We start from the raw sequence: 57,671 nt of genomic DNA, 5'->3' as shown, positions 1-57,671 counted from the left end.
AGTAATGGCGGTGGGATTCACCTTGATTTATCGGCCGGTGTTAGTTACAAAGCGCAATGGATCGACCCTAAAACCGGCGAGCTTTTACCCGGTGCTGAAACGATAAAAGGTGCTGCAAATACAGAAATTAAAGGACAGGGGAATGGGGCTGCAATTTTGTGGCTGAGCCGTAATTGAAAGATTAGAAAAAATATAGAAAAGCGGAGGGCCAGTGCGATTCCCCTCTTGAGAGGGGCGAAGGGGTGTGTTTAGCAAAGCGATAATGAACGCCGTAGAAACACACCCCTGCCAACGCTCAGCCAAACGCACCCCTCTCAAGAGGGGTGCTTGAAAAAATAGAGGGATTAAAGAAGAAAGGGCCAGTGCGATTCCCCTCTTGAGAGGGGCGGAGGGGTGTGTTTAACAAAGCGATAATGAACGCGGACGAAACACACCCCTGCCAACGCTCAGCCAAACGCGCCCCTCTCAAGAGGGGGGCTTTTTAAAAGTCTATTGTTAACTAAATTATGCTTAAAAAATCTACCATATTAATTGCCATTGCTTTGCTGCTTTTTTCATTCAAAAGCAACGATGTAATGCCTCGTTTAAGCATATCCGCTAACCACCGCTATTTTATGGCTGGTGATAAGCCATTTTTTTGGCTGGGTGATACAGGATGGCTGCTGTTCTCTAAACTGAAAAGAGAAGAGGCCGAGCAATACCTTGATGTCCGTGCCAAACAGGGTTTTAACGTGATACAGGTAATGGTGGTGCATAGCATCAAAGAAACCAATGCCTATGGCGATTCTGCCCTAAGCAATAAGAATATCACATTGCCAAAAACAACTCCCGGCAATACCTTTGGCAAGGGAAACGAATACGATTATTGGGATCATATCGACTGGATCATCGCCAAAGCTGCCGAAAAAGGATTATATGTTGCCTTGGTTCCTGTTTGGGGATCGGTAGTTAAGGAAAGCCATATTGGTGCTGATAAAGCAAAAGCTTATGCCGGATTTTTGGCCAAAAGATACCGCGATCACCCCAATGTGATCTGGATGAATGGCGGCGACATTGCCGGTTCAGATTCATTAAAAACCTGGAATGCTATTGGTAACACTTTACATGAACTGGACGGAAAACATCTGATAACTTATCACCCTCGTGGCCGTACGCAATCATCAAAATGGTTTCATAACGAGAATTGGTTAGATTTCAATTGTTTCCAATCGGGTCATCGTACTTACGCGCAGGATACCTCCAAAAAAGATTTAAAATACGGCGAAGATAACTGGCGTTATGTTGAAACAGATTACAACCTGTCACCCATAAAACCAACTCTTGATGCCGAGCCATCGTACGAAAAGATCCCTTACGGCCTGCATGATACCAAGCTACCCCGCTGGACAGCAGCCGATGTAAGGCGTTATGGTTACTGGTCGGTTTTTGCCGGGGCCTGCGGGTATACCTATGGCGATAATGATGTGATGCAAATGCACAAACCGACTGATAAGAACAGCGCTTATGGTTCCAAAGGATATTGGTATAATTCAATTAATGATCCGGGAGCTAAGCAGATGGTTTATTTGAAAAAACTGATGCTTTCTCGTCCGTACCTTGATCGTGTACCTGATCAATCATTGATCGCCGGTAACAACGGCGTAAAGTACAACAGGCTGATCGCAACCCGCGGAAAAACCTATGCTTTTGTTTATACCTATACCGGCCGGGAGATTAATATCAATGCTGATAAACTGGAGGGCCCAAAACTGAAAGCATCGTGGTATAACCCGCGTAACGGGCAAACTACGGCTATCGGAAGCTTCGCGAAAGCTAAAATAATCAAATTTAAGCCACCCGGGAAAATATCAAACGGTAACGACTGGGTGCTCATTATCGACGCGATATAAATGAAACGGGCGACTAAACATATCATCTTACTATTTGCCGTTGCATTGATGTTTTCGTGCAAGGCCAGTAAAAGCGTGTACCTTTTTACATCGTTTCATGAGCCTGCTAATGAGGGTTTGCGTTTTTTATACAGTAATGATGCCTATCACTGGAATGCCATCGATCATATTTTCATTAAACCGGAGGTTGGCGACGCCAAGATCATGCGCGACCCATCCATAGCCCAGGGGCCCGACGGAGTTTATCACCTGGTATGGACAGCCGGCTGGAAAAACGACAAAGGCATAGGCTATGCCAGCTCAAGCGATCTGATCCATTGGTCGGCCGAGCAGCATATTGAGGTGATGGCTAACGAGCCCACCGCAGTGAATGCCTGGGCACCGGAGTTGTTTTATGACGAGGAGAACAAATATTTCATTATTGTTTGGGCTTCAACCGTACCATTTCGCTTTCCGAAAGGGCAGGAGGATGAAAATAATAATCACCGCCTTTACTACACCACAACCAAGGATTTTAAAACTTTCAGTCCGTCAAAGCTATTCCTTGATCCGGGATTCAGTGTAATTGATGCCGAGATTGTAAAGCGGGCCAAAAATGATTATGCGCTGGTTATGAAGGATAACACCCGGCCTAATCGCAATATCCTCGTCGCGTTCAGTAATAATCCGTTAGGACCGTACAGTAACTATACCCCGCGATTTACCGAGCCTTTCAGTGAAGGCCCCAGCATGACCAAAGCGGGCGATAACTGGCTGATCTATTATGATTCGTACCGTTTAAAAAGATATGGCGCCATGCGCACAACCAACTTTAAAACTTTTACCGACCTGGCCGATAGCGTGAGCGTACCGGTAGGGCACAAGCACGGCACCATATTTAAGGTTACCAAAAAACAGCTTGCGCAGCTTTTACAGGCAGCCGGGCAAAGCAAAGCAGCTAAACATGAATAAGTTCATCAGCATATTGTTTTTTATATCGATGGCCGGGATAGCCAGTGCACAGGATACCGTGCATTACAGCGGCAATACCGTTGCCAACGTTGATTATCATCATGGGCAATTAACTCCGGTGATAGGTGTGCACAGCAAGCAGATCTTCAGGGCTAACCGTGAACATCCGGAACTGGCCGATGACTTCGGTTTTACCTATAACCATGCGCCTATGCTGGCCTACTGGAACAATATTTTTTATGTTGAATACCTGAGCGATAAGGTAGGCGAAAGCGTGCCACCGGGACAAACCCTGCTCATAACCTCAAAAGATGGTGAAGCATGGTCAAAACCAACAGTAGTTTTTCCTCAGTATAAAATTCCTGATGGAACTACCAAAGAGGGGCACCCAGGCGTGGCGAAAGACCTGTATTCGGTAATGCACCAGCGTATGGGTTTTTATACCTCCAAATCAAAACGTTTGTTGGTGCTGGGTTTTTATGGCATTTGTTTGGATGGTCATGATGATCCGAATGATGGTCTGGGCATTGGTCGCGTAGTGCGCGAGGTATTACCAAACGGCAAATTCGGACCGATTTATTTTATCCATTACAATCCAAAATGGAACGAAAAGAATACCTCGTATCCTTTTTATAAAACAAGTAAGGACAAGGGTTTTGTACAAGCTTGCGATGAGTTGATGGCCAACCCGCTGATGATGATGCAATGGGTTGAGGAAACCGACAGGAAAGATCCGCTGATCCCGCTGCATAAGGATTATAAAGCATTTAACTTTTATCACTTACCCGATGGCCGCGTGGTTGGCTTATGGAAATACGCGCTTACCGCTATCAGTACTGATAACGGCAAAACCTGGCCGACAAATGCTGCCCGTGCACCGCGTTTTGTAACTGCCAATGCTAAGATCTGGGGGCAGCGCACATCCGACGGCAAATATGCTACAGTGTATAATCCTTCGGAGTTCCGCTGGCCGCTGGCCTTATCGGTTAGTAAAGACGGACTAGATTATACCAACTTGCTGTTAGTTAACGGCGAGATCACCACCATGCGTTATGGCGGCGCTTATAAATCATACGGGCCTCAATATACACGCGGCATTGAAGAGGGGAATGGCACTCCGCCGGATGGTAAGCTTTGGGTTACTTACAGCATGAACAAGGAGGATATCTGGGTATCATCCATCCCAGTGCCGATCACCGAAAAGGCGGATGCGCATGCAAACGAGGTTTTTAACCAATTGCCTGCCGGCAAAGAACTGGAGAAATGGAATACCTATAGCCCGCAATGGGCCCCCGCGGCTATCGATAAATCGCCCGATGGTGAACGCGCGTTGACCCTAAAAGACAGCGACCCATTTGATTTTGCCAAAGCAGAACGTGTTGTACCTGTTTCCAAAAAATTAATGACCGATTTTACCATCACAGCCGGGCAAAATAATACCGGCATGCTGGATATTGAATTTCAGGATGAAAAAGGCACTGCCGCCATTAGGCTCACGCTTGATTCGGCAGGCCAGTTCAGGACTAAGGCCGGGTATCGGAACAAAAATTTCATGAAGTATGAAGCCGGTACGCAATATCATATTGTGATAAAGCTAAATACTGATACCCGCTTTTACACCGTGAATGTTAACGGCAAGGATGTGCTTACGGGCCTGTTTTTTGCCCCGGTGCTAATCGTAAACCGGGTAGTGTTCCGTACCGGGGATATCAGGAGGTTCCCTGATGCCGATACGCCTACCGATCAGGATTTCGACCGGCCAAATGCCGGAGAAGCAGCGAAACAAGCCGTGTTCTACATCAAATCATTTAAAACAAGTAATTACTAATGATACTGCGCCTGATAAAATATTGTTGGTTGACGATCTGCCTGCTTAGTTCTGGGATTGCCGGCGCGCAGGTTGTTTTGCCCAAAGTATTAGGCAACAATATGGTATTGCAGCGTAATGCTCCGGTGCCCGTTTGGGGCACAGCTTCACCGGGCGAAAAGGTAACGGTAAAGTTCAATAAACAAACAAAAACAACTGTAGCCGATGCTGCGGGCAAATGGATGGTAAAGCTTGACGCGATGCCGGCATCCGTCATACCAACAACGCTGACCATATCAGGAAAAAACACTATCCAACTGCAAAATATACTGGTAGGCGAGGTATGGCTTTGCTCCGGCCAGTCGAACATGCAGTACGAAATGCGCAAAAATAGCAAAGTGAAAAAGCCGGATACCAGCACTTCAAACTCGCCTGTTGATGAACTTGACCGCGCGCATAACCCGCAGATCAGGATTTTCCTGGTTACGCAGAAAAATATGTTGAAGCCCGATTCTACCCATTCGGGATGGAGTGTGGCCGAAGATTCGGCTTTGAGGGCTTTTTCTGCGGCAGGGTATTTCTTTGCTAAAAACCTGCAGCATGATTTGAAAGTGCCGGTAGGTATTATTTCATCGGCGGTGAGCGGCAGCAGGATTGAACCCTGGGTATCACAGGAGGGTTTTGATGCCATTCCGTATTTTAAGGCCAACAACATTAAAATTGAGGGTGATCCCGGTAAGTTCTACGCCAAAATGATTGAGCCGGTTGCCCCCTTTGCGCTGAAGGGCTTTTTATGGTACCAGGGCGAAAGTGCTTGTTTTTTAGGCGAAACCATCAGTTATACCTACAAAATGGAAGCGCTCATCAACAACTGGCGTAAGCTATGGGGCGATAAAAAGCTGCCATTTTATTACGTACAAATAGCGCCATATTACTACACCCTGGGAAAAGGCCCTGTAACCTATACGCCCTTTACCGAACCTGAATTGCGCGAAGCCCAGGCCGTTGCTTTGCAGATCCCAAATACGGGGATGATCATCACTACCGATTTGAATGATGACCTTAAAAATATTCACCCGCCATTTAAATGGGAGGTAGGCAGGAGGCTTGAATTACAGGCGCTTGCCAATACCTACAAACAACGGGTAGTTTTTTCGGGCCCGGTGTACAAACACATGAAAATAAATGGCGACAAGATCATCCTTGAGTTTGATCATGTGGGCGCTGGCTTGGTAAACCATGATGGTAAACCACTTACTGATTTCACCATTGCCGGTGCCGACGGAAATTTTGTCGCGGCCACGGCCACAATAAAAGGAAACACGGTTGAGGTATCAGCCCAATCGGTTACAAAACCTGTAGCCGCGCGCTTTGCCTGGTCGGAGTCGGCTCAGCCTAATTTTTATAATAAGGAGGGGTTACCTGCCGCGCCATTTCGCACGAATAACCCTTTGAAATTTACTTTAACTGCTAACTGAATATATAAATGAGATCTGCCTGCTTTAAAATATGGATTGCTTTACTGTTTGTTATCAACTGGTCGGTAAGCCATGCCCAGGAAACACAAAAGCTGTTCCTGTCGGGTACAGGGAGCGACCATACCGTAAACTGGCAGTTTTACTGTACAGCGGGTAACAATTCAGGCAAGTGGACCACCATCCCGGTGCCATCAAACTGGGAATTTCAGGGTTTTGGAAAATACAACTACGGTCTTGCTAAGGATAGTTTAAGAGGCAAGGAACAAGGGCTTTATAAGTATGAGTTTAATGTGCCGGCGTCATGGCGGGGCAAAGCCATAAACATTGTTTTTGATGGCTCGATGACCGACACAGAGGTGAAGCTAAACGGTAAATCGGTCGGGCCAATTCACCAGGGATCATTTTATCGTTTTAAATATGATGTAAGTGCGTTGCTTAACTACGGCAAATCCAATCTGCTTGAGGTTACGGTATCCAAACACTCCACCAATGCATCGGTAAACGCGGCCGAACGTAAAGGTGATTTCTGGATCTTCGGTGGAATTTTCAGGCCGGTGTTTTTAGAAGCTGCCCCTAAAACGCACATCAGTTACTATGCCGTTGACGCTAAAGCTAATGGTAATTTAAAAGCACAACTAAAACTGGTATCTGTAAAAAGCGGCACGGTAACAGGGCAGGTGTATACCTTGGCGGGGCAAAAATTTGGTGCTCCATTTTCTGTTAAGGTCAATGCGGGTGATACTGTTGCCAATCTAAGCACACATATTGCTTCGCCTAAATTATGGTCGCCGGAGTTTCCTAACCTGTATAATGTGGTGTTTGCCCTAAATGAAAATGGTAAGCCTGTTCATACAGTAAAGCAACGGATCGGTTTTCGTACGGTTGAATTAAGAGAGCACGATGGCATTTATGTAAACGACGCAAAGATCAAATTTAAAGGCGTAAACCGCCATTCTTTTTGGCCAACTACAGGCAGGGCATTAAATAAAAAGGTAAGCATCGGGGATGTTCAGCTGATGAAGGATATGAACATGAACGCCGTACGCATGTCGCACTACCCGCCCGATGATCATTTCCTGGATGTATGTGATTCATTAGGTCTTTTTGTACTGGACGAACTCACCGGCTGGCATCATGCTTATGACGATGTGGTTGGTTCAAAATTGGCTAAGGAAATGATCGAAAAAGATATTAATCATCCATCCATCGTGCTATGGGATAATGGTAACGAAGGAGGTTTTAACTTCAACCTCGATCATTGGTTTGATGAATTGGATATTCAAAAACGTCCGCTCATCCATCCCTGGGGCATCTTCCGTGGAACGAATACACAGCATTATATCAATTATGATTATGGCACCAACACCGGTATAAACGGTCACGATATATTTTTCCCCACCGAGTTTTTACACGGCTTGTACGATGGCGGCGCGGGTGCCGGATTGGATGATTTCTGGAAACAAATGTGGCATACACCAATTTCGGCAGGTGGTTTTATCTGGGATTTTGCCGATGAAGCTGTGGTGCGTACCGATAAAAACGGAGAATTGGACAGCGATGGCGATCATGGTCCCGATGGTATTGTTGGCCCTTACCATGAAAAAGAAGGCAGTTATTATGCCATTAAGGAAATCTGGAGCCCGGTTTATCTCGAACCCCGCGAAATAACTCCGGCATTCAATGGGACATTACGTTTAGAGAATAGATATTCCTATACAAATCTTAAACAATGCACATTCAGCTATAAACTGGCAACACTTAATGGAGCGAGTTCAGTAAATAAAATAGGTACTATTGCTTCACCAGATGTTGCGCCGGGGCAGTATGGAAACCTGCAGCTACAATTACCTAAAGATTGGCAGAATTTCGATGTGCTTTATGTATCTGCTCTTGACGTAAACAAGCATGAACTGTTTACCTGGAGCTTCCCGGTGAGCAATCATGATAAGATCACTAAGCGCATCATTACCAAAACCGGCGGAAGCAAGGCTGTAATTGCTGAAACAGATTCGCTGTACAAGGTGAAAACCAGTAACGGGATCGAGCTGGCGTTTAACCGCAATTCGGGCATATTGGTTAGTGTGAAAAACGCCAAGGGCGATATCCCTTTTAACAATGGTCCTGTGTTAGTTGAAGGGCAGGATCAAACAGGTTTTGAAAAGCTCAGCTATCATTACGAAGGCGATAACCTCGTGATTGAAGCCGTATTCCCGCCAAAAAAATCAGAGCCTTTGTTGAGGTGGACAATCTACCCTCCGGGCTGGGTGCAGCTTGATGTTAAATACTGGCCAATTGGTGAGGATGCCACATTAATGGGCGTTAATTTCTCTTTCCCCGAAAGAAATATCAAAGGCGTAACCTACATGGGCGATGGTCCTTACAGGGTATGGAAAAACCGCATGAAAGGTACATCACTTGGTGTTTGGGATAAAACCTACAACAATACCATAACGGGGCAGGGTAAAGTTGTTTACCCTGAGTTTAAAGGCTATTACTCTAACTTATACTGGATGAAGCTGCAAACCACCGGGCAGCCGGTAACCATTGTTTGCAACAGCCGCGATGTTTTTATGCGCCTGTTTACGCCGGCAAATCCTGCAAAGGTTTACAATACAGCACCGGCTTTCCCTTCGGGTGATATCTCGTTTATGCACGGTATAACGCCGATAGGCACCAAATCGCAAAAGCCTGAAAAACTTGGCCCGGGCGGACAAAAGAACCAATATTTTAATTACGACAGGAATATAGAAGACGCGCTTTCGCTGAACCTGTATTTCGACTTTTCGGGTAAATAATCAATGAGAAGGTTCGCACATATCAGTTTGGCTGTGGCAGTTATGTTAACCTGCCTGGGCAACTGCTATGCGGATGCGCATATCGGCCTGCAAAACCTGAAATGTGAAATGTTGAATAATCCTTTAGGCATTGGCACCGGTAAGCCCCGGCTTAGCTGGCAGATCACCAGCGATACACGGAATACCAACCAGGTTGCCTATCAAATTTTAGTGGCTTCAACTCCCGAAAAGCTAACAGCAGGGCAGGGTGACTTGTGGGATTCGCGCAAAGTAAATTCAGCTGAATCCATCATGGTCAACTATGCAGGCAAACCGTTAATCAGCCGTGCTGCATGTTACTGGAAAGTCAGGGTATGGACAAATAATGGTGCAAGCGGCTGGAGCCAGCCCGCTAAATGGAGTGTGGGACTTTTAAACTCCGCCGATTGGAAGGCTAAATGGATTGGTTGCGATCGTGGTTTTTCCTGGGATAGCATTTCTAAATTTTCCCGTCTTTCGGCACGTTATTATCGCCGTGGGTTTAGTTTAAATAAAGGGATCAAACGCGCCACTGCTTATATAGTTGGTTTGGGACATTACGAGCTGTATGTGAATGGGAAAGCCATTGGCGATCAGGTTTTAGCCGAAGCACCTACCGACTATACCCAATTGGTTAAGTACAATACTTTTGACGTTACGGACTACCTGAGGCATGGCGATAATGCCATCGGAACGGTATTGGGCAATGGCCGTTATTTTACCATGCGGCCAAAATATAAGCCTAAAAAGATCAAAGAATTTGGGTTTCCTAAAATGCTGCTGCAACTGGAGGTGGAATATACTGACGGGACAAAGCAAACCATCATAAGCGATGACAACTGGCATTTTACTGCCGATGGCCCCATCCGCACCAATAACGAGTATGATGGCGAAGAATATGATGCCACTAAAGAATTTCCGGGATGGAACAGTGCTGGTTTTGATGACAGCCACTGGTTGAAAGCCGAACTGGTACAAGCTCCCGGTGGTAAGCTCGACGCACAAATGAATGAACCGATCAGGGTAATGAATAACATCAAACCTGTAAGCATTAGTCAGCTTAAAAAGGATGTGTGGATTCTGGATATGGGGCAAAATATGGCGGGCTGGGTACAGATGCGGGTAAAAGGAAACCGGGGGGATAAAGTAACACTTCGTTATGCCGAGACACTGCAGCCCAATAATGAACTTTATGTAGCTAACCTCCGTGATGCCAAAGTAACCGATATGTATACACTCAAAGGAGGATCAGAAGAAACCTGGCATCCGGTATTTGTATATCACGGTTTCAGGTATGTGGAAATTAGCGGTTATCCTGGTAAACCCGAATTAGCCGATTTTGAGGGACAGGTGGTTTACGATGCCTTGCCGACAATCGGCCATTTTGAAACATCCAACGCCATCGTCAATAAAATCTATCACAATGCTTATTGGGGGATATTGAGCAATTACAAAGGCATGCCTGTAGATTGCCCGCAGCGTAATGAACGCATGCCCTGGCTTGGCGATAGGGCGGTAGGTTCGCTTGGCGAAAGTTTTGTATTTGCCAACGGCAATTTCTACGCTAAATGGCTGGATGATATAGCCCAATCGCAAAAGCCTGATGGTGCTATCCCTGATGTGGCACCCGCTTACTGGAATTATTACAGCGATAACATGACCTGGCCCGGCACTTATATCCTGGTGGCCGATATGCTTTACCGCCAGTTTGCCGATAAAGCGCCCATTGAAAAGCATTACGCCTCCATGAAAAAATGGATGGACTATATGCGGGTCAAGTACATGAAAAATAACATCGTCACCAAGGATAAATATGGCGACTGGTGTGTACCGCCCGAATCGTTAGAGCTGATCCATGCCAAAGATTCATCATTGAATACTGACGGACAGCTGATAGCTACAGCCTATTACTATCACTTATCCGGCTTGATGAAAAAGTTTGCGACAATGCTGCATAAACCTGCTGATGCACAGTTTTTTGCCAGTACGAAGCAAAATGTAGCCAGGGCGTTTAACGATAAGTATTTTAATAAAGCCACATCTAAATACAGCAACAATACGGTTACCGCCAACCTGCTGCCATTATATTTCGGGATCACGCCAAAAGCCAATAAACAAGCGGTATTTAAAAATATAGTAGCTAAGATCAATGAAGCTCATGACCATATCAGTACCGGCGTTATCGGAACCCAATGGCTGATGCGCGGGCTTGCCGAATTTGGTCGCCCAGATCTGGCCTGGAAAATTGCATCTAACACCTCTTACCCAAGCTGGGGCTACATGGCCGAAAGGGGCGCTACTACCATCTGGGAATTATGGAACGGTGATACAGCTAATCCGGCTATGAATTCACGTAACCACATCATGCTGCTGGGCGACCTGATTGCCTGGTTTTATCAGGATATAGCCGGGATAAAAACGGTTAATGCCGGCTTTAAGCAAGTAGTGATGCAACCGGCAATTATTAAAGGGTTGGATAGTGTTAAAACTTCGTATCAAACAGCCTATGGTATTGTAAAGAGCAATTATACCAATACTAAGAACAGTTTTAACTGGCATGTTACTGTGCCGCCAAATAGTTCGGCGCTGGTTTATATACCGACAAAAAACATGGATGAAGTAACCGAAAGCGGGAAGAAAATATCTGCCTTTAAAGATATTAAACAAGTAAAGATGGAGAATGGTAGAGTGGTACTCAGCATTGGCTCAGGTGATTATGATTTTGAAGTAAAATATTAAAGCAACATTGATATGGAAAAATTAAACATGGCGGGTGCAATGCTGATAGCTTTACTATCGCTGTCGGGTACGTTGAAAGCCCAGGAGCAACAGGTAACTAAATCCGCTCCAACTCCCGAAGCAAAGGCCAAAGCTGATGCTGATTTGGAAAAGAAAGCAACCGATTGGGTTTCTTCCTTATCGCTTAACGATACAGTAAAAGCTGCCCGCGTAAAAAATGTAATAGCAACGCATCTCAAAGCCATCCGCGATTGGAACAATAGCCATTCATATGAATCAGTTCCGGCAGGTATTGATCCGGCAACGGGTAAAGCTTTAAGCACTATGGACAGGCAGATCATCATCAATTCATCCCTGCCAAAATCGGTTCATGAAAACCTGATGACCGGCTTACGTAGCGACCTGGCCGAAGATCAGGTTGAAACCATATTAGATAAGTACACCATCGGCAAAGTGGCTTTTACGCTGGCGGGTTATAAATCTATCATACCCGACCTGACACCAGTTGAAGAAGCTGCAATCCTTGCTAACCTGAAACAAGCCCGTGAACAGGCAGTGGATTTCAAAAATATCAAACAGGTATCGGCCATTTTTGAGATCTACAAAACTAAAAACGAGCAATACCTCAATAGTAACGGCCGTAACTGGCACAAACTATATGGCGATTATACCAAAGCTATTATCGTCAAAAAGGCTGCTGATAAAGCCGCAAAGGATAAAGCTGCCACTCAAAAATAATTGTACTATGCTAAAAAAGATCTTGTTCGTCGGTGCGGTAAGCTGTTTATTCATGATCAATGCCTTTGCTCAAAATCCATGGCGCAAGGGGATTGTGAAGGATGAGTTTATATACGATAAAGCGCCATACCCGGAATGCCATGCGGCAACCATAGCCGAAACACCAACCGGCCTCGTGGCTTCATGGTTTGGCGGTACTAAGGAGCGCAATCCTGATGTATGTATCTGGGTGAGCCGCTTTGTTAAGGGCAAATGGACAGAGGGTATCAACGTAGCCAACGGCATCCAGAACGATACTTTGCGCTACGCCTGCTGGAACCCGGTGCTTTATCAAGTGCCCAAAGGTGAGTTGCAACTCTATTACAAAATAGGCCCAAGTCCGGCAAAATGGAAAGGCTTTGTAAAAACATCTAAAGATGGGGGCATAAGCTGGTCGGAGCAAAAAGCCCTGCCTGAAGGTTTTTTAGGCCCTATCAAAAACAAACCGGTGCTGCTTAAAAACGGTACGCTTCTTAGCCCGGTAAGTACCGAAGGCAAAGCCTGGCAGGTGCATTTTGAAGCCACCAAAGATTTGGGCAAAAACTGGACAATGATAGGCCCCATTAGCGATGGTAAAGATCTGAAAGCCATACAACCCAGTATTTTAACTTATAAAGATGGCCGGCTGCAGGCCCTTTGCCGCAGTCAGAACAGGGCGATATTAAGTACATGGTCTAAAGATGGGGGACAAACATGGTCGCCTTTGGAAAAGACCAACCTGCCGAATAACAACTCCGGTACTGATGCTGTGACCTTGAACGATGGCCGCCAGTTATTGGTTTATAACCATGTTTTGCCCCCGGGAAACCTGGCTAAAGGTGCCCGCACGCCATTAAATGTCGCTGTATCTAAAGATGGTATTACCTGGTACGCAGCGTCGATCCTGGAGGATTCACCAATCAGCCAGTATTCTTACCCATCGGTTATCCAAACTTCGGATGGGATGGTGCATGTGGTCTACACCTGGCGCAGGCAAAAAATAAAACATGTGGTTATCGATCCGTCAAAATTGGAATTGAGGGAAATAAAGGATGGTATTTGGCCTAAGGTGGATGGTTATACGCCGCCGGTACCAACGGGTGAGACTAAGGATTTGTAAGGAGTGAGGATAGTATCATTAGGCAACTCGGTTGATAAGTAAACCGGGTGTCATGGGTAGGCCCTCGAAGCATGGTGGGCGGGCCTTTACGCGCGACCCTTCGACAGGCTCAGGGTGACAGCTCCGTATCTCCGTATGAACAGTGAATTTGCATGGCGTGTACATCAGGGTCCTCTGCAAGAGACCCTGATGGGACGTGATAATACGGTAAAATGTAGAGACGCATCACATGCGTCTCCTTTAGGATAAGCGAATATGACTGGCACACGGGAGACGCATGTGATGCGTCTCTACAAAAAAATAAAAAAATGAAAAAACTGATCTACACACTACTAACCTGCCTCACAGCGATGAGTTTTGCCGCGCATGCGCAGCAAACTACCGATGCCATGTACAGGAAAACCCTGAAAGAGCTGCTTGATGAAGTGCAGGAGAAATACCACGTAAAGATCAAATACACTGCTGCCCAGGTTGATGGTAAATGGATTAATTACGCGCAATGGCGTTTAAGGCCCAATGTGGATACCACGCTGGCCAATATCCTTACCCCGCTTGATTTGAAGGTAAACAAAGAGGCTCCCGGCAGGTATAAATTAAAAGAATATGAATACTTCCGCTGGTCGGTTAGTGATGGCTGGAAAGAGCTTGACAGGATAGCCGCCCAGTATCATGACCGTGACACCTGGGAGCAACGCAAGGCCGTATTAAAACCAGAGCTTTATAAAACTTTAGAACTATCCCCGCTGCCTCCTAAACCTGCTTCCAAGCCTATCATTACCACTAAAAGAATTTTTGATGGCTATACAGTTGAGAATATCGCTATTGAAATTTTGCCCGGCTTGTACATCAATGGCTCATTATATAAACCATCCAAAATAAAAGGTAAAATTCCGGTGATTTTAAGTCCGGATGGGCATTGGGAGCACCAACGCTACCGTGCCGATTGCCAGATCCGTTGCGCATCGCTGGCGCGGATGGGGGCGATGGCTTACAGTTATGATCTTTTTGCCTGGGGCGAATCATTGCTGCAATTTAAGGATGAAGATCACCGCCGCAGCCTGGCGCAAACCATCCAGGCACTTGGCGCTATCAGGATATTGGATTATGTGCTTTCGCTTAAAGAAACTGACACGGATCGGGTTGGCATTAGTGGTGGTTCGGGTGGTGGCAGCCATACTGTTTTAATGACTGCCCTGGATGACCGGATCAAACTTAGCGCTCCGGTGGTGTCGGTGTCATCTTATTTTTATGGAGGATGTCCTTGCGAAAGCGGCATGCCTATCCATCAATGCGGCAACGGAACAGATAATGTAGAACTGGCAGCTATGGCAGCTCCAAGGCCTCAACTCCTGATCTCCGACGGGCAGGACTGGACAGCTAATATGCCCGAGCATGATTTTCCTTATCTCCAGAAAATATATAGCTATTACGGAGCTACAGATAAGGTAGAGAATGTGCACCTGCCAAACGAGGGGCATGATTTCGGTCCGTCAAAAAGGACCGCGTTATATGCTTTCGTAGCTAAAAACTTTCACTTGGATCTTAATAAAATTAAAGACAGCAGCGGCAATTTCGATGACCAAAGGGTCACCATCGAAAAAGAACCTGCCATGTATGTATTTGGCGACAAGGGCGAAAAACTTCCCGCAAATGCAATAAAAGGTTTTGATCAGTTGGAGAAAGTATTTGCGCGGGCAATAAAAAAATAGGTTATGAAAAATAGATTGATATCAGGTTTTTGGATTGTATTAATGGTATGTGCCTGCAGTGTTCCTGCAATGGCTCAAACTGCATCAAAACAACGCTATAAGGTGGCTGTAGTTGATCTGATGATCCTTAAACGGCAAAAGTTAGGTGCATTTCAATTGGCTAAGGAGATTGGTGCCGATGGGGTAGAAGTAGATATGGGCGGCCTTGGAGATCGTGAAACTTTTGATAACCAATTAGCGAATGATTCGATCAGAAATGTATTCCTGAACAAGGCAAAAGAGCTGAACCTGGAAATCCCATCCATGGGCATGACCGGTTTTTTCGCCCAATCATTTGCCGAACGTCCAACCGCGGTTAAGGCAGTTACGGATTGCATCAACACCATGATGCAAATGGGCGTTAAAGTTGGCTTTTTACCGATGGGTATCAAAGGCGACCTTATAAAATTTCCTGAATTACGCCCGGCTATTGTTTCCCGCCTGAAAGAGGTTGGCAAAATAGCCGAAAAGGCCGGTGTGGTGATAGGTATTGAAACAGCGCTGGATGCGAAAGGCGAGTTGCAGTTATTGAAAGATATTGGCTCGCCGGCCATTAAAAGCTATTTCAATTTTGAAAACGCCATCAGGAACGGCCGCGACCTGGATAAGGAGCTTCGGATATTGGGTAAAAAATACATCATTCAGATCCATTGTACCAACGATGATGGCGTTTGGCTGCAAAACGATCCTAAAATCAATATGGAGCGGGTAAAAGCCACTTTAGATAAAATGGGCTGGACAGGCTGGCTGGTGATTGAACGCTCGCGCGATGCCAAAGACCCGCGTAACGTAAAGTGGAATTTCAGCGCGAATACCACCTATGTAAAATCAATATTTCAGGCTAAGTAATTAACGTAAATGAATATCCGCCGCATAGTTGTTTTGTTAATGCTGTTAAATGTTAGTTTGACAGGTAGCCTCTTTGCGGCCGAAATCTGGGTATCGCCTAAAGGCTCCGATACAAATACCGGCACCCGCGAACAGCCGCTGGCAACTGTAGCCATGGCCATCAGGAAAGCCCGTGAACTGAGACGGCTAAACGATCCATCAATAAAAGGTGGCATTTATATCAAAGTCGCGGCTGGAGTTTATACGTTAGATGAACCGTTATTTATCCGCCCTGAAGATTCTGGTACTGCCGATAGCCCAACTATTATTGAAGGCGAGGGCATAGGTAAAACTGTTTTAAGTGGAGGCATTAAAGTAAGTGGTTGGCATAAAGTTGATTATGCAATCCCCGGTCTGCCTGCGGAAGCCAAAGGTAAAGTATGGGTTGCTGATGCACCAATGATTGGCGATGAACCTTTTCAATTCAGGCAGCTATGGGTGAATAATGAAAAGGCCATTCGAGCCCGGGATACCGAAGCACCGTTTATGAACCGCATCCTTTCCTGGAATCATAAAACCCAAACTTGTGTAATCCCGTGGCCAGCCTCTGCGGATACGTCTCACCTTAAGGGTATGGAGATGTTTATTCATCAGTGGTGGGCTATCGCTATTTTACGGGTTAAGGCGGTTAAAATGATGGGAGATAGTGCCCGCTTATCATTTTATCAGCCCGAAAGCCGCATCCAGTCAGAGCATCCCTGGCCCGCACCCTGGATCTCTAAAAAAACAGGGAACTCAGCGTTTTATCTCAGTAATGCTATCAGTTTTTTGAACAAACCCGGTGAGTGGTATCATGACCGGAAGGCTAATAAAATCTATTATATACCCCGTAAGGGCGAAGATCTGCAAACGGCCACGGTAACTGTTCCTCAACTGGAAACATTGGTGAAAATAGAGGGTGTCATTGATAACCCGATAAACTACTTCAGCTTTAAAAATATCAGTTTTGAACACAGCAGCTGGCTTCGTCCTTCAAGAGAGGGTTTGGTTCCGCACCAGGCAGGCATGTATATGCTGGATGCTTACAAACTGAAAATTCCCGGTACGCCGGATAAAAAAGGATTGGAAAACCAGGCATGGGTAGGCCGGCCAAAGGCTGCTGTTGAGGTGGCTTATGCGTCGCACATTGTATTTGATGGCTGTGGTTTTGAACATATTGCTTCAACCGGACTGGATTTTCAGCGCGGCACACATAATGATATAATTAAAGGCAGCCTGTTTAAAGATATTGGCGGCACCGCGATCCTTGATGGCGTTTATTCGGATGAAGCACAGGAAGTGCACCTGCCTTATAACCCAAGCGATAAACGGGAGATCTGCACCAATGATACCATTGCCAATAATTTAATCACCAATACTACTAACGAAGACTGGGGCTGTGTCGGCATCGGCGCGGGTTATGTTAGGGGTATCAGCATAACGCATAACGAGGTTTGCGATGTAAACTACACCGGCGTCAGCATGGGCTGGGGCTGGACCAAGATTGTTAACGCCTTGGGCGATAACAGTATCACGGCCAATAAAATCCACCATTATGCCCGCAATATGTACGATGTGGCTGCTATCTATACACTATCGGCACAACCCGGTTCGGTTATCAGTGATAACTATGTGGACAGCATTTACAAAGCCCCTTATGCGCATGACCCCCAGCATTGGTTTTACCTGTACACAGACGAAGGCTCGTCGTACATCACCATAAAAAATAACTGGTGCCCGGCAGATAAATTCCTGAAGAACGCCAACGGTCCCGGTAATGTTTGGGAAAATAACGGTCCGCAGGTTGATGCTGCTGTTAAAAATGCCGCCGGGTTGGAGGCGGCTTATAACTACCTGCTTAAGTATAAATCGGTAAACCGGGACAACTGGCCCATCAATCATAAAACAGAATGAAGCAAATGAGGAAATATTTGATGCTCGTAACCGCTTGCAGCGCTTTTTTTATATCGATAAGCGGCTGTGATTTTCCGGTTAAACACAAAGCCGGCAGAACAGATACGATGGCTACAACGAAACCGCATTTGATTGCACGGCCGGTTGTTATTGAAGTTATAGCTCATGATAGGGCAAACTTCGATCCGGATCCCATTTACGATATGACCAAGGGCATATTGAATGATGTGGATGATATCCGTAAATGGAAAAATCATGTTACCATTTATCTCCACATTCCCAATCCCGAAGATGCACTTAAGGAAATAAAGAAGGCTTATCCCGAAGACTCGATCAAATACTACGAAAAACCTTTCTACTCATTTAACCGGAAAATGTGCGCGGATACCATTAGCTCTAAACAATGGGAAAATATAGTCATGACTGCTAACCTGGTTAGTGACCCAAAGCTTCAGCAGGAATATTTAAGCTACCACGCCACGCAGTTTAAAAACTGGCCCGAGGTAGCGAAGGGCTTTTGTAACGCCAATTTTCAGCAACTGCTCGTGTTCAAAAACGGCAGGCAGTTAATGCTGGTCATCAGCATACCCAAAGGGGAAAGCCTTGATAAGCTAAACCCCAAAACCGCAGAGAATAATCCAAGAGTAGATGAATGGAACCGCCTGATGAAGAAATACCAGGAAGGCATTCCCGGTACAAAATCGGGCGCGGTTTGGATTGAATTTAAACCTTTCCATACTAATTAAAGCATCAGCAATAAGATATAAAAATGAAAATAGGAATATTAGGATTAGGCGAAGGGCGCAGTACCATGTCGGCAGTATTGAAAAGTGAAAAGCTTGAACTAAAAATGGTATGCGATATGAATATTGAAATGTGCAAACACCGCGCGGAGGAGTTTAACTTTCATCAATACACCACCAGCTACCAGGATATGCTCAATGATGCCGAAATAGATATCATTGCCATTTATACGCCAGATCATTTGCATGCTGAACACGTTAAACAGGCCCTGCTGCATGGTAAACACGTGGTATGTACCAAGCCATTTATCGATGATTTGAGCAAAGCCGCCGAACTGCTTGAACTGGTTGAGCAAAGCGGTAAAAAAGTATTTGTAGGCCAAAGCTCGCGCTTTTTTGAACCGATGAAAAAGCAGCGTAAAGATTATGAGGCAGGTTTGATAGGGGATTTGATCACGGTTGAGGCTTATTACCATGCCGATCATCGTTGGTTTTTAGAGAAGCCATGGTCATTACAACAAGCTTTTAAATGGCTGTACGGTGGCTTAAGTCACCCGGTTGATTTTATTCGCTGGTATTTGCCGGAGATTGAAGAGGTAATGGGCTACGGTATGCTGAGCGCTAACGGCGCCAAAGGTGGTTTGAAGAATCCGGATACCATGCATTTTATTTTCAAAGCTAAGGACGGCCGCATTGCCCGGGTAAGTGGTTGTTATACCGGTCCGGTGCAACCCGTTACCCGCGACAGCGAAATGAGTTGCATTTTACGCGGTACCGAGGGTTGCAGTCAGGGCGATTATATGGACCTGCGTTATGCCATCACCGATAATACCGGCGAAGAACGGATCATTACCTGGGAGCATAAGCTGAAACACTACTTCAGGTTTGAGGGCAAAAGCCACCACGCCGGGGAGTATCAAAATTACCTCGAATACTTTGCGGATAGCATCACCGAAGGCTATACCGCTTACCCTGATATTAAGGAAGGGATAGGCACTATTGCCCTGCTTCAGGCTATGGACAGATCATTGCAAACTGGTAAGCCTGTAAAGGCTGATGACATTCTTACTGAGTTTAATTTAACGGTAAATGAGTTAAGCGCATGATATTGGGCATGAGCAATATCGTATCGCGCCTCACGCTGTTGGATTATTCAGTGGTTGCCGTGTACCTGGTTGTTTTAATGGTAATCGGGTTCCGTGCCAGCTTTAGCAATAAAAACAAAACGGGCGAAACGCTTTTTCTGGCCAATAAATCGTTGGGTTGGGCGAGTATTGGTTTTAACATGTGGGGCACCAATGTGGGGCCGTCTATGTTGCTGGCTTTTGCCAGCATTGGTTACAGTACGGGCATAGTTGCCGTTAATTTCGACTGGTATGCCTTTGTTTTCCTGATGCTGCTGGCGCTGGTATTCGCGCCTAAATACATCGCGGCCAAAGTATCAACTATGCCCGAGTTTATGGGTAATAGGTATGGCGATTCAACCCGTAATATTCTGGCCTGGTACGCCATGATCAAAATGCTGATCTCCTGGCTTTCATTGGGCCTGTTTGCAGGCGGCTTTTTAGTGAGGCAGATATTGGATATTCCCATGTGGCAATCGGTTATTGTGCTGGTATCTTTCGCGGGTTTATTCGCGTTTACCGGTGGCCTAAAAGCTATTGCCAAAGTAAACGTTTTCCAGATGCTGCTGCTTATCGGCGTATCATTAACGCTGACTGTTTTGGGCGTAAGCAAAGCAGGTGGGTTGTCGGCAGTTTTTCATCAAACGCCCGCAAATTACTGGAACCTTATCCATCCGGCCAGCGATGTTAAATATCCATGGTATGCAATTTTGCTGGGCTACCCGGTATCGGCTGTCGCTTTTTTCTGTACAGATCAGGCTATGGTGCAATCGGTATTGGGTGCTAAAAACCTGGAGCAGGGGCAACTTGGTGTTAACTTTATTGGGTGGCTCAAAATATTATCGCTGCCGCTGTTTATCCTCACAGGCATTTTGTGTTTTATCCTGTTTCCACATCTGAGCGATCCTGCATTAGCTTACATGACCATGGTGACCAATCTTTTCCCACCGGGGATGAACGGATTAGTTATTGTGGTATTGATAGCCGTTTTAATAGGTACCGTCGGTTCGTCCTTAAACTCGTTGAGCACGGTGTTCACCATGGACATTTATGCTGAAAAGATCAACCCCAATGCCACTAATAAAGACCTTATCCGTGTAGGGCGATACACTGTAATAGGTGGATGCCTGTTTGCCATAGGCATGGCGCTGGCTATCGACAGTATTAAAGGCCTTAATCTGTTTGATGTATTTCAGTCGGTATTGGGCTTTATCGCGCCACCTTTGGCCGTAGTTTTTTTGCTCACCGTTTATTGGAAACGTACTACCCGAAAAGCGGTAAATATTATTCTTTCTGCGGGTTCTGCATTTAGTTTGGGTACCGGTGTGGTTTACCTGTGGGTGTTACCGCCAGATAGGTACAACTTTTGGCCGCATTACCTGATGCTGTCGTTTTTCATATTTGTTTTTCTGGCGGTATCGGCCGTTTTGATCTCGCTGTTTGATAAGACGCCTGCTGTTTACATTGCTGAGCAATCCGAAACAGAAAATACTGCAAAACCTACCCGGCGTGTAAAAATAGCCTGGCTGCTGCTCTCGATAATCATGATCGCTTTATACCTCATTTTCAACGGACATTAAAATGCATAAAATATCTACCCATGTAAAATTTAACAGGCTTCATGTTTTCATCATGTTGTTAAGCTTCATGTTTTTGGCTGATATGGCAAAAGCGCAAAAGGCTACCTGGATCTGGTATCCCGGCGATTATGAAGTGTGGCTGAGCAACCGGATGCAAAACCGACGCACCGAGCGAGGTGCTTTCTTTCCGCCATTCTGGAAACTGGACAGCCATTATGTATTGGTTGATTTTCATAAGGATTTTATGCTTGCCAATCCAGAAACCGTTGAACTGGCTGTTGAAGGGCAATACAATGTAAAGCTTGATGGTAAGGCATTGGCGGGGTACCCTAAAAATATCCATGTGCCGGCTGGCAGGCACAGGCTTAGTCTCAAAGTTTATAACCAGGCTGCTGCCCCTTCTATATTTGTTAAGGGGCAGCAACTGGTGTCAGATACTTCATGGCTGGTAACTTATGAGGACAAGGAATGGATTGACGAATCGGGGAAAACCTCAGATATCTCGGCCACAAAATATGTAAATGCCGGCAACTGGAATTTTGACTCGGCGGATAAGCTGCCCTCAGCGTTCCGTTTGCCCACAGAGGAGCATAAACCAGAAAAAAAGGAACGAAAGGAACATTCCATTTTGGTTGATTTTGGTAAGGAAACCTTTGGTTACGCCAAACTTATCGGCTTAAAAGGTAAGGGGAATGTTAAACTCTGCTACGGCGAGTCAAAGGAAGAAGCGCTATCCATAACCAATTGCGAACTGCTGGATAGCGTTTATATTGATCAGCCACAAAAAGCTGATTATACCATGGAGGGTTCGCGTGCTTTCCGTTATATCAATGTATTGTTTGATGATCATGTTAATGCCGATGATGTTTCGATGCTTTACGAATATTCGCCGGTTGAGCAGCGTGGCAGTTTCAAATGTTCCGATGAACTGGTTAATAAGATCTGGGATGTTTCGGCTTATACCCTGCACCTGAATACCCGCGAGTTTTTTATCGACGGCATCAAGCGTGACAGGTGGATCTGGTCGGGCGATGCTTATCAAAGTTATTTGATGAATTATTACCTGTACTTTGATTCGCCAACGGTTACCCGCACCCTGTACGCCCTCCGCGGGAAAGACCCCGTAACAAGCCACATCAATACCATTATGGATTATACTTTTTACTGGTTCATGGGGATTTATGATTATTACCAGTACACCGGCGACAAAAGTTTCATTAAACAAATGTACCCCCGCATGCAAAGCCTGATGAGCTACTGCCTGCAACGCCGCGATAAAAATGGCCTGATGGAAGGCCTCCCCGGCGACTGGGTATTTATTGACTGGGCCGATAAACTCAGCAAAAAAGGCGAGGTAAGTTTTGAACAGTTGCTGCTTTGCCGCAGCCTGGAAACCATGGCTTTATGCGCCAATATCATGGATGATAAAACAGGCAATGATCAATATCAAAAACTGTCGGCCGACTTGAAATCGAAGATCTTTTCCCTGTACTGGAACAGTGATAAGCACGCTTTTGTACACAGTCTGGTTAATGGCAAGCAAAGCGACAATGTAACCCGCTATACCAATATGTTCTCGATATTTTTTAACTACCTCAATCCCGGCCAACAGCAGGAGATTAAAAAATACGTACTGCTGAATGATAACATCCAAAAGATAACCACCCCTTACATGCGCTTTTACGAACTGGAAGCCCTTTGCGCCATGGGCGAGCAAAGTTATGTGCTCAAAGAAATGAAAGATTACTGGGGCGGGATGCTTAACCTCGGCGCAACCTCTTTTTGGGAAGAATATAATCCGGCTAAAACAGGTGACGACCGCTACGCCATGTACGGGCGTCCATTTGGTAAAAGCCTTTGCCATGCCTGGGGCGCCAGCCCGATATACCTGCTGGGTAAATATTATCTCGGCGTAAAACCAACTGCGCCGGGTTATCAGCAATATTTGATCGAGCCTAAATTGGGCGGCCTGCAATGGATGGAAGGTAGTGTGCCCACTGCTGATGGAGATATCAAAGTATCATGCAGCACCAAACAAATTAAAGTAAGCAGCAATACCGGGATTGGCCTCTTACGGTTTATAAGTACTTCAAAACCTGTTTGTAAAGAGGGTGAAGTAATTGCTAAAGGAAACGGAACCTATGAACTTACCATCCAAAAACAAAATCAATACACCATAAACTATAACGCAAAAAAATGATGAAACGGCTCTTATCTATCCTGCTTTTAACAGCATTTTCATCAACGGAGCTTTACGCGCAACTGGTTGATAAAACGCCCGCGCCCATCCCTAACGTGCCTACGGTTTATGATGCCGAACCCTGGGAAAATCCTTTGGTTGATGGCATCAACCGGGATGCGGCACGGGCTACAGCGTATTCGTACAGCAGCATCAAAGAGGCACTGGCAGGTGAAAGGGAAAAATCGGGCAGAATGTTGTCCCTGAATGGTTATTGGGGTTTTAGCTACGCTGCTAAACCGGCCGATGCGCCGAAAGATTTTTATAAAAGCCGGGTAAGCGGTTGGAAAAAGATCATCGTTCCCTCAAGCATTGAGATGCAGGGTTATGATAAACCCATTTATAAAAGTGCGGTTTACCCGTTCCGACCGGTTAACCCGCCTCATGTGCCGCAGGATTATAATGGCGTTGGCAGTTATCAGCGTACGTTTACCCTGCCAGCTAACTGGAAGGACATGAACATTACCCTGCATTTTGGCGGGATAAGCTCTGGTTTTAAGGTTTGGCTCAACGGTAAGTTTTTGGGTTATGGGGAGGACAGCTTTTTACCATCGGAGTTTAACATTACGCCATACCTGCAGGCTGGCGAAAACGTAGTATCCGTACAGGTGATCCGCTGGAGCGATGGTTATTTCCTCGAAGATCAGGACCAGTGGCGCATGAGCGGCATCCATCGCGAAGTAATGCTTTTGGCAGAACCTAAATTGCGCATAGCCGATTTTCAATGGCAGGCTAAACTGGATAAGCAATACAAAGACGCTGTTTTCAGTATCCGCCCGCGGATCGAGAACCTGACAGGCAAAGCTGTTTCCGGATATAAAATTGAAGCAAGACTTTTCGACAGGAACAACAAAGAAGTATTGCAGAAGCCTTTAGAGCGAAGTGTGGAAAGCATCATCAACGAGATCTACCCGCGATTGGATAACGTGAAATTTGGTTTGCTGGAAACTACACTGAAAAATCCGGATAAATGGAGCGATGAAAAGCCAAACCTGTATACGCTTACTTTATCCTTAGTAGATAGCACCGGCCAAACGCTTGAGGTTAAGAGCTGCAAAGTGGGAATCAGGAGTATTGAATTTAGTAAGGAAGATGGCAAGCTGCTCATTAATGGTAAAGTTACTTACCTATATGGTGTAAACCGCCCTGATCATGATCCGGTTAAAGGTAAAGCATTATCCCGCGAGGATATCCTGAATGATGTGCGCACCATCAAACGTTTCAATTTTAACTGTATCCGAACCAGCCATTATCCGATGGATCCATACCTGTATGATCTGTGCGATAAGTACGGGATACTGGTGATAGACGAAGCTAACCTGGAAACCCACGGCCTGGGTTCAAAACTGAGCAACGACCCCATGTGGACCGGCGCTTACCTCGACAGGGCTACCCGTATGGTAATGCGCAATAAAAATCATCCAAGCGTGATCATTTGGAGTTTAGGTAATGAGGCCGGCAGGGGGCCAAACCACGCGGCGATGGCAGGTTGGATTCACGATTTTGACATTACCCGCCCGGTACATTATGAGCCGGCCCAGGGTACACCGCAGGCCGAAGGTTATATCGACCCAACCGATCCGCGCTATCCAAAAACTAATGATCATTCGCACAGGTTACAGAATCCTATAGATCAGCCTTATGTAGATATTGTAAGCCGGATGTACCCCGGCATTTATACAGCTCCCTTGCTGGCCAATCAGCAGAATGGCGATAACCGCCCGATATTTTTCGTGGAGTATTCGCATGCGATGGGCAACTCCAATGGAAATTTAAAAGAGTTTTGGGATCAATGGCGATCAACAAAGCGGGTTATTGGTGGGGCGATATGGGAGTTTAAAGACCAGGGTTTACTAAAACATGATTCGACAGGTAAGGCATACTATGCCTACGGCGGTGATTATGGCGAACCCTATTTTGATAATTTCACCATCAAAGGCATTGTAGCATCCGACGGGCGACCGAAACCTGCCATTTACGAATGCAAGCATGTTTTTCAGCCGGCGGTTTGTGAATTGGTTGATGCCGATAAAGCAACCATCCACATCAAAAACTGGCATAGTGTAGCTTCACTGGCCGATTATGATGTGTATCTACAGTTGAGGAAAGACGGCAATATCATCCTGAAAAAACAAATTCCCCGTATTAGCCTTGCAGCCGGGAATGATACCACAATCAGCATTAAACAATATCTGCCCGGTTTAAAACCCAACCACGAATATCTGGCCGATATTCATTTTACCCTTGCCGAGGATAAGCCCTGGGCAAGCAAAGGTTATGAAATAGCAAACGATCAGTTCCAACTAACACAGCCTAAAACATCAGCTACCAATGTGGATGCCAAGGGTTATCCGGAAACGAAATTATCCGAAGATGATAAGGCTTATCACCTTAGTGGAAAGGATTTTGAGATAGTCATCAACAAGGAAAACGGCGCTTTAACCTCGTACGTGTACAAAGGTAATCAGCAGGTTTTTGCTCCTTTAATGCCGCATTTTACCCGCCCGGTTACCGATAACGATCATCGTGGCTGGAAGATGGAAAAGAAACTGGCTGTATGGATCAAAGTGGTACCGGTACTGAAAAAGATCTCAGGTCAAAAAGCCGGAGATGGTTCGGTGGTGATTGCAAGCGTTTATTCAATGGTTGGTGATAGCGCTTCGGTACAAGTAAATTACACCGTCCGTGGTGATGGATTGTTAAATGTTGCTTATGCTTTCGACGCTAAACCAGGTTTGCCAAATCTTCCTAAAGTTGGTATGCAAATGGGGATTGCGCAGGCCGATAGCAATATCAGTTATTACGGCCGGGGGCCTTATGAAAACTATATCGACAGGCGTACAGGCTCGGAAGCGGGGATCTATTCGCAAAGCATTAACCAATTCATGGAACCTTATGTAGTTCCGCAGGAAAACGGTAACCGCACCGATGTACGCTGGATGTTGCTGCATTATAAAACAGGTGGATTGCTGGTAACTGCCGATAGCTTGCTGAGTATGAGTGCCTGGCCTTATACTGAAGAGAATATTCAAAAGGCAAAGCACACCAATAAACTAAAAGATGCCGGTTTTATTACGCTGAATATCGACCTCATACAGATGGGTGTAGGAGGAAATGATAGCTGGTCGGAAGTGGCAGAGCCTTTGGAACAGTACCGGATCCCGGCAAAAAAATATAGCTACAGTTTTTACCTGAAGCCTTACGAGGGTAAACCCGATGCAGCAGGTAATACGGCATATCAGATCAAATTTAACAGGAAGCCATGAGAAAATACGTTTTTATAATTTGCCTTTGCTGCCTGTTTTTACCGGGTATAGCCCAGCAGCGAAAAGTATCTCTTAAAAATGATGATTTGAAGGAGGCCTTCCTGCATCCGCCCGAATCTGCAAAGCCTTGGGTTTTTTGGTACTGGATGCAGGGTGCTGTTAGCCGAGAGGGCATCACTGCTGATCTGCAGGCTATGAAGCAGGCCGGAATAGCGGGTGCTTATTTAATGCCCATCAAAGGCCCGGCTAATCCGCCGTTTATTACCCCATCAATTAATCAGTTAAGCCCGGAGTGGTGGGCAATGGTAAAATTTACCATGCAGGAAGCGGATAGGATAGGCCTAAAACTGGCCATACACGATAGCGATGGTTTTGCACTGGCTGGTGGCCCCTGGATAACACCGGAGCTTTCCATGCAGAAAGTGGTATGGTCAAAAATTGAGGTTGAAGGCGGCAAAGCCTATCATGATACTTTGCCTGTTCCAAAGCACTATAAAAGCTATTATAAAGACATTGAAATATTGGCTTATCCTTCGTTGCCCGGCGAGGGACAGAGTAGCTACGACGAGCATCCGAAGGTAACTGCCAGCTTGCCTAATACCGACGTACAATATCTCACTGAAAAAGGAAATATCAAAAACTTTACCAGCAACGACCATTGCTGGCTGCAACTTGAATTTGAAAAGCCCTTTACCTGTCGCTCTCTTGTTATTCATACTTCGGCAAGTAATTATCAGTCGCAAAGGTTGTTGCTTGAGGTAAGCGATGATGGTAAAAATTATCGATCGTTAGGCAGGTTGGAGCCTCCACGTCATGGCTGGCAGGATGGAGATGCCGAGATCACAAATGCCATCGCCCCAACAACGGCAAAATATTTCAGGTTTACTTATAATAAAGAAGGTTCGGAGCCAGGAGCTGAGGATTTAGATTTTGCCAAATGGAAGCCGACGCTGAAATTGTCGGGCATTGAGTTGTTGGGCGAGTCCCGGATCCATCAATATGAAAGTAAAACCGGCGAGGTATGGCGTCTAAGTAAACAAACCACAGATGCCCAATTACCGGCTAATCTTTGTGTAGATAAAAAGAAGGTAATCAACCTTACTGATAAATTAGGAGTAGATGGTAAACTTAACTGGCAGGCTCCCGCAGGTAAATGGACTATCATTCGTATCGGTCACACTTCTACCGGGCATACCAATGCTACCGGTGGTGGTGGCATCGGTTTGGAGTGTGACAAGTTTAATCCCCAAGCTGCCAAAATACAGTTTGATAATTGGTTTGGTGAGGCTGTAAAGCAGGTTGGCCCGGATTTGGCTAAACGGGTGTTAAAGATATTTCACATAGATAGCTGGGAATGCGGGAGCCAGAATTGGTCGCCGGTTTTTGCTGCTGAATTTCAGAAGCGGAGGGGATATGACCTGCTGCCATATCTGCCGCTAATGGCCGGTGTGCCGATGGAGAGCGCGGAAAAATCCGAAAAAATACTGGCAGATGTAAGGCAAACTGTAGCCGAGTTATTGGTAGATAATTTCTACGGTACCATGGCTAAGCTGGCGCACGAAAAAGGTTGCACATTTACTGCCGAAAGCGTTGCCCCAACCATGATGAGCGATGGCATGCTGCATTACCAAAAGGCTGATATTCCGATGGGGGAATTTTGGTTCAGGAGCCCTACGCATGATAAGCCCAATGATATGCTGGATGCCATTTCGGGCGGGCACATCTACGGTAAAAATATTATTCAGGCCGAGGCTTTTACAGAGTTGCGGTTATTATGGGACGAGCACCCCGGAATGCTTAAAACAGCTGCCGACCGCAATTTTGCCCTTGGCATCAATCGTTATGTTTTTCACGTAAATGTGCATAACCCCTGGCTTGACCGTAAGCCGGGTATGACGCTGGATGGTATCGGCCTATTTTTTCAGCGAGATCAAACCTGGTGGAAGCCGGGCAAGGCCTGGTTTGATTATATCAGTCGTTGCCAGGCTATGCTGCAACAAGGGCATCCGGTTGCCGATATCGCTGTTTTTACCGGCGAGGAAACGCCACGCCGCGCTATTTTGCCAGATAGGTTGGTTAGTACTCTACCGGGAATTTTCGGCACGGAACGGGTAAAACTGGAAGAGGAACGTTTAGCAAATAAGGGCGTACCCATCATTAATTCGATTGAGGATGCGAGCCATTCGGCTAATATGGCGCTGCCCGAAAACTGGATAGACCCGCTGAGAGGCTATGCCTATGATTCTTTTAACAAAGACGCGTTACTACGTTTGGCTACAGTAAAAAACGGCAGGATTATTTTGCCCGGCGGGGCAAGTTATGCCATGCTGGTGATACCGGGTGTAAGCCAGATTTCGCCTCAGCCATGGCAGTTATCGGCAGAAGTAATAAAAAAGCTTCAGCAATTGGTAAATGATGGTGCTACCGTTTTATTGGGCAATGAGCGGATGAAAACTACTTTATCTAATGGCTCAGCAGGAAAGGTACTCATCGGCCCATATCAAAAAGATACGTTTGATGAGTTAGGTGTAACCCGTGATCTTATAGCTACAGACTCAACTAATCAAACGGCAAAAGGCATTGCGTGGACGCATCGTAGCCACGATGGCGTTGATATTTATTTTATTTCTAATCAGCAATCTTTGAATCGTACAATTAATTTGTCATTGAGGACGCCAAGCCGCGTGCCTGAACTTTGGGATCCTTTAACCGGTGAAATAAAGCAGTTGAGTAGTGTGGGCAAATCCGGTCGTACAAATATTACGCTTGATTTAGCAGCAAATGGTTCTGCGTTTATCGTTTTCAGAAAGGGAGGTTCCGTTTTAAAAAATGCGAATGATAAACCTGCTCATTTTAAAACGGTACAAACTTTTACAAACTGGCAGGTACAGTTTGATCCTAAATACGGAGGCCCCGCAAAGCAGATTACGTTCAGTCAACCTGAAGACTGGTCGCAGAGTGCTAATGATAGTATTAAGTATTATTCGGGCACTGCGGTTTACAATCATACATTTCAGTTTACCGCAAAAACAGGAGCCAAAACCTATCTCCATCTGGGCAATGTATCCAATCTGGCCGAAGTATATCTAAACAGTATCAACTGCGGCACAGCCTGGACATTTCCGTATCGGGTAGATCTCAGCAAAGCCATCAAATCAGGCGAAAATAAACTGGTAATCAAGGTAACCAACACCTGGGCCAACCGCCTGATGGGGGATCATACCCTGCCCGAAAGTAAACGTATTACATGGACAAATGCGCCTTACCGTTTGGAAGGGCGCTCATTGTTGCCGGCCGGCTTGTTAAGCCCCGTGAAGTTGCTCACTTATATCCCTTAATGATATGAATAAGATTTTTAAATATATTGGAATAGCATTATTGTTAAGCTGCACATTAAAACTATCTGCACAAAACAAAGCCCTGGTAAACACCAGTAAAAGCAGTTACGCCAAACTAAGCAGCCTTGATATGGGCGCAGTACAGTGGACAGGCGGCTTTTGGGCCGACAGGTTCAAAGTTTGCCGTGATACCATGATCCCTAACCTGTGGCGGGTTTATACCGATCCGAAGATCAGTCATGCCTACCGCAACTTTGAAATAGCCGCCGGTTTAGACACCGGTTCGCACGAAGGCCCGCCATTTCATGATGGTGATTTTTACAAACTGTTTGAAGCTGTGGCCAGCATGTATGCTAACACACACGATCCTAAGCTGGATGCGCTAATGGATAAAACGATAGCCGTTATTGCCAAAGCGCAGCGCTCGGATGGCTATATCCACACGCCAACCCTTATTGAAGAACGGAAGAACAGCGGCAAGGAAAAAGCTTTTAACGATCGCCTTAATTTTGAAACGTATAACCTTGGTCACTTGATGACCGCCGCCTGCGTTCATTACCGGGTTACAGGCAAAACTACTTTGTTGAAAGTGGCTGTTAAAGCCACTGATTATCTCTACAAGTTTTATAAAACGGCCTCGCCCGAACTGGCGCGTAACGCTATTTGCCCCTCGCATTACATGGGGGTAGTGGAGATGTACCGTACCACCCGCGATCCACGATACCTGGAACTGGCTAAAAACCTGATAGACATCCGTGGCTTGATGAAGGATGGTACAGACGACAACCAGGACAGGACACCTTTCAGGCAGCAAACACAGGCGATGGGGCACGCGGTGAGGGCCAATTATCTTTTTGCCGGTGCTGCCGATGTTTATGCCGAAACCGGCGATACCACGCTCATGCACACCTTAAACCTGATGTGGAACGATGTGGTGAACCGCAAAATGTATATCACCGGTGGCTGCGGCTCGCTTTATGATGGTGTTTCTCCCGACGGCACGTCTTACAATCCAAACGAAGTGCAAAAGGTACACCAGGCTTACGGACGCGATTATCAATTACCGAGCTTTACAGCCCACAATGAAACCTGCGCGAACATTGGCAATGTGCTTTGGAACTGGCGCATGCTGCAGGTAACCGGTGATGCCAAATATGCCGATGTAATGGAGCTGGCGCTTTACAACAGCGTACTTTCAGGGATCAGTCTTAATGGCCGTAACTTTTTGTATACCAATCCGCTGGCTTATTCGGATAGCTTGCCGTTTAAACAGCGTTGGTCTAAAGATAGGGTAGGTTATATTAAACTTTCCAACTGCTGTCCGCCAAATGTGGTGCGTACCATTGCCGAGGTGAGCGATTATGCGTACAGCGTATCGTATAAAGGGTTGTGGTTTAACCTGTATGGCAGCAACACCATAACCGCTAAATTGAAAGACGGTACGCCTGTAAAATTGACGCAAACAACCAATTACCCATGGGAGGGAAAGATCCATATCAGGTTTGATGAAGTACCGGGTAATAAAGCCTTTTCTGTGTTTTTGAGGATTCCGGGTTGGTGTAAGGGAGCAAGTATCAAAATGCCCGGTCAGTCGGTACCGCAATTAGACACTACGCCTGGAACTTATACTCAAATTAACGCCGTTTGGCGAAAAGGAATGACAATTGATCTCGACCTGCCGATGCCGGTGACCCTAATGGAGGCGAACCCACTGGTTGAGGAAACCCGCAACCAGGTAGCGGTAAAACGCGGCCCGGTGGTTTACTGCCTGGAATCGGCCGATCTGGCTAAGGGGCAAAAAGTTTTCAATGTGGCGCTATCAGCCAGTAGTGAGCTTAAACCTAAAATGATCAGGATAGATAACAGTGAGATCATGAGTTTAGCCGGTAAAGCTGACCTGCGCGATGAAAACAATTGGAGTAACCGGCTTTACAAAGAAGTATCCGCGCCAAAACAAAACGCTGTTGATATCAGGCTGATCCCATATTATGCCTGGGGTAACCGGGGGCATGTGGATATGGAGACGTGGATGCCGTTGGACAGGTAGTTTCGAGGCCAAAGGTGAAAGGTGAAAGGCAAAAGGTGAAAGGTCAAAAAAGCTCCACGCCGCCGCTCAGCTCCCAGTCGGGTGGCAACTATCAGGGCGGCCTCTGGCCGCCGGGACTAAAGCAGCCTTTTGTTCTTACACTTAAAACTTCGGCCGGTAATTGGTGGCGGTTGTTTTTTCGTCCCAATATGTGTTAGCTGAGCTTCAGCCGGATGGTATGAAATATCGATATTCACCCCCGCAATTTTGGTGGCATTATTTTGTCAGTGCTATTTATAAATGAGGTGATCAATTCCAAAAAAGCCTAAAAACCTTTAAAAAAACAAGAAATAAAAAAGGTTTTTTTACCTGTCTTTGAAATAAGGAAAGTTTACTCTTTAAAGTTTTAGTCATTGATAATCAGGTATTTAATGATGTTTTGGGTAGATTGTTATCTATTTGATTATCAGTGTGTTTCATTTTTAAGGTGTTCCGCGCTTTCACTCTCAAAAAATGGAACAGTCTCTTTTTACAAAAAAGAGCAGCGGGAGTTTTTTCAATTTTTTTTTGAGAATCAAAAAATTGGGACACCCTTTTTGTTACAAATGAACGAGGGAATTATTGGGCTAACATCATTGTAATATCCTTCTTTCTATCTTCGGGGAGAACTTTTAAATCAACCACTTTGCCATCCTTCAGCGTAGCTTCAACCGTAGTGTTATAAGGTGCATGAAGTTTAAAATGCACATCCCAATCCTTTGGCCAGGCGGGGAACAGCGTGATCTTTTTATCGTCAACCTGCATCAGCATTTCCTGTAAGCCGATCATGCCTGATCCTCCCCAATTATGATCAGGTGTCCAGTCGAAGCCCGGCCCCCAAAATGCCGGAAAGCGCCTGCCCGAGTTTTTGAGCTTGAAGGTTGTTAGTTTGGCTGCCTCACCGGTAAGACCTAAACGGGCCGCAAAAATATTGTCCTGTTTCCAGCCAATGCCGCTCCTGAATTTGGCTACAAGGGTGTCCAGTTTCCATGTATTCAAAGCGGTATCCAATCCCGGTTTGCCCAAGCCAAATATGCCCCATGGAAATACCGGGTAAAATTGCGTGTTTTCCTCGTTGTTAACCCGCTCCCATGATTTTGCCGGGGTAAGGGTTTTATGCCCGTTAATCTCAGCAAATGTAATAGGAGGGATACGTTTTAAAAAGCCTTCCAGTTTGCCACGCTCTTCTTTGCTCAGGTAATTATCCGGTAACGCCAGCATCCGTTTGGTGATGGTTTGCAGGGCAGCGATAGTCGAGTTGGAATTATAGGCCATTTTGAAAGTCTCGGCAGATGAACCGGGATATAATACAAGATGCCCATTGCCATCAAGCGCTTTGGCGCTGCGCTTGCGCGAAAGGTATTGGTAATGCTCATCAAAAAAACTGAGGCAGCTTTCAATAAAGGGAATGTATTGGTGGATATCGTCGCCTTTGTAGCGCTCGGTTTCCAGCATCATGAGGCAAAACTCAAATACGGTGTCCCAGGTATATTCGAGCCAGGCGTTGTACTCTAATCCTTTATCAAAATCGGCAGGGCGTTTCCAGGTATACTCGGCGCTATTGGGCAGACCGAAGTTCTCCACTTGCTCGGTAAAGCATGCGCCATTATGGCCCCAGTAAACCTTACTGCGTAACTCTGCGTTTTTTAGGGAACGGAGATAGAAATCAAACTCCGGCTTCATCATATCAATATCGCCGCTTTTGAGCATCGGGAAATAAACCAACCGCTGGTTTTGGGCCGTCATCAGGCCACCGCCCCAGTTGCGGAAATCAGGTGTAAAAGCATATTGACGATTGACAAAAACTGGATCGTAGGTAAAAAATCCGCCGTTAAATTTGGTAGGCGCTTGTCCGTAAGCATTACAGCCAAGCATGTACCTGAAAAGCTGGTAGTTTTTACCGGTTTGCCAGGCTGTGGTATCATTGTCAGGCTTGTTAGTATTGATGTAGATAAAACTTCTGTCCCAATATTGTTTCCACCAGTCGGCTGTTTTTTGCCAGGCGGATTTGGTGTTACTTTCAACTTCTTTAACTACTTTTTCGAGGCCTTGCTGCCATTCATTTACAGATCCAGTTTGTTGGGTATTGAGATAGATCTCGATATCCTGCTTGGTTGCTGGTTTAATGCTCTCCAATTTCCATCCTTCAAAATCGGCGTTGAGGTATTGGCCTTTAGTGTTACCTACAGGTTTTAGATTTTTACCCTGCATCAGCCCGCCAAAGGTTAAATTTTTAAGCGGATTGTACATTTGATCCTTAACCGCATCCATCCCCTGCTGCTTTACCGTAACATCAAATATGGTAGAGTCAAGGTTGTGGTGATAGAACTGAATGGCATTGCCTTTAAAGGCGATGTTATCCTTCAGCGTTCTGACATCATTACGCGGGGCAAACTTCCAGGATCCCTCATTTTTTTCCAGGCCTTTCACTTCCCGGTCACGATAACGCCAGCTTTCAAAAATGGCTTCGGTTTTTATGGCTTTATTGCTGCTGATGTTAAGGTGGATCACCGGGCGGTAAACATCAACCCAAAGCTTTATTTCAGCTTTTAAATCGCCGTTTTTTCCGTTGATGAGTACCGAACCATTTTGGAGTTTCAGCTCCTGTTTAAAATCGTTGCCGTCAAAAGGATTGGGTGATAGTTTGATCCTAACACGGCCGGGTTTGAGCATGGCGTTATTTTCGTCAAAAGTGCCACTCCTGGCGATGTAAAAAATCAGCTCGCCTTTTTCAACCCATACGTTCAGCCCTATATCGCCGCCTCCGCAGGGCATGGACTGGCCTGAATTTTGGCTTTGGCTGGTCCACACTTCATTGTATTGTTCAATGCCTTTATTTTGAGCTAACACGATGTTGCAGTACAGGAAGCAGAGTAGCAGGAGTTTTTTCATAATTACCAGTCGTCGGTTCTGAAGGAAGAAACGGGAAGCCCATTGGTACCGAACAGATCACCCACAACAAAATCTTTGAAGGCGTAACGCACGGCCACAGGCTCTTTTACTAAGGGTGAAGATACAATAATTACACTGCCCGATATCATGGCCTGCGCAGGGTAAAACATTTTGTCTTTACCTGCTATCTCAAAGTTTTGGATAGGTTTGTTGAACGAGGTAAGCCCGTTTTCGGCATGCTCAAACCTGATGGTCGCCTGGTTACCGTCAACAGTCATTTCCTTATATAGCGGACTTGCATAATCGAAACCTTTAATGCCATAAGTTTGGGCTAACGCCAAGTAGGCCAATCTTGTGCCGATAGGTTCTTTGCGCGGAGGGTGGATGAGTGCTTGCTCACCCATATCAAGCGATACAGCCATACCGCTGTTAGGTATAGTTGTTAGCGATTTTCGCTGAGCATCACGCAGATAGGCCGAATTATATTTACCTCCACTATTATAAGGCGGAAGCTGCGCATAATCATACGGGGCTATCTGCACATAATAAAAAGGGAAATCACCTTGCTGCCAAAGCTCCCGCCAGCGTTTTACCATAGCTGGAAAAAGTTTTTCGTATTGGTCGGGACGGTCGTAATTGGATTCGCCCTGGTACCAGATGCAGCCTTTGATGCCGTAACCTATCACCGGGTTTAACATGCCATTGAACAGGGTAGTAGGCGTGCGTGATACAGCTTTGATGGTGTCTGTTTTGGCCGGAACTTTGATCTCCGGAAATTCTTTTAACCCTTCAGGATTCATCCAGGCCTCAGCGTTAGATCCGGCATAACAATCGCTGATCAGACCGATGGGCACGTGAAGCATCTCATTTAATAACCTGCCAAAATAATAACCTGTAGCGCTGAAATTGGCAACAAACTCAGGCGAGGCCACGTGCCATTCGGACGGTTTGCTGTTTTCCTGTACTTCGGTTACTGATGAGTGGGGTATGGTATAAATGTGAATATTACTATTAGATGATTTCAATATAGCGTCAACCGAGCCGCTTATGGGCTGGCTTTTGTAGCCCTTCATAGGGATCTCCATGTTTGACTGCCCGGTGCAAAGCCAAACTTCGCCAATAAGTACGTTGTTTAATTTGATGGTGTTGCTATCGCTAATAGTTACGGTATACGGCCCGCCATAAACCGGGGTGGCAACTTTAACAAGCCATTTGCCGTTGGCATTTACTCTGGCTTTGTAGCTTTTTTTGTTCCATGAGGTGCTGATGGTAACTGTTGAACCAGCTTTGTCCCAACCCCAAACGGGTGCTTCACTTTGTTGCTGCAACACCATGTTATCGGTAAAAATGGATGCCGGTTTTACCTGAGCCTGCAACGATATAAACAGGAGCAAACCCGGGCCCAACGCCAGTAATTTTTTCATTGCTGTAAATTATTTAGTGAGCTTTCCGGCGCGCTTAGCCTCAAGCCATCCGCTGAAAAGGAGGTTTTTATTCAACTCAGGTTTAGGGAAAAACAAGCTGGCCAGGGAACCAACTACGATCACCACTAAATGGCTGTACACACCCAGCATGTATTTATGCTGATTAAAGTTGTATTTACCCAAATTGAGCAGGATATGTTTGTCGTCGCCTAGGCCAATTTTGGTTGAAGTCAAAAAAGCATAGCCCGTAAACAGGATACAGGCAATAATGCCAATGTTCACCCCCTGGCGATTGGCCCGGCTGCTGAACAAGCCCAATAAAAAGATCCCGGCAATGCCTCCTGAGAATATGGCATACAGGGTAAACACAATGCCTAATGCACCTTCGTCGCCCGCAAGCAGATAAAGGGTGGCTATGCCCATCGCGCCACACCCAGCCAGTACTACTATCCAACGACCGGCCTTCAAATATTCTTTATCCGATTTATCAGGCCTGAACTTTTTGTAGTAATCCTCTACGCCAATGGCAGAAAGGCAGTTAAGGTCGGCGCCAAGGCTGGAGATAGCTGCTGAAATTAACGCGGCCAATATCAATCCAACAACGCCGGTAGGCAATTTACTCATAATAAAATAGGGGAAAACGGCATCTGCCTTAATACCTGCCGGTAATGGGTTTTGTTGATAATAGGCAAATAACGCTGTGCCGATGAACATGAATAATGCCCATAGCGGTACCGTTAGTGCCACACCCAATATCGACGCCCTGATAGCCGCTTTATCGGTTTTTGCTGTAAGGTACCGCTGTACCATGGTTTGATCGGTACCATATTTTTGGATGGCATAGAAAACACCGTTGATAGCCATCACGATAAAGGTGAGCTTCTTGAAATTCCAGAAATATGGGCCGAAATTGTTTTTGTGGTTTACACTGGCGATATGCCAGAGTTCGGGAAAGCCACCTTTTATCGAACAGATGAGGATGATGAATGATGCGATACCGCCGCCAATCAGCAGAAAACCCTGCACCACATCTGCCCAGATCACGGCTTCAATCCCCCCAATAAGTGTGATGACAATGATCACAAAGCCTATTACCCAGATAATGGCGAACGTATTGGTATTGGTCATGTTGGAGAGTGCCAGCGCCAGCAGGAAAAATACAGTGCCCATTTTTGAAAAATGGGTTAATACGAAACTGATAGAGCTATAAAAGCGTGCGAACAGGCCAAAGCGCTTTTCAAAATATTCATAGGTACTTACACCTATCACCTCGCGGTAAAGGGGAACTATAAACCATACCATCAGCAATAAAACTATCGGGACCATTAAGCCCTGAACAAGAAGAATCCAGTTAGAGGCAAAGCCTTCGCCTGGGTAGGCCAAAAAGGTTACACTGCTGATGAGCGTTGCCATTAATGACATGCCTATTGCCCATGCCGGGATGGAGCCGCGCGATACGAAATATTTTTTGGTGGAGTTTTGTCCTTTCGAAAACTTAAGACCGATGGTTAATGAAATGGCCAGTGCCAGGGCTATGATGATATAATCTGCCAGGTGCAGGGTTTCATGTTTCATATGCAGGTATAATTATTGGTTGCCCAAACGGGGGCAGGCCAGGGGTAGCTGCCGGGTTTTAAAGTTAAACATAATTGGTTATCGCCCGCTATGCGCATATGAATAACTCCGGGAGCTATTAGTTTTGAGGGATATAACTTTTCGATGTTCAAACGCTCAAGTATGGCCCAGGCGGTTGCTCCGCCCTCAATGAGCAATTCGTGAAGGGAGGTATGATCAATAACCTGTTTTACAATATCCGCCATTTTGTGGCTGAGTAATACCGGGTCTACTTTTATATCCTTTATAAAATCGGGGTTTATAGCAATGATAGCATTATTGCCAGCTACAATGCTCGATGCTACATGACTGGCAAAAAGGCCATGTACATGATCGCCGCTGGTTTCGGCGCAAATGGTGGCCGCAGGTACATAGTGTACCGGGATATTATTGTGTTTACCATCAAGAAGATTCAGCTTACCCTGGTAAAAGGTGCTGCCAAATACAAACAGCCGCCTGCCTGTGGTTTCCGGGTCAGGGATTTCGATCTTTTGCGGTGATGTTAAGTATTCAAGTAGCGTGGTAAACAAATTTGCTGAACCCGCCAAAAGCGTATTGTTATCTGTTTTGCTGATCCAGTATTTAAGATCATCCTCGTTTTCAGCCGCTCCTATAATAATTCCCGTAGATGGAAATTTGTCTTCTTTTTTTATTAATGAGATACTTTCATCAGCTCTCAATAATTCAACAATATTTGAGCTTAAGGCGGGGAAGGTTGGGTCGTTGGCGAAATCACTCAGGTGAATAGGTTGGCCATTGTAGTGAAATGTATCGCCTATGACTTTTTTTGAATGGTGAGGATTGCCGGGCACAATCAGAGCTCTTTTTAAACCTGATGCCGTCAACTGGCTTTGCAGTTCCTCAATAATGTTCCCCCGTAAAACGGAATCTATCTTCTTGAAAAGAAACCGGGGCTTTAACCGCTGTAATCGGATGGTAAGATCATGAACAATATTCTTCGCTTCATTTACAGCCAGTGAACGGGTATCGGTAGCGATAACAAGCAGGTCGGCATCGCAGTATTCATCAACAGTAGTGCTCACCTCGGTTCTTAACCCGTGGTTAAGACCTATGCCCGCCAGCTCGGCGGCTCCTGTTAAATCATCTGCAATTACAGCGATCATATACTTATACTTTTATCCTGTTTTTACTCAACTGTACCGCCGATTCGATGGCCAGTATCATGGCATCGCTGCTGGCCACGCCTTTGCCTGCAATTTCAAAGGCTGTCCCATGATCAACCGAGGTGCGGATAATAGGCAGTCCCATAGTGATGTTAACGCCTTTCACGCTGTCCATTTGCTGCTTTTCGGCGTTCCATTTAAAACCGGTAAGCTTAAAGGGGATGTGGCCCTGGTCGTGGTACATAGCTACCACACCACCATAATACCCGGTTGATGCTTTGGAAAATAAAGTATCGGCAGGTACAGGGCCTTCTGCATCGTAACCTAATTTTATTGCTTCCTGAACAGCAGGGAGGATCTCAAAATCATCTTCGGTACCAAACAAACCTGAGTCACCTGCATGGGGGTTAAGTCCGGCTACACCTATCTTCAGGTTTTTTTCTCCAAGGGAAATAAGGCCATCCTGTAAAAGTTCGATTACTTCAATAATGCGGTCTTTCTTAACCAGGTCACAGGCCTGCCTTAGTGATACGTGGGTGGATACATGGATCACCTTCATGTTATGCTCAACTAGTAGCATGGCATATTTTTTTGTACCGGTATAATGGGCATAAATTTCGGTATGTCCGGCAAAATGATGCCCGGCTTCGTTAATTGATTTTTTGTTGATAGGCCCGGTTACCGTTGCGTCAACCTCTCCGTCAAGAGCCAGTTCAATCGCTTTTTTTACTGCTTCAAATGAGGCATTGCCTGCCATTGCCGATATCTCACCAAACCGCAACTGTTCCATATCCACATTTTGCAGATCAAATACATCAGGCTTGCCAAACTCAAAGTTTGCGTTGCGGATATCTTTTATCGAATTGATGCGTGCATCGAAACCCAACCGTTTTACGATATCAAAAAATACACCGGTATCGCCAATGATCACCGGGCGACAAATTTCAAACAGCCTTTCGGTAAGCAGGGCTTTAACAGCTATCTCAGGGCCGATACTGGCCGGATCACCCATGGTTATAGCTATGATCGGTCTTTCGGCTGTCATTGGTAAATCGGTAAACTAAGATTTTCAACATTGAGCATACGCTGCAGTTTTCTTTGCAGATCGGCAGCTTCAGCTTCATTAACTTGCAATAAAGGGGGCATCATGTAAGTACGGCACAATCCTGCGCTTTGCATTAGTGATTTTAATGCTGCCAACGACTCGCCCAGCAGGCGTTTGCCCTGGTAAATATCACCGATAAGGTTGGAATGCCTTTGTAGTTGCAGTGCGGCGGCTTCGTCGTTATTGTCGGCAGCAACTATCATTTTGTAATAAATATCCGGGAACAGGTTTCCTGTACTTGGCACCAGGCCGTCGCTGCCGGTAAAAAGCGCGTGGGCAGATTGCGCACCCCAACCCAAAAAGTGACTGAAATCGGCTCTGTCGGCCCATAGTTTAAGCGAATCTTTTAAACGCTCGTGATTCCGTTCCGAATCTTTAGTCCCAACAATATTTTCGTGGTGACTTAATTCGTCGAGAAGGTTTAGGTTTATCGATACATTGGTTGTAGCCGGTATGTTGTAAACTATCAGCGGGATAGGTACTTCGTTTGCCAGCGTTTCAAAGTATGTTTTAATTTCGTATTCAGTTAAAGTGAAATAGGCAGGTAAGTGTGCTACTGCAACGTCAATACCTTCGTCGGCACAGCGTTTGGCGAGGTCAATTGAATCGGCCAGGCAATTGGATGAAATGCCTGCATAAAGCAAGCGGCCAGGTTGCCTTATAGAAACAGCACATTTAATGAAATCGAGCTTGAGCTCGTTTGATAGCGACGCTGACTCGCCGGTAGTTCCCAATATGAAAGGTACGCCTCCGTAGTTAAAGATGCTGTCGAATATTTTTTCAACTGCTTCGTGGTCAAGTTTGTAGTTGTCGGTAAGTGGCGTAATTGATGGCACTACCAGGCCGTTATATTTCTTTTTTAGTTTCATTAGTATGTTTTAATAAGCAGCCTCGTAAATGTTAACGGCATCATCTATGTTTATCGGTCGCGGGTTGTTTTTAAGCAAGCGCGTAATTTTCATGGCATCGGCGGCCATTTGCGGTATGGTATTTTTATCTATGTCTATTTCTTTTAAGCTTGCAGGGATCCCGCAATCCTTAATCAGTTGCCTGATCTTTTCTACTCCTGCATAAGCTGTTTCAAAATCATTGATACTACTGTTACAACCCAATGCACGGGCAACGGCAGCATATCGCTCAGGTGCGGCAGGGATATTATACTCCATTACAAACGGCAGCAATAAGGCATTGGATAAGCCGTGGGCAATATGATACAGGCTGCCCAACGGATAGGAGAGTGCATGTACGCCCGCAGTGTTAACCGGGCCTAAACAAAAACCACCCATTAAACTGCCAATAGCCAATTGTGTACGGGCATCTTCATCAGTGCCGTCATTTACTGCTTTAACCAGGTTATCAGCTATAAGCCTGATCCCTTCAAGTGCATACATATCTATAAAAGGATGTGCGTATAGATTGGTATAAGCTTCAAGGCAATGGGTTAATGCATCAAGACCTGTGGCCGCGGTAACCTCTGTTGGGAGACTTATCATCAATGCCGGATCAATGATCACCACATCCGGAACCAGGTGAGGGCTTATAATGCCTTTCTTCTGGTTATCCGCATCATCTATCAATATAGCGTTGGGTGATGCTTCGCTGCCTGTACCCGCTGTTGTAGGTACACAAATGAGTTTTTTATTGCGATTTTTAAGCAAACCGATTCCTGTTATATCTGCCAATGTTTGATTATTGTCAATCTGTGCAGCTATGAGCTTAGCCACATCAAGCACACTGCCGCCGCCAATGCCTATGATCACATCGGCTTCAGTATGTTTTACAGATGCAAGCAAATCTCCAAAATCCTTGAACGAAGGCTCCCGTACTATGGAGGTATCAACACGAGCGTTAATCCCTGCTTCTTTAAATTGAGCCAAAAGTGGTTCAAGTTTATTTAATAGCGGACTGATGGTAATAATTAAAGCTGATTTATACCCGCCGCTGATAACATCACCGGTTAATTTAAAAAGCGAGTTTTTGCCAACAATTACCTGGCCCGGAAACCGGATAGTGATGTCGCGATAAGGATGTACAGTTTGCGGCATATACTTATATATTAATAATAGCTGGCCCTGGTTAATTGGTTTTGATATAAAACAAAGATGGATAATGCCGCCTCCCATTTTTATCCAACCGTTATCCAATTATTATACGATATTATCAAAAGGGATATCTGCCGGTAAGTTATTATGATATGATCTGCCTGTAATTTGCTTTAACAGGTAGTTGGAGTAGTAAATAATCGCTAAAATATAAGGAGACGGGGCATGACAGTTCGGCAACTAAAGGCCGGTAACTTAGCAAAAAGTTGAATATAAGGATAAAGGGCCAAGTTTATAAAGGTCGTTTATCTTTTAATGCTTTTATTCATCGGTGGTCAAACCGCCATCTCCTAATTATAAATCATCCGGCTAAACTCCGGTATTTTTTAATATTTCTGTTAACCAATTAAATACATATCTCCATGAAAGTAGTAAAAACGTTAGGACAATTTATTATAGAGAAACAAGCAGATTTCCCTTTTGCCAAAGGCGAACTGTCAAGGCTTTTGCGGGATATAGGCATTGCCGCTAAAATTGTTAACCGCGAAATTAGTAAAGCGGGACTTATCGATATCATAGGCGAAACCGATTCTGTGAACTCCCATGGTGAACGTCAAAAAAAGATGGACATTTATGCCAATGAGCAATTCATTTCGGCATTGCGTAGCGGCGGCGAATGCTGTGTTGTGGCTTCTGAGGAAAATGATGAACATATCCTGATAGAATCAGAGATCTCAAAACATGCCAAATATATTGTGGCGATTGACCCGCTTGATGGCTCATCAAATATTGATGTGAATGTAAGTGTGGGCACCATATTTTCTATCTATCGCCGTAAATCAACCGAAGGTGCAGCAAAACTGGAAGATGTATTGCAAAAAGGTACTGAGCAGGTAGCGGCCGGTTATGTAATTTACGGTTCATCAACAATGCTGGTTTATACAACTGGCAAAGGAGTTAACGGCTTTACACTTGATCCATCAATAGGCGAGTTTTGTCTGTCGCATCCTGATATTAAAATGCCTAAAGATGGCTATATCTATTCTATTAATGAGGGGTATTATGCGCATTTTCCTCTGGGGGTAAAAAAATATATCAAATACTGTCAGGTTGAAGATGAGACAACTAACCGCCCCTACACCTCACGCTACACAGGGTCAATGATTGCCGATATTCATCGTAACCTGATTAAAGGGGGCATATTCCTGTATCCAACTACGGCCCAATATCCTAACGGAAAATTACGATTGGTTTATGAATGTAACCCAATGGCTTTTATTGTTGAACAGGCGGGCGGTACAGCTTCTACCGGTTATGAACGCATCCTGGATCTGGATGTTAATGAGCTTCATCAGCGTTCGGCTATTTTTATCGGTTCGGAAAATATGGTTAAGCGGGCGGAAGATTTTATGCTGGCTTTTTCTTCGCAGCAGCCTTCTATAAGTCAGCATAAGCAAGTTATCTAATCATTAAAGAGCTGCTGTTTGCAGCGTAGTTTTTACTTTGATTAGTAAATGGGGTAATTTTATGCGCTTTGTTATAAAAATTAGTTAAGACTAATTTTTTTTATTTGTTTTGTATATTGTTTGTAATATGCTAAGACGAATGAAAATATTATCTTTACTATGCTTTTTATTAACGCCGACTGCAGTTTGTGCTCAGCATGGTTCTCTCAAAGGGAGATTAACGGCCGGCAGCGAACCGCTCTCTTTTGCTACTGTTGCACTTTCAGGAACCTCCATTGGGGCAACTACCAATGATAAAGGCTACTATCATTTAAAAAATGTTCCGGCAGGTACATACACGATCGTATTCTCTAACATAGGGTATGTTACTGAGCGCCATAGCGTGAGTGTAAAGCCCGGTGAAGCAATTTCATTGGATGGCAATCTCCAGGAAAGTAGCTCCAAATTAAGCGAGGTAACTGTAACCGGGGTATCGCGTAAAACAGAATTAAGGAGTAACCCTATACCCATTGCTGTGATGACGCGGAAAGAGATGGATCAGAATGTAAATAATAACATTATTGATGCCATTGTAAAAGGAGTGCCGGGTGTTAATGCGGTTACTACCGGCCCCAACATTTCAAAACCGTTTATCAGGGGATTGGGCTACAATCGTGTTTTAACTTTGTATGATGGCGTGCGCCAGGAAGGGCAGCAATGGGGTGATGAACATGGTATTGAGATAGACCAGTATGGCATTGGTCGGGCCGAAGTAGTGAAAGGCCCGGCGAGTTTAACCTATGGCTCGGATGCATTGGCAGGTGTGATCAACATGATCCCATATCTGCCGGTTGGCGAAAATAATGTTTTGAGAGGTGATTACACTGCCGATTATCATACCAACAATGGTATAATTGGTACCTCATTAGGCTTATCCTACAAAAAGAACGACTGGAGGTATGCCTTCCGGGCAACGGCGAAAGCTGCACATGATTATCACAACAGCATTGATGGTTACGTGTATAATACAGGCTTCCGTGAGTTCAACTTATCAGGCATGGCCAGGGTTGATAAAAACTGGGGATACTCGCAAATAGCTGCTACTGTTTATGATAACCGGCAGGAAATCCCCGATGGCAGCAGGGATTCGCTAACAAGACAGTTTACCAAACAAATAGCCGAAAGCAGCATCGATAATATCAGGAACAGGCCAATTGTAAGTGATGGCGAGTTAAGATCATACAGTATAACTCCGCTGCACCAGCGTATTCAGCATTACCGGATCTATTCGCATAATGAATTTAAATTGGGCGAAGGTAGTAGCATCAACGCTTCGCTTGGTTTACAACAAAGCATCCGCAGGGAATATAACCACCCTACATTGCCTGATCAGCCGGGTTTGTATGTGATGCTCAATACTCTTAATTACGATTTTAAATATAACCTGCCGGCTATTGCAGGTATAGAAAGTAGCCTCGGCTTAAATGGTATGTACCAGGCCAACCGCAGCAAGGCTGCGACAGATTTTCCGATCCCGGATTATAACCTGTTTGATGCCGGGGCTTTTCTGTTCGCCAAAAAGACTATTGGGAAAGTTGATATCTCGGGTGGCATCAGGTATGATAACAGGCACATCCGCTGGAACGATTTTTATGTGGGGCCAAACTCCAAAAACGGGTTTGAGCAGCATGTGAAATTACCGGATACCGCAAGCGCCCATTTACAGTTTCCGGCTTTTAGACATGTTTACCAGGGTGTTTCGGGTAGTTTGGGAATAACCTATAATATCAGCGAACGCTTATTGTTTAAAGCCAACATCGCGCGCGGATACCGTGCCCCTAATATCACCGAGATAGGTTCAAACGGGCTCGACCCGGGTGCACATATCGTGTATTTAGGCAACCGCAGCTTCAACCCTGAATTTAGTTTACAGGAAGATCTGGGCTTCATCGCCTACCTGAAAGATGTTGACCTAATTGCCGAGCTGTTTAATAATCACATCAATAATTACATTTACCAGGCTAAACTTACTGATGCCAATGGCAATCCTGTGGTGATTGTACCGGGTAACAGCACTTATCAATACCAGCAAAGCAGTGCCCGCTTGTATGGGGCCGAGTTTACGCTAAATGTGCATCCCCAAAATGTTAAATGGCTGGCTTTTAACAACAGCCTGGCTTATGTAACGGGAATCAACGGCAATAAACAGCTTATTGATGAATCTAACGGCGCAGCTAAATATCTGCCATTTATCCCGCCACTGCATATCCGGTCGGAATTTAAGGCGAGTTTTCAGAAAGCGTATGGTGCTTTTTCTAAGATTTACTTTAAGGCCGAGATGGATGCTTATACTACCCAAAACCGCTTTTATGCTTTGGATAACACGGAGACAGCTACGCCCTGTTACGCCCTCTTTAATATCGGAGCAGGCACTACTATCAAAAATAAATCGAACAAGCCTGTTTGCGAGCTTTTTTTACAGGTGGATAATTTGTTTGATAAAGCCTATCAATCCAACCTCAACCGTTTAAAGTATTTTGAATATTACCAGTCATCGCCAAACGGGCACCTGGGTATTTATAATATAGGGCGAAATATCAGTTTTAAAGCTGTTTTTCCTTTTTGATTTATTTTTAATGAAATATGGCTTTTTTTGTTTTTATTGCCTTGAGTTTCTGCACATCATGTAAGCGTGCGATAATAACTTTGAAATTCATTGATTAACGTCCCATCCCCTGATGTATACAAGCAAATTCGCCGTTCTGAATGCTCTTGTAAAATATAGAATGCGGTTGAACCTCAGGGTCCTCTGCGAGAGACCCTAAGGGGACGTGAAAGTGTGCGATAATGATTTCAAAATTTATCGGGCAATGTGCCTAAAACTCAATAATCATAAAAACATCTAAAGTAAATGGTTTATAAAACGAAGATTTTCATTTGTATGCTGCTGTGTGGCATATGCGGTGGAATGATCAGCGCTCAGGCACAATTGCAAGTGCCGGCTTCTTATGCTTTAATTAAACGGGTGGTGCCCGGTTATGCACAAAATTTTGTTGTTCAACCGCTTTCTGAAAATGAAGCCAAAGATGTTTTTGAAGTAGAAGGTGCTAAAGGCAAAATTGTACTCAGGGGCAATAATGGTATTGCAGTGGCGTCGGCCTTATACTATTATCTCACCGAATATGCACATTGCCAAATCACCTGGAACGGTACAAATCTGAAGCTTCCTGTAAAGTTGCCTATGCCGGCCAAAAGGATTCATAAAACCACGCCTTACCAATACCGGTACTACCTTAACTATTGTACCTATAGCTACAGCATGAGCTGGTGGGACTGGAAACGGTGGGAAAAGGAAATTGACTGGATGGCCTTGCACGGCATCAATATGCCGCTGGCCATAACCGGGCAGGAATACGTATGGGATAAAGTTTATAAAGGCATGGGCTTTAACAATAAAGATATGCAGGACTTTTTTACCGGCCCCGCATATTTTGGCTGGTTTTATATGGGCAATATAGATAAATGGGACGGCCCGCTGCCCGCAGGCTGGATAACCAGTCACCGGGATTTGCAGATCAAAATATTGCAGCGCGAACGCGAACTGGGGATAAAACCAGTACTTCCGGCATTTACAGGTCACGTGCCGGCATCGTTTAAAAAACATTTCCCGAATGCTAAGCTAAAGCAAACCAACTGGAACAACGGCTTTGCCGATACATATATCCTGGATTCGGAAGACCCGCTATTTGCGGAGATCGGTAAAAAATTTATACAGGAACAAACCAAGGTTTATGGCACAGATCATTTATACTCTGCAGATACTTTTAATGAGAATGAGCCTCCATCAAACGATCCTAAATTCCTTTCGGAACTAAGCGCGAGAGTTTATGACGGTATGAAAGAGGCCGATCCGAAAGCTGTTTGGGTAATGCAGGGCTGGTTATTTTTCAGCGACCGCAAGTTCTGGCAAAATGAGCAGATCAAGGCATTGCTGAATGCCGTGCCCGATGATCATATGATAGTGCTTGACCTCAATACCGATTATGAACCGATATGGAAGCGCACTGAGGCGTTTTACGGCAAACCCTGGATCTGGAATATGCTGCATAACTATGGCGGTAACAATAGCTTGTTTGGCAGGATAGAGGCCGTCGCAACCCAACCCGCGCAGGCTCTCAACGACCCTAAATCAGGAAAAATGGTGGGCATAGGTTTAACTATGGAAGCCATTGAACAAACGCCTGTGCTTTATGAATTAATGACGCAAAATACCTGGCAAAACAAACCTATTGATCTTGATCAGTGGCTGCCGGAGTACTTGTTTAACCGCTATGGTGTAAAGAGCAAGGATGCGCTGGATGCCTGGCAAACACTCAGGGCTACCGTTTTTAACGGCAAGGATATTCGTGACGGTGCCGAATCGATCATTACCGGGCGGCCAACACTTGATTCGGCCGCTATATGGACACGTACCCGTTTAAACTACAACCGGAAAGATCTGCTACCTGCCTGGGATAAAATGATTGCTGCTATCCCTGCGTGCAAACAAAGCAGCGGTTTTAACTATGACCTTGTTGATGTAAGCCGGCAGATATTGGCTAACTACGGCAGGCCAATCCAGCTAAAATGGATCAAGGCATATCATGATAAAGATGAAAAGGCTTTTGATAAATATACTGCCGAATACCTTACCCTGATCAGCGATATGGACAGGCTGCTGGCCACCCGCAAGGATTTTATGCTGGGCCCCTGGATAGCTGATGCCCGCAACTGGGGAACTACCCCTGCCGAAAAAGCGCTTTACGAAAAAAATGCCCGTAACCTGATAACACTTTGGGGCGATGCCGATAGCCCGCTGCATGAATATTCATGCAGGCAGTGGAGTGGATTGCTTAATGACTTTTATAAAGTGCGCTGGCAAAAATTTTTCGATCTGTTGAAAGGATCAATAAAAACGGGTAAAGAACCTGACTTTAAACTATTTAATAAATCAATAAGCAACTGGGAATGGCAATGGGTTAATTCGTCCAAAACTTATCCCGTTGTTCCTGCCGGAAGCAGCGCTGTTGTTGCCAAACAGCTTTATGAAAAATACAGGACAAACATGGGTAACGATCTTAAGTAATGGATACATCAACAGCTAAATCTGCAACTACCATTGTAAAGCCGGCAAGGTTATTATCGTTGGACGCCCTTCGTGGGTTTGATATGTTTTGGATCATGAGTGGGGAAGGGGTAGTGCACGCCCTTGCGAAAGCCACCGGCTGGCCGCTCCTGGTGTGGATGTCGGGGCAATTGCATCATACCGAATGGAATGGGATCACCTTTTATGATATGATCTTTCCATTGTTTTTGTTTATTGCCGGGGTTTCCATGCCTTATTCTATGGGCAATAAAGTTGCTAAACACGGGGTGGCTTATCCGTATCTGTTACCGTCCTCAGCCAAAGGTGAAATTTATCGTTCCATGATCAGGCGCACCATTATCCTGTTGTTTTTAGGCGTGGTTGTTAATGGTTTGTTTAAGTTTAACGGTTTGGAGAATACCCGGTTTGCCAGTGTGCTTGGGCGTATCGGCTTGGCCTGGTTTTTTGCCGGGGTAATTTATCTGAATTTTAGTACCCGGGGACAAATTTTATGGTTTGGTGTTTTACTGCTGGGCTATTGGGCGGCTATGGAACTGATCCCTGTACCTGGTTACGGTGCAGGGGTTTTAACCATGAACGGCAGCCTTGAATCCTATATTGATCGTTTATTACTTCCCGGCCGCCTGCATGATAAAGTGCATGATCCTGAGGGTATACTATCTACCATTCCGGCTATTGGTACCGCTATGCTGGGGATTTTTACAGGCCAGTTCCTGAAGCTGGAATCTGCAAAATGGCCAATGTGGAAAAAGGGTGTTTGTTTATTAGCAGCCGGTATTTTATTTATCGGGTTAGGGATGCTTTGGAATCTTGCTTTCCCCATCAATAAACGTTTATGGACAAGTTCGTTTGTAATGTTTGTAGGTGGATGGAGCCTGATTTTCCTGTCTGTATTTTACCTCGTGATTGACGTTGCCGGATACAAAAAATGGGCATTCCCTTTTGTGCTCATCGGGGTAAACTCTATCCTGATCTACCTGGCATCTGAAGGGATGGTTGATTTTCAGCATACAGCTAATTTTTTGTTCGGGGGAATAATAAGTCATCTTGCTCAAAGCTGGCAACCGGTGTGGGCCGCTATATCTATTGTATTTGTACAGCTTGCTTTGTTGTACTTTTTATACCGAAATAAGATTTTCCTGAAAATATAAACTAAGAAGCTGTTTGAATGTAGAGACACATAATTGCGTCTCCCGCATGCAAGGTCAAAGTAGTTTGAATTCTTTCAACGGCTCTCGTAGGTTTAAATTTTCCCTTAAAGATGCATTGTTGTTTAATCTGCAATGCGTGTTGTTTTGCCCCTCTGGGGCAAAGGATATTTCTATAATTTTTTATGCTACAAACCTTTTGCACCTCTGGTGCACTTGTCCTTAAGAACATCTCAATTAATATCATTTGTCAAATTATAAAAATCCCCCTCTGGTGCACCTGTCCTTAAGTACATTTCAATTAGTATCGTTTATCAGTTTATAAAAATCCCCCAGAAGGGGAAAAGGGTTGTAGTAGACAATTTTCAACCTCTTATCCGAACCCCAGAGGGGTTCAACTTACGCTGGTTACTCAATTAGCTATAGCCATTTGACTATTAATTTGTAAGCTAACTTGAGTCTGCGAGTGACGAAATCAGAAAAATAATTAAGATAAAATCGTATTAAATTAGTTAATTGTTAAAATAACACTTAATATTGAATTGTTTTTACCTTTATTATGACCAGGCGCATACTTTTCTTGTTTACACTTGTTTTGATTGGCACAGCTTCACGCGCGCAAAAACAAATGATCCCAAATCCAATAACCAGGGGATACTTCGCCGATCCTACTATTGTGAAAGATAAAGGCCGCTATTTCATTTATACCACAATAGATCCCTGGGGCGATAAAGAACTGGCCGTGCTGGAAACTGCCGACTTTATAAAATTCACGCGCCATCATATCAACTGGCCAACCAAACAAATATGCACCACTCCAGCCTCGCTCAATGAAATGGTTTGGGCGCCATCTGTAGTAAAAGGAAAGGATAGCAAATTTTACATGTATGTAGCCGTGGGCGGTGAAGTTTGGGGAGGTGTAAGCGATACACCGCTTGGTCCATGGAAAAATTTAAAGAGCGACAATACGCCTATGGTAAAATCTACAGATTACCCGCAGGTGCATAATATCGACCCGGATTGCTTTATTGATACCGACGGCAGCGCTTATTTGTATTGGGGATCTGGGTATAAATGGATCAACGGGCATTGTATGGCTGTAAAGCTAAAGGGCGATATGGTTTCGTTTGATGGAATGCCAAAAGATATCACCACGCCTCATTTTTTTGAAGGTGCGCATATGATTAAACGTAATCAAACTTATTACCTCATGTTTTCGGAGGGTAAGGCCATTGATGCTACTTACCAGGTGGGTTACGCCAAAGGGACCAGTCCGCTGGGCCCTTTCCTTGAGGATGAGCACAGGGTTATATTGAACACATCTGCCGATAGTACCGTGATTGGCCCAGGCCACCATGCCACCTTTGTTGAAAAAGGACAGCGCTATATTTTATATCACCGCATTTTTCCGCAAAAGGAATCATTTGTGTTGAGGCAGCTGTGTTTGGATAGTTTAAATTTTGATGCGGATGGTAATATCAAAAAGGTAAGCACCAAAGGAGTACAAAAGTTCAATTAACCTTATAACCTGTTATGATGAAAAAAATAGGCCGTGCCGCGCTGTTATTAATACCGGCATTTAGCTGGTTTGGCGCTTTGGCGCAACAAAAAGCCGATGTCACAAAACCTAAGAAGATCAGTCCTGATCTTTTCGGGATCTTTTTTGAAGATTTAAGTTATGCCGCCGATGGAGGCCTTTATGCCGAACTTATCCAGAACCGCTCATTTGAATATAACCCGGCCGATAACCGCGACTGGAATTCGATGACCGCCTGGAAATACCAAACAGATGGGTTTGGTTATGGTACCATTTCTGTAGAAACGGCTGCCCCGGTACATCCCAATAACCCGCACTACATTTTACTTGATATTCAGGATGAAGGGCAAAAAGGAGTGGGGCTCGAAAATTCAGGGTTTGATGGGATCCCTGTAAAAGAGGGTAAAAACTACGATTTTTCGGTTTTTTTAAATGTGATTTCAGATCAGTCTTTACCCGTAAAGGTTGCTCTGGTTGACCGCAAGGGTAAAGAATTAGGCTCTTCTTCATTTACGACATCTGATAAAGGCTGGAGAAAATATGCGGAACAAATTCATGTGAATTTTGATAATGATAGTGCCAAACTGGTATTATTGATTAAAGCGAAAGGAAAGATCGGGATAGATATGGTATCATTGTTCCCGGAGGAAACTTTTAAGAATCATAAAAATGGATTACGGGCAGACCTGGCGCAGGTTATTGCCGATATAAAACCAAAGTTTATGCGTTTTCCCGGTGGCTGCCTTACCCATGGTGATGGCATTGCCAATATTTATCGCTGGAAAAATACCATCGGCCCGGTTGAGCAAAGGGTTGAACAACGAAATATCTGGAACTATCACCAGACGGCAGGTTTGGGTTATTTTGAATATTTTCAATTTTGTGAGGATATAGGGGCAAAGCCCGTTCCTGTACTTGCAGCAGGAGTGAGCTGTCAAAACTCTGGCGGTACGTGGAGGATAGGTTCTACCGGGCAAAAAGGTGTCCCGATGGAAGAAATGAAAGCTTATGTACAGGATGTACTCGATCTGGTAGAATATGCCAACGGGCCCGTTACATCTACCTGGGGCGCAAAACGTGCCGCGGCGGGTCATCCGGCACCTTTTAACCTGGAATACCTTGGTATAGGTAATGAAGATAAGATCACCGGCGTATTTGAAGAACGGTTTAGGATGATCTATGATGCAGTGCACAAAGCCCATCCCGAAATTAAAATCATCGGTACGGTTGGGCCAAGTCCGAAGGGCGAAGATTTTGATAAAGGCTGGAAATTGGCCGATCAGCTTTCGGTTGGTATTGTTGATGAGCATTATTACGAAAAGCCGCAATGGTTTTTAAAAAATACCCAGCGTTATGATGCATACAACAGGCTCAGGTCAAAAGTTTATATAGGAGAATATGCTTCCTGGGGTAATACCTTGTTTAATGCCTTATCAGAAGCGGTTTACATGACCAGTTTAGAACGTAACGGAGACGTGGTTAGAATGGCGTCATATGCACCGCTTATTGCCCGGATAGGCCATACTTCATGGAACCCCAATTTGATATATTTTAATGGTAGTAAGGTTTTCCCAACGGTAAACTATTATGTTCAGCAGCAGTTTGCTGCCAATTCGGGTAATGAGTATTTACCGGATGTAATAAAATTGAAAGGCGAAAAAGCGGCTCTTGACACCACGGCAGGTATTTCAACCGTGCGCGACTCTGCGACTGGGGATCTGATCCTGAAAATTGCCAATGCCGGTAATGCTCCTGTTTCGGGAGAGGCAGATCTGTCAAAAATTGGTCAGCTACCCAAATCGGCAACAGTCAATGTTATTACAGGCAATCCGGACATGAAGAATTCTGCCGATAATCCGCAAGCCATCGTCCCACAATCATCAGTAATAAAATTGCAAAAGAAGTGGGCTTTCACCGTACCTGCCTATTCATTGACGGTTGTCAGAATTAGCGGCAGAGAGATAGAAAAGCACAAATAATTATCCTGAATATTCGAAAAAAACAAACCAATTATACATGAAAAAAATAGTTTTACTGGGCGTTTTGGTCAGCTTTTACACGGCGGTCATGGCACAGTCGCAGCAAAAATTCAGCGCCTACCTGTTTACTTATTTCACAGGGAGCAAAGGTGGCGAAGAAATTCGTTTTGCTTTAAGTAACGATGGTTATCATTTCCGTGCGCTGAATAACAATCGCCCGGTTTTGAATTCGGCCGATATCAGCGCTACCGGCGGTGTTCGCGATCCGCACATCATGCGTGCTGCCGACGGTAAAACATTTTATATGGTTGCCACAGACATGAACACCGAAAAATATGGCTGGGGACCGGATTATTCCATGGTATTGCTCAAATCAACCGACTTGGTACACTGGAGTTCGAAAACAATTGATATCACCAAACTTTATGAAAAATTTGCGGGTGTGAACAGGGTATGGGCACCGCAAACCATTTATGATCCGCAGAAGAAACAGTATATGATCTACTGGTCGATGCGTTTTGGCGAAGAGGCAGACAAGATCTATTATGCTTATGCCAATAAAGATTTTACAGGCCTTACAACCGAGCCTAAACAGCTTTTCTTTAAGCCGGATGGCGGTGCCTGTATAGACGGGGATATTGTTTATAAAAACAATAAATACTACCTGTTTTTCAAAACAGAGGGATCAGGTGCAGGTATAAAAATAGCCGTATCGAATAAGCTAACTTCTGGCTATGTATTGCGTGATAAATACGTACAGCAAACCAAAGACCCGGTAGAAGGGGCGGGTACTTTTAAATTAAACGATGGCAGCGGTTATATTTTGATGTATGACCTATATACACAAGGTAAATACCAATTTACCAGGACAACCGATCTTGAAAACTTTAAACTGATTGACGACGAGGTGTCCATGAATTTCCATCCGCGCCATGGTACGGTGATGCCTATAACTTCAAAGGAAGCGGCGGCATTAACTGCCAAATGGGAGACGGCTGAAGATGTCATACTTTCGCCACTTAACAAGCAGATTAAAACCATCAATATTGTTTTAGATACGGCGAACCATAAAGCTCACCTGCCTGTAATGCCGGGTACTGATTTAAAATCATTTGATCCTCATTTTACCTTGTTTCCAGGTGTTACTATCAGCCCGGCAAAACCACAGGATTTTACCAAAGGCCCGGTTAAATATTCTGTAACTATAGCAGGTAAAAAAGCGCAGGTTTTTGAGGTTACTGCCCAGGAAACCCATAACCCGGCTATTGCAGGATACTATGCCGATCCGGAGATCCTGTACGCCGAAAAAACAGGCAAATTCTATATTTATCCTACCAGCGACGGCTTTGATGGTTGGTCGGGCAAGTATTTTAAGGCTTTTTCTTCAGATGATATGGTGAACTGGAAAGATGAGGGTAAAATTCTTGATTTGCCGCAGGATGTGAGCTGGGCAAAAAAGAATGCCTGGGCTCCTTGTATCATCGAAAAAAAGATTGGCAACGAGTATAAATATTTCTACTATTTTGCCGCCGCTCAAAAAATAGGGGTGGCAACGGCAAATGACCCGGCTGGGCCATTTACAGATTCGGGTAAACCTTTAGTGGCACAATTGCCTGAAGGTGTTAAAGGCGGACAGCAGATTGACGCCGATGTTTTTGCCGATCCGCAAACAGGTAAAAACTATTTGTACTGGGGCAATGGCTATATGGCAGTGGCCGAGTTAAACGATGATATGATTTCATTAAAACCGGGTACTACCAAAATCCTTACTCCTTACTCGCATTATAACGAAGGTACATACGTGTTTTACCGCAATGGAACTTATTACTTCATGTGGTCTGAAAATGATACCCGGAGCCCTAATTATAGTGTGCATTATGGTACTTCTAAATCTCCACTTGGGCCAATAGAGGTTCCGGAGCAAAATACAGTTATCGCCAAAGATGCAGCAAAAGGTATTTACGGTACCGGCCATAACTCAGTGATCCAGATCCCGGGTACCGATGAATGGTATATTGTTTATCACCGGTTCAACTACCCCAAAGGCATTACCATGGGCGATGCCGCAGGATACAACCGTGAGGTATGTATTGATAAAATGGAATTTGATGGCAATGGATTGATCAAACAGGTACCCCCTACACATGAAGGTATAAAACCTGTACAGGTTAAAAAGTAACCTCGGTTTATATAAATAATGGTATAGCTGCTATGTGAACGTATTGAAGGTTCACATGGCAGCTTTTGTTTTATATAAAATTAAACACGTATTAGCTTTAAGCTTTGTGCCTTCCGCTTTAAGCTACTAAAAATATGTTCCGTTTTTTACAATTTGACGACTTCGTTGTATCCTATATTTGTAATCATGGTTTTCAAAGAGATGCTTCCGGAGCCAAGGCTACAGCCTTACATCAAGTGCTTCTATCTGTATGAATCTGATTCGGACAGAAGCTACGATGATATTGTGTTCCCGAGCGGTACCATGGAGGTAATCTTTAACCTCGGTGCCGGAAATTGGAAATCAAAGAAAGGTGATACATTTTTTACCACTCCTCCAGTTGAACTTTGGGGCCAGATCACTAAACCTTTGCCCATTCAATCTGTAGGGCGCAATATTATGCTTGGCTTCCGTTTTTACCCGCATTCGGCTGCTTACTTTTTTGATGAAAATGTATCAGAATTTAACAACGAAATTGTTGATGCCACGCACGTATTCGGACCTAAATTAAGAACGCTTTATTTAAAATTATTGGAGACCGCCGACCTGAATGCGAAGGTGGCCATGATTGAAGATTATTTGCGGAGCCGTTTATCGGCAACCGAAAAAAAGCATTCGAAGATCAAATTTATCGGGGATATTGTCAGTAGTCTTAAAAAGAATTACAGCGACGATAATATCCTGTCTATTTCCAGCCGTTATAACATTTCCTCACGGCACCTTAATACCCTTTTTTCGCAGTATACAGGTTTACCGCCAAAATTATTTTACAAAATAAACCGCTTTCAGCATAGCCTTAACCTGGTTAGCGCTAATGAAGAAAAGCTAACGAATGTAGCCTACAGCGCCGGTTATTTTGACCAGGCACATTTTATAAAGGAATTTAAGCTTTTTACAGGTTTTACACCTAACTCATTTGCTGCTCAGGCGTCGCCTATAAACCAGGCGTTAGCGGGCAGTTAATACTCTTCCGTTTTATACAATTTTGGGCTATTCGAGCCACATAGTTTTGCTGATATAAAAAAAACAACAAAATGAAATCAGCAAAAACACCACAGGAGGTGCACGCGGTACTTGCAGCCGCTTTTAACACCAAAGATGTAAATGTAGTTATGAATGTGTATGATGCCAACGGTATTATTTTTCCCGAGCCGGGAAAAGAAGTATCAGGCAAGGCTCAATTTGAAGAGGCCGTTAAAAGCATCTGTGCGGTTCCGGGAGTAATGGAAATCAAAACCGTTTACTGTCTGCAATCGGGCGATGTAGCGGTAGGCCGGTCGGAGTGGAGCGTCACCGACAATGGCAAAATACAGATTGCCGCAAAAGGGATAGAGTTAATGAAACAACAACCCGACGGCAGCTGGAAAATTGTCATCGATCATGCATTCGGAGCTGAGGCTAATCTCGTAGCCTGATTTTCTCTATCTGAAACAAAAAATGGCCGGATAAATCCGGTCATTTTTTGTTTCACCTTTCACCTTTCACCTTTCACCTTTCACCTTTCACCTTTCACCTTTCACCTTTCACCTTTCACCTTTCACCTTTCACCTTTCACCTTTC

The 57,671-nt window shown here is 44.9% G+C and carries 35 protein-coding genes (1 of these 35 only partly in view); 28 read left to right on the top strand and 7 right to left on the bottom strand.

Annotation, left to right across the window (positions count from 1 at the left end; genetic code table 11):
- From BLP33_RS18005 to BLP33_RS17915, 19 genes are all read left to right on the top strand, one after another.
- On the top strand, positions 1-177 hold the end of the coding sequence (locus tag BLP33_RS18005; RefSeq protein WP_254780186.1) for a DUF6298 domain-containing protein. The gene continues 2,916 nt to the left of window position 1, outside the view; the window shows 177 of its 3,093 coding nt (coding positions 2,917-3,093); its start codon lies beyond the left edge, outside the window; the stop codon is at positions 175-177.
- 329 nt (positions 178-506) lie between these two features.
- Positions 507-1,889, top strand: coding sequence for a glycoside hydrolase family 140 protein (locus BLP33_RS18000; protein ID WP_090531631.1), 1,383 nt, complete (start codon positions 507-509; stop codon positions 1,887-1,889).
- Complete coding sequence (locus tag BLP33_RS17995; protein ID WP_090531629.1) at positions 1,890-2,840, top strand: glycoside hydrolase family 43 protein; 951 nt, start codon at positions 1,890-1,892, stop codon at positions 2,838-2,840. It abuts the gene before it with no gap.
- Complete coding sequence (locus tag BLP33_RS17990) at positions 2,833-4,668, top strand: sialidase/neuraminidase family protein (RefSeq protein ID WP_090531627.1); 1,836 nt, start codon at positions 2,833-2,835, stop codon at positions 4,666-4,668. Before BLP33_RS17995 ends, BLP33_RS17990 begins: the two co-directional genes overlap by 8 nt.
- Positions 4,668-6,125: a sialate O-acetylesterase gene (locus BLP33_RS17985; RefSeq protein WP_254780184.1), complete on the top strand. Its 1,458-nt coding sequence runs from the start codon at positions 4,668-4,670 to the stop codon at positions 6,123-6,125. The genes BLP33_RS17990 and BLP33_RS17985 overlap by 1 nt, the downstream gene beginning before the upstream one ends.
- Positions 6,126-6,133: 8 nt before the next feature.
- Positions 6,134-8,920: a glycoside hydrolase family 2 protein gene (locus BLP33_RS17980; protein WP_090531625.1), complete on the top strand. Its 2,787-nt coding sequence runs from the start codon at positions 6,134-6,136 to the stop codon at positions 8,918-8,920.
- Positions 8,921-8,923: 3 nt separating this feature from the next.
- Entirely contained in the window at positions 8,924-11,677 is a 2,754-nt protein-coding gene (locus BLP33_RS17975; RefSeq protein ID WP_090531623.1) for an alpha-L-rhamnosidase, read from the top strand.
- Between the two features lie 12 nt (positions 11,678-11,689).
- A complete protein-coding gene (locus tag BLP33_RS17970; RefSeq protein ID WP_254780182.1) occupies positions 11,690-12,415 on the top strand; it encodes a DUF3826 domain-containing protein in 726 nt (241 codons plus the stop codon).
- A 7-nt stretch (positions 12,416-12,422) separates the two neighbouring features.
- Positions 12,423-13,553, top strand: coding sequence for a sialidase family protein (locus BLP33_RS17965; RefSeq protein ID WP_090531621.1), 1,131 nt, complete (start codon positions 12,423-12,425; stop codon positions 13,551-13,553).
- A 308-nt stretch (positions 13,554-13,861) separates the two neighbouring features.
- Entirely contained in the window at positions 13,862-15,262 is a 1,401-nt protein-coding gene (locus BLP33_RS17960) for an acetylxylan esterase (protein WP_090531619.1), read from the top strand.
- A gap of 3 nt (positions 15,263-15,265) precedes the next feature.
- A complete protein-coding gene (locus BLP33_RS17955; protein WP_090531617.1) occupies positions 15,266-16,150 on the top strand; it encodes a sugar phosphate isomerase/epimerase family protein in 885 nt (294 codons plus the stop codon).
- 9 nt (positions 16,151-16,159) lie between these two features.
- Positions 16,160-18,082 carry a hypothetical protein gene (locus tag BLP33_RS17950; protein ID WP_254780181.1) on the top strand — a complete coding sequence of 641 codons (1,923 nt, stop codon included), beginning with the start codon at positions 16,160-16,162 and terminating at the stop codon, positions 18,080-18,082.
- A 107-nt stretch (positions 18,083-18,189) separates the two neighbouring features.
- On the top strand, positions 18,190-18,828 hold the full coding sequence (locus BLP33_RS17945) for an L-rhamnose mutarotase (RefSeq protein WP_217633187.1): 639 nt from the start codon (positions 18,190-18,192) through the stop codon (positions 18,826-18,828).
- Positions 18,829-18,851: 23 nt separating this feature from the next.
- A complete protein-coding gene (locus tag BLP33_RS17940; RefSeq protein ID WP_090531613.1) occupies positions 18,852-19,931 on the top strand; it encodes a Gfo/Idh/MocA family protein in 1,080 nt (359 codons plus the stop codon).
- An 8-nt stretch (positions 19,932-19,939) separates the two neighbouring features.
- A complete protein-coding gene (locus BLP33_RS17935) occupies positions 19,940-21,529 on the top strand; it encodes a sodium:solute symporter family transporter (protein WP_090532047.1) in 1,590 nt (529 codons plus the stop codon).
- A gap of 1 nt (position 21,530) precedes the next feature.
- Positions 21,531-23,729 (top strand): alpha-L-rhamnosidase-related protein, encoded by a 2,199-nt coding sequence (locus tag BLP33_RS17930; RefSeq protein WP_090531611.1) that lies wholly within the window; start codon positions 21,531-21,533, stop codon positions 23,727-23,729.
- The gene (locus tag BLP33_RS17925; protein WP_217633186.1) at positions 23,726-27,034 is read left to right on the top strand and encodes a glycoside hydrolase family 2 TIM barrel-domain containing protein; all 3,309 of its coding nucleotides are present in this window, start codon (positions 23,726-23,728) and stop codon (positions 27,032-27,034) included. Before BLP33_RS17930 ends, BLP33_RS17925 begins: the two co-directional genes overlap by 4 nt.
- Positions 27,031-30,372: a glycosyl hydrolase gene (locus BLP33_RS17920; protein ID WP_090531608.1), complete on the top strand. Its 3,342-nt coding sequence runs from the start codon at positions 27,031-27,033 to the stop codon at positions 30,370-30,372. Before BLP33_RS17925 ends, BLP33_RS17920 begins: the two co-directional genes overlap by 4 nt.
- A gap of 4 nt (positions 30,373-30,376) precedes the next feature.
- Entirely contained in the window at positions 30,377-32,419 is a 2,043-nt protein-coding gene (locus BLP33_RS17915) for an aceric acid hydrolase (RefSeq protein ID WP_090531606.1), read from the top strand.
- A 597-nt stretch (positions 32,420-33,016) separates the two neighbouring features.
- Here BLP33_RS17915 and BLP33_RS17910 read toward each other — a convergent pair.
- Genes BLP33_RS17910 through BLP33_RS17880 form a run of 7 tightly spaced genes read right to left on the bottom strand, consistent with a single transcriptional unit; the run spans position 33,017 to position 42,641 of the window.
- The gene (locus BLP33_RS17910; RefSeq protein WP_090531604.1) at positions 33,017-35,329 is read right to left on the bottom strand and encodes a DUF5703 domain-containing protein; all 2,313 of its coding nucleotides are present in this window, start codon (positions 35,327-35,329) and stop codon (positions 33,017-33,019) included.
- Between the two features lie 2 nt (positions 35,330-35,331).
- On the bottom strand, positions 35,332-36,753 hold the full coding sequence (locus BLP33_RS17905; RefSeq protein WP_090531603.1) for a sialate O-acetylesterase: 1,422 nt from the start codon (positions 36,751-36,753) through the stop codon (positions 35,332-35,334).
- A gap of 9 nt (positions 36,754-36,762) precedes the next feature.
- Positions 36,763-38,328 (bottom strand): sodium:solute symporter family protein, encoded by a 1,566-nt coding sequence (locus BLP33_RS17900; RefSeq protein WP_090531601.1) that lies wholly within the window; start codon positions 38,326-38,328, stop codon positions 36,763-36,765.
- Complete coding sequence (locus BLP33_RS17895) at positions 38,325-39,491, bottom strand: four-carbon acid sugar kinase family protein (protein ID WP_090531599.1); 1,167 nt, start codon at positions 39,489-39,491, stop codon at positions 38,325-38,327. The genes BLP33_RS17900 and BLP33_RS17895 overlap by 4 nt, the downstream gene beginning before the upstream one ends.
- Before the next feature lie 4 nt (positions 39,492-39,495).
- Positions 39,496-40,536, bottom strand: coding sequence for a 4-hydroxythreonine-4-phosphate dehydrogenase PdxA (gene pdxA / locus BLP33_RS17890; RefSeq protein WP_090531597.1), 1,041 nt, complete (start codon positions 40,534-40,536; stop codon positions 39,496-39,498).
- Positions 40,533-41,465: a dihydrodipicolinate synthase family protein gene (locus BLP33_RS17885; protein ID WP_090531595.1), complete on the bottom strand. Its 933-nt coding sequence runs from the start codon at positions 41,463-41,465 to the stop codon at positions 40,533-40,535. The genes pdxA and BLP33_RS17885 overlap by 4 nt, the downstream gene beginning before the upstream one ends.
- Before the next feature lie 9 nt (positions 41,466-41,474).
- Positions 41,475-42,641 carry an iron-containing alcohol dehydrogenase gene (locus BLP33_RS17880; RefSeq protein WP_090532046.1) on the bottom strand — a complete coding sequence of 389 codons (1,167 nt, stop codon included), beginning with the start codon at positions 42,639-42,641 and terminating at the stop codon, positions 41,475-41,477.
- A 419-nt stretch (positions 42,642-43,060) separates the two neighbouring features.
- Between BLP33_RS17880 and fbp the strand changes: the two genes are divergently transcribed.
- The 9 genes from fbp (at position 43,061) to BLP33_RS17830 (ending at position 57,526) form a co-directional block, all read left to right on the top strand.
- A complete protein-coding gene (gene fbp / locus BLP33_RS17875; protein WP_090531593.1) occupies positions 43,061-44,104 on the top strand; it encodes a class 1 fructose-bisphosphatase in 1,044 nt (347 codons plus the stop codon).
- Between the two features lie 139 nt (positions 44,105-44,243).
- Positions 44,244-46,709, top strand: a complete 2,466-nt coding sequence (locus BLP33_RS17870) for a TonB-dependent receptor (RefSeq protein ID WP_090531591.1) — start codon at positions 44,244-44,246, stop codon at positions 46,707-46,709.
- A 285-nt stretch (positions 46,710-46,994) separates the two neighbouring features.
- Positions 46,995-49,208, top strand: a complete 2,214-nt coding sequence (locus tag BLP33_RS17865; protein ID WP_254780179.1) for an alpha-N-acetylglucosaminidase — start codon at positions 46,995-46,997, stop codon at positions 49,206-49,208.
- Positions 49,208-50,380 carry an acyltransferase family protein gene (locus BLP33_RS17860; RefSeq protein ID WP_090531587.1) on the top strand — a complete coding sequence of 391 codons (1,173 nt, stop codon included), beginning with the start codon at positions 49,208-49,210 and terminating at the stop codon, positions 50,378-50,380. Before BLP33_RS17865 ends, BLP33_RS17860 begins: the two co-directional genes overlap by 1 nt.
- Positions 50,381-50,936: 556 nt before the next feature.
- Positions 50,937-51,896 (top strand): family 43 glycosylhydrolase, encoded by a 960-nt coding sequence (locus tag BLP33_RS17850; RefSeq protein ID WP_090531583.1) that lies wholly within the window; start codon positions 50,937-50,939, stop codon positions 51,894-51,896.
- A gap of 14 nt (positions 51,897-51,910) precedes the next feature.
- Positions 51,911-53,893 (top strand): alpha-L-arabinofuranosidase C-terminal domain-containing protein, encoded by a 1,983-nt coding sequence (locus BLP33_RS17845; RefSeq protein WP_217633185.1) that lies wholly within the window; start codon positions 51,911-51,913, stop codon positions 53,891-53,893.
- Between the two features lie 37 nt (positions 53,894-53,930).
- Positions 53,931-56,072 (top strand): glycoside hydrolase family 43 protein, encoded by a 2,142-nt coding sequence (locus BLP33_RS17840; protein ID WP_090531579.1) that lies wholly within the window; start codon positions 53,931-53,933, stop codon positions 56,070-56,072.
- Between the two features lie 186 nt (positions 56,073-56,258).
- Positions 56,259-57,074, top strand: a complete 816-nt coding sequence (locus BLP33_RS17835; RefSeq protein WP_090531577.1) for a helix-turn-helix domain-containing protein — start codon at positions 56,259-56,261, stop codon at positions 57,072-57,074.
- A 71-nt stretch (positions 57,075-57,145) separates the two neighbouring features.
- The gene (locus BLP33_RS17830) at positions 57,146-57,526 is read left to right on the top strand and encodes a YybH family protein (RefSeq protein WP_090531576.1); all 381 of its coding nucleotides are present in this window, start codon (positions 57,146-57,148) and stop codon (positions 57,524-57,526) included.
- The last annotated feature ends 145 nt before the right edge of the window (positions 57,527-57,671 follow it).

Source organism: Mucilaginibacter sp. NFR10, assembly GCF_900100445.1.
GTDB lineage: Bacteria > Bacteroidota > Bacteroidia > Sphingobacteriales > Sphingobacteriaceae > Mucilaginibacter > Mucilaginibacter rubeus.
This window is presented reverse-complemented; position numbering and strand designations above follow the sequence as displayed.

Excerpts from the sequence above, each read along its gene's own strand:
- BLP33_RS18000 (WP_090531631.1), top strand. The coding sequence starts at position 507 with ATGCTTAAAAAATCTACCATATTAATTGCCATTGCTTTGCTGCTTTTT.
- BLP33_RS17995 (WP_090531629.1), top strand. The coding sequence starts at position 1,890 with ATGAAACGGGCGACTAAACATATCATCTTACTATTTGCCGTTGCATTG.
- BLP33_RS17990 (WP_090531627.1), top strand. The coding sequence starts at position 2,833 with ATGAATAAGTTCATCAGCATATTGTTTTTTATATCGATGGCCGGGATA.
- BLP33_RS17985 (WP_254780184.1), top strand. The coding sequence starts at position 4,668 with ATGATACTGCGCCTGATAAAATATTGTTGGTTGACGATCTGCCTGCTT.
- BLP33_RS17980 (WP_090531625.1), top strand. The coding sequence starts at position 6,134 with ATGAGATCTGCCTGCTTTAAAATATGGATTGCTTTACTGTTTGTTATC.
- BLP33_RS17975 (WP_090531623.1), top strand. The coding sequence starts at position 8,924 with ATGAGAAGGTTCGCACATATCAGTTTGGCTGTGGCAGTTATGTTAACC.
- BLP33_RS17970 (WP_254780182.1), top strand. The coding sequence starts at position 11,690 with ATGGAAAAATTAAACATGGCGGGTGCAATGCTGATAGCTTTACTATCG.
- BLP33_RS17965 (WP_090531621.1), top strand. The coding sequence starts at position 12,423 with ATGCTAAAAAAGATCTTGTTCGTCGGTGCGGTAAGCTGTTTATTCATG.
- BLP33_RS17960 (WP_090531619.1), top strand. The coding sequence starts at position 13,862 with ATGAAAAAACTGATCTACACACTACTAACCTGCCTCACAGCGATGAGT.
- BLP33_RS17955 (WP_090531617.1), top strand. The coding sequence starts at position 15,266 with ATGAAAAATAGATTGATATCAGGTTTTTGGATTGTATTAATGGTATGT.
- BLP33_RS17950 (WP_254780181.1), top strand. The coding sequence starts at position 16,160 with ATGAATATCCGCCGCATAGTTGTTTTGTTAATGCTGTTAAATGTTAGT.
- BLP33_RS17945 (WP_217633187.1), top strand. The coding sequence starts at position 18,190 with ATGGCTACAACGAAACCGCATTTGATTGCACGGCCGGTTGTTATTGAA.
- BLP33_RS17940 (WP_090531613.1), top strand. The coding sequence starts at position 18,852 with ATGAAAATAGGAATATTAGGATTAGGCGAAGGGCGCAGTACCATGTCG.
- BLP33_RS17935 (WP_090532047.1), top strand. The coding sequence starts at position 19,940 with ATGAGCAATATCGTATCGCGCCTCACGCTGTTGGATTATTCAGTGGTT.
- BLP33_RS17930 (WP_090531611.1), top strand. The coding sequence starts at position 21,531 with ATGCATAAAATATCTACCCATGTAAAATTTAACAGGCTTCATGTTTTC.
- BLP33_RS17925 (WP_217633186.1), top strand. The coding sequence starts at position 23,726 with ATGATGAAACGGCTCTTATCTATCCTGCTTTTAACAGCATTTTCATCA.
- BLP33_RS17920 (WP_090531608.1), top strand. The coding sequence starts at position 27,031 with ATGAGAAAATACGTTTTTATAATTTGCCTTTGCTGCCTGTTTTTACCG.
- BLP33_RS17915 (WP_090531606.1), top strand. The coding sequence starts at position 30,377 with ATGAATAAGATTTTTAAATATATTGGAATAGCATTATTGTTAAGCTGC.
- BLP33_RS17910 (WP_090531604.1), bottom strand. The coding sequence starts at position 35,329 with ATGAAAAAACTCCTGCTACTCTGCTTCCTGTACTGCAACATCGTGTTA.
- BLP33_RS17905 (WP_090531603.1), bottom strand. The coding sequence starts at position 36,753 with ATGAAAAAATTACTGGCGTTGGGCCCGGGTTTGCTCCTGTTTATATCG.
- BLP33_RS17900 (WP_090531601.1), bottom strand. The coding sequence starts at position 38,328 with ATGAAACATGAAACCCTGCACCTGGCAGATTATATCATCATAGCCCTG.
- BLP33_RS17895 (WP_090531599.1), bottom strand. The coding sequence starts at position 39,491 with ATGATCGCTGTAATTGCAGATGATTTAACAGGAGCCGCCGAGCTGGCG.
- pdxA (WP_090531597.1), bottom strand. The coding sequence starts at position 40,536 with ATGACAGCCGAAAGACCGATCATAGCTATAACCATGGGTGATCCGGCC.
- BLP33_RS17885 (WP_090531595.1), bottom strand. The coding sequence starts at position 41,465 with ATGAAACTAAAAAAGAAATATAACGGCCTGGTAGTGCCATCAATTACG.
- BLP33_RS17880 (WP_090532046.1), bottom strand. The coding sequence starts at position 42,641 with ATGCCGCAAACTGTACATCCTTATCGCGACATCACTATCCGGTTTCCG.
- fbp (WP_090531593.1), top strand. The coding sequence starts at position 43,061 with ATGAAAGTAGTAAAAACGTTAGGACAATTTATTATAGAGAAACAAGCA.
- BLP33_RS17870 (WP_090531591.1), top strand. The coding sequence starts at position 44,244 with ATGAAAATATTATCTTTACTATGCTTTTTATTAACGCCGACTGCAGTT.
- BLP33_RS17865 (WP_254780179.1), top strand. The coding sequence starts at position 46,995 with ATGGTTTATAAAACGAAGATTTTCATTTGTATGCTGCTGTGTGGCATA.
- BLP33_RS17860 (WP_090531587.1), top strand. The coding sequence starts at position 49,208 with ATGGATACATCAACAGCTAAATCTGCAACTACCATTGTAAAGCCGGCA.
- BLP33_RS17850 (WP_090531583.1), top strand. The coding sequence starts at position 50,937 with ATGACCAGGCGCATACTTTTCTTGTTTACACTTGTTTTGATTGGCACA.
- BLP33_RS17845 (WP_217633185.1), top strand. The coding sequence starts at position 51,911 with ATGATGAAAAAAATAGGCCGTGCCGCGCTGTTATTAATACCGGCATTT.
- BLP33_RS17840 (WP_090531579.1), top strand. The coding sequence starts at position 53,931 with ATGAAAAAAATAGTTTTACTGGGCGTTTTGGTCAGCTTTTACACGGCG.
- BLP33_RS17835 (WP_090531577.1), top strand. The coding sequence starts at position 56,259 with ATGGTTTTCAAAGAGATGCTTCCGGAGCCAAGGCTACAGCCTTACATC.
- BLP33_RS17830 (WP_090531576.1), top strand. The coding sequence starts at position 57,146 with ATGAAATCAGCAAAAACACCACAGGAGGTGCACGCGGTACTTGCAGCC.